Annotated in this window: 47 protein-coding genes and 2 pseudogenes (1 of these 49 running past the window's edge); 20 read left to right on the top strand and 29 right to left on the bottom strand. The window is 47.6% G+C overall.

From position 1 onward, the window contains the following. The 4 genes from DWZ67_RS18940 to DWZ67_RS18925 all read right to left on the bottom strand — a co-directional run. On the bottom strand, window positions 1-700 hold the 5' portion of the coding sequence (locus DWZ67_RS18940; RefSeq protein ID WP_005825291.1) for an undecaprenyl-diphosphate phosphatase. Its footprint begins 92 nt before the window's first position; 700 of the gene's 792 nt are visible here — the first part of the coding sequence; its start codon is at window positions 698-700; the stop codon falls past the left edge of the window. A 156-nt stretch (window positions 701-856) separates the two neighbouring features. Further along, window positions 857-1,096 (bottom strand): DUF3098 domain-containing protein, encoded by a 240-nt coding sequence (locus DWZ67_RS18935; protein ID WP_008662319.1) that lies wholly within the window; start codon window positions 1,094-1,096, stop codon window positions 857-859. Between the two features lie 83 nt (window positions 1,097-1,179). Beyond that, window positions 1,180-2,055 carry a cell division protein FtsX gene (locus DWZ67_RS18930; RefSeq protein ID WP_005825286.1) on the bottom strand — a complete coding sequence of 292 codons (876 nt, stop codon included), beginning with the start codon at window positions 2,053-2,055 and terminating at the stop codon, window positions 1,180-1,182. A 96-nt stretch (window positions 2,056-2,151) separates the two neighbouring features. After that, window positions 2,152-3,051 (bottom strand): class I SAM-dependent methyltransferase, encoded by a 900-nt coding sequence (locus DWZ67_RS18925; protein WP_120139497.1) that lies wholly within the window; start codon window positions 3,049-3,051, stop codon window positions 2,152-2,154. A 372-nt stretch (window positions 3,052-3,423) separates the two neighbouring features. On the opposite strand from DWZ67_RS18925, the gene DWZ67_RS18920 reads away from it, so the two are divergent. Continuing rightward, a complete protein-coding gene (locus tag DWZ67_RS18920) occupies window positions 3,424-3,927 on the top strand; it encodes a DUF3836 domain-containing protein (RefSeq protein WP_005825281.1) in 504 nt (167 codons plus the stop codon). 102 nt (window positions 3,928-4,029) lie between these two features. Here DWZ67_RS18920 and miaB read toward each other — a convergent pair whose 3' ends face one another. After that, the gene (gene miaB / locus DWZ67_RS18915; RefSeq protein WP_008662310.1) at window positions 4,030-5,403 is read right to left on the bottom strand and encodes a tRNA (N6-isopentenyl adenosine(37)-C2)-methylthiotransferase MiaB; all 1,374 of its coding nucleotides are present in this window, start codon (window positions 5,401-5,403) and stop codon (window positions 4,030-4,032) included. 394 nt (window positions 5,404-5,797) lie between these two features. Here miaB and DWZ67_RS18910 point away from each other — a divergent pair, with 394 nt between their 5' ends. Together DWZ67_RS18910 and DWZ67_RS18905 are read left to right on the top strand one after the other, a co-directional pair. Next, window positions 5,798-6,178 (top strand): hypothetical protein, encoded by a 381-nt coding sequence (locus DWZ67_RS18910; protein ID WP_120139496.1) that lies wholly within the window; start codon window positions 5,798-5,800, stop codon window positions 6,176-6,178. Between the two features lie 73 nt (window positions 6,179-6,251). Beyond that, the gene (locus DWZ67_RS18905; RefSeq protein ID WP_016272225.1) at window positions 6,252-7,748 is read left to right on the top strand and encodes an acetyl-CoA hydrolase/transferase family protein; all 1,497 of its coding nucleotides are present in this window, start codon (window positions 6,252-6,254) and stop codon (window positions 7,746-7,748) included. A gap of 431 nt (window positions 7,749-8,179) precedes the next feature. Here DWZ67_RS18905 and DWZ67_RS18900 read toward each other — a convergent pair whose 3' ends face one another. Genes DWZ67_RS18900 through DWZ67_RS18890 form a run of 3 tightly spaced genes read right to left on the bottom strand, consistent with a single transcriptional unit; the run spans window position 8,180 to window position 13,939 of the window. Then, window positions 8,180-9,586 carry a TolC family protein gene (locus tag DWZ67_RS18900; RefSeq protein WP_120139495.1) on the bottom strand — a complete coding sequence of 469 codons (1,407 nt, stop codon included), beginning with the start codon at window positions 9,584-9,586 and terminating at the stop codon, window positions 8,180-8,182. Between the two features lie 29 nt (window positions 9,587-9,615). Then, window positions 9,616-12,795, bottom strand: a complete 3,180-nt coding sequence (locus DWZ67_RS18895) for an efflux RND transporter permease subunit (RefSeq protein ID WP_005825274.1) — start codon at window positions 12,793-12,795, stop codon at window positions 9,616-9,618. Window positions 12,796-12,832: 37 nt separating this feature from the next. Next, complete coding sequence (locus DWZ67_RS18890) at window positions 12,833-13,939, bottom strand: efflux RND transporter periplasmic adaptor subunit (protein WP_034523281.1); 1,107 nt, start codon at window positions 13,937-13,939, stop codon at window positions 12,833-12,835. Window positions 13,940-14,161: 222 nt separating this feature from the next. On the opposite strand from DWZ67_RS18890, the gene DWZ67_RS18880 reads away from it, so the two are divergent. Next, window positions 14,162-15,073, top strand: coding sequence for a helix-turn-helix domain-containing protein (locus tag DWZ67_RS18880; RefSeq protein ID WP_022400615.1), 912 nt, complete (start codon window positions 14,162-14,164; stop codon window positions 15,071-15,073). Between the two features lie 97 nt (window positions 15,074-15,170). Here the strand turns inward: DWZ67_RS18880 and dacB are convergent, their stop codons facing one another. Beyond that, window positions 15,171-16,610, bottom strand: coding sequence for a D-alanyl-D-alanine carboxypeptidase/D-alanyl-D-alanine-endopeptidase (gene dacB / locus DWZ67_RS18875; RefSeq protein WP_008662297.1), 1,440 nt, complete (start codon window positions 16,608-16,610; stop codon window positions 15,171-15,173). 168 nt (window positions 16,611-16,778) lie between these two features. Between dacB and DWZ67_RS18870 the strand changes: the two genes are divergently transcribed. Continuing rightward, window positions 16,779-18,050, top strand: coding sequence for a M1 family aminopeptidase (locus DWZ67_RS18870; protein WP_120139494.1), 1,272 nt, complete (start codon window positions 16,779-16,781; stop codon window positions 18,048-18,050). An 8-nt stretch (window positions 18,051-18,058) separates the two neighbouring features. On the opposite strand, the gene DWZ67_RS18865 is transcribed toward DWZ67_RS18870, so the two are convergent. After that, a complete protein-coding gene (locus DWZ67_RS18865) occupies window positions 18,059-18,481 on the bottom strand; it encodes a DUF2007 domain-containing protein (protein WP_117588944.1) in 423 nt (140 codons plus the stop codon). Window positions 18,482-18,515: 34 nt separating this feature from the next. Next, complete coding sequence (lpdA, locus tag DWZ67_RS18860) at window positions 18,516-19,874, bottom strand: dihydrolipoyl dehydrogenase (protein ID WP_120139493.1); 1,359 nt, start codon at window positions 19,872-19,874, stop codon at window positions 18,516-18,518. A gap of 189 nt (window positions 19,875-20,063) precedes the next feature. On the opposite strand from lpdA, the gene DWZ67_RS18855 reads away from it, so the two are divergent. Then, the gene (locus tag DWZ67_RS18855; protein ID WP_035457628.1) at window positions 20,064-21,011 is read left to right on the top strand and encodes a hypothetical protein; all 948 of its coding nucleotides are present in this window, start codon (window positions 20,064-20,066) and stop codon (window positions 21,009-21,011) included. Here the strand turns inward: DWZ67_RS18855 and DWZ67_RS18850 are convergent. After that, window positions 21,008-21,340, bottom strand: coding sequence for a DUF4907 domain-containing protein (locus tag DWZ67_RS18850; RefSeq protein WP_005825250.1), 333 nt, complete (start codon window positions 21,338-21,340; stop codon window positions 21,008-21,010). The genes DWZ67_RS18855 and DWZ67_RS18850 overlap by 4 nt on opposite strands. Window positions 21,341-21,365: 25 nt before the next feature. Next, window positions 21,366-22,445: a Kelch repeat-containing protein gene (locus DWZ67_RS18845; protein WP_005825248.1), complete on the bottom strand. Its 1,080-nt coding sequence runs from the start codon at window positions 22,443-22,445 to the stop codon at window positions 21,366-21,368. Between the two features lie 242 nt (window positions 22,446-22,687). Between DWZ67_RS18845 and DWZ67_RS18840 the strand changes: the two genes are divergently transcribed. Together DWZ67_RS18840 and DWZ67_RS18835 are read left to right on the top strand one after the other, a co-directional pair. Then, window positions 22,688-24,004: a DUF4270 family protein gene (locus DWZ67_RS18840; protein ID WP_120139492.1), complete on the top strand. Its 1,317-nt coding sequence runs from the start codon at window positions 22,688-22,690 to the stop codon at window positions 24,002-24,004. After that, a complete protein-coding gene (locus tag DWZ67_RS18835) occupies window positions 24,001-25,212 on the top strand; it encodes a hypothetical protein (protein WP_117887849.1) in 1,212 nt (403 codons plus the stop codon). The genes DWZ67_RS18840 and DWZ67_RS18835 overlap by 4 nt, the downstream gene beginning before the upstream one ends. A gap of 153 nt (window positions 25,213-25,365) precedes the next feature. Here the strand turns inward: DWZ67_RS18835 and DWZ67_RS18830 are convergent, their stop codons facing one another. Further along, on the bottom strand, window positions 25,366-26,112 hold the full coding sequence (locus DWZ67_RS18830; RefSeq protein ID WP_044468289.1) for a LytR/AlgR family response regulator transcription factor: 747 nt from the start codon (window positions 26,110-26,112) through the stop codon (window positions 25,366-25,368). Window positions 26,113-26,314: 202 nt separating this feature from the next. Between DWZ67_RS18830 and DWZ67_RS18825 the strand changes: the two genes are divergently transcribed. Continuing rightward, window positions 26,315-26,920: a hypothetical protein gene (locus DWZ67_RS18825; RefSeq protein ID WP_005833978.1), complete on the top strand. Its 606-nt coding sequence runs from the start codon at window positions 26,315-26,317 to the stop codon at window positions 26,918-26,920. 33 nt (window positions 26,921-26,953) lie between these two features. On the opposite strand, the gene DWZ67_RS18820 is transcribed toward DWZ67_RS18825, so the two are convergent. Both DWZ67_RS18820 and DWZ67_RS18815 read right to left on the bottom strand, forming a co-directional pair. Continuing rightward, window positions 26,954-27,346, bottom strand: a complete 393-nt coding sequence (locus tag DWZ67_RS18820) for a PH domain-containing protein (RefSeq protein WP_005833977.1) — start codon at window positions 27,344-27,346, stop codon at window positions 26,954-26,956. A 33-nt stretch (window positions 27,347-27,379) separates the two neighbouring features. Then, complete coding sequence (locus DWZ67_RS18815) at window positions 27,380-27,754, bottom strand: helix-turn-helix transcriptional regulator (RefSeq protein ID WP_009037523.1); 375 nt, start codon at window positions 27,752-27,754, stop codon at window positions 27,380-27,382. Window positions 27,755-27,975: 221 nt separating this feature from the next. Here DWZ67_RS18815 and DWZ67_RS18810 point away from each other — a divergent pair, with 221 nt between their 5' ends. The 4 genes from DWZ67_RS18810 (at window position 27,976) to DWZ67_RS18795 (ending at window position 35,524) form a co-directional block, all read left to right on the top strand. After that, window positions 27,976-29,895 carry a tetratricopeptide repeat protein gene (locus DWZ67_RS18810; RefSeq protein ID WP_120139491.1) on the top strand — a complete coding sequence of 640 codons (1,920 nt, stop codon included), beginning with the start codon at window positions 27,976-27,978 and terminating at the stop codon, window positions 29,893-29,895. Between the two features lie 76 nt (window positions 29,896-29,971). Continuing rightward, window positions 29,972-31,543 (top strand): L-aspartate oxidase, encoded by a 1,572-nt coding sequence (gene nadB, locus DWZ67_RS18805; RefSeq protein ID WP_005825234.1) that lies wholly within the window; start codon window positions 29,972-29,974, stop codon window positions 31,541-31,543. Between the two features lie 18 nt (window positions 31,544-31,561). Continuing rightward, window positions 31,562-33,310 carry a transglutaminase domain-containing protein gene (locus DWZ67_RS18800; protein WP_117963578.1) on the top strand — a complete coding sequence of 583 codons (1,749 nt, stop codon included), beginning with the start codon at window positions 31,562-31,564 and terminating at the stop codon, window positions 33,308-33,310. Window positions 33,311-33,340: 30 nt separating this feature from the next. Further along, window positions 33,341-35,524, top strand: a complete 2,184-nt coding sequence (locus DWZ67_RS18795) for a DUF3857 domain-containing protein (RefSeq protein ID WP_120139490.1) — start codon at window positions 33,341-33,343, stop codon at window positions 35,522-35,524. Here the strand turns inward: DWZ67_RS18795 and DWZ67_RS20190 are convergent. Together DWZ67_RS20190 and rbr are read right to left on the bottom strand one after the other, a co-directional pair. After that, complete coding sequence (locus tag DWZ67_RS20190; protein ID WP_155270091.1) at window positions 35,521-35,661, bottom strand: hypothetical protein; 141 nt, start codon at window positions 35,659-35,661, stop codon at window positions 35,521-35,523. The genes DWZ67_RS18795 and DWZ67_RS20190 overlap by 4 nt on opposite strands. Before the next feature lie 156 nt (window positions 35,662-35,817). Beyond that, on the bottom strand, window positions 35,818-36,396 hold the full coding sequence (gene rbr / locus DWZ67_RS18790; protein WP_005825226.1) for a rubrerythrin: 579 nt from the start codon (window positions 36,394-36,396) through the stop codon (window positions 35,818-35,820). Between the two features lie 321 nt (window positions 36,397-36,717). Here rbr and DWZ67_RS18785 point away from each other — a divergent pair, with 321 nt between their 5' ends. Further along, window positions 36,718-38,400, top strand: coding sequence for a SulP family inorganic anion transporter (locus tag DWZ67_RS18785; protein ID WP_005825218.1), 1,683 nt, complete (start codon window positions 36,718-36,720; stop codon window positions 38,398-38,400). A 7-nt stretch (window positions 38,401-38,407) separates the two neighbouring features. Continuing rightward, the gene (locus DWZ67_RS18780) at window positions 38,408-39,247 is read left to right on the top strand and encodes a DNA/RNA non-specific endonuclease (RefSeq protein ID WP_008662282.1); all 840 of its coding nucleotides are present in this window, start codon (window positions 38,408-38,410) and stop codon (window positions 39,245-39,247) included. A gap of 5 nt (window positions 39,248-39,252) precedes the next feature. Here DWZ67_RS18780 and DWZ67_RS18775 read toward each other — a convergent pair whose 3' ends face one another. The 3 genes from DWZ67_RS18775 to DWZ67_RS18765 form a co-directional block, all read right to left on the bottom strand. Next, window positions 39,253-39,762 carry a flavin reductase family protein gene (locus DWZ67_RS18775; protein WP_057281509.1) on the bottom strand — a complete coding sequence of 170 codons (510 nt, stop codon included), beginning with the start codon at window positions 39,760-39,762 and terminating at the stop codon, window positions 39,253-39,255. A 10-nt stretch (window positions 39,763-39,772) separates the two neighbouring features. Next, entirely contained in the window at window positions 39,773-40,546 is a 774-nt protein-coding gene (locus DWZ67_RS18770) for a radical SAM protein (RefSeq protein WP_057281510.1), read from the bottom strand. Window positions 40,547-40,684: 138 nt separating this feature from the next. After that, window positions 40,685-42,730: a helix-hairpin-helix domain-containing protein gene (locus DWZ67_RS18765; protein WP_120139489.1), complete on the bottom strand. Its 2,046-nt coding sequence runs from the start codon at window positions 42,728-42,730 to the stop codon at window positions 40,685-40,687. Between the two features lie 97 nt (window positions 42,731-42,827). Here DWZ67_RS18765 and DWZ67_RS18760 point away from each other — a divergent pair, with 97 nt between their 5' ends. After that, complete coding sequence (locus DWZ67_RS18760; protein ID WP_005833968.1) at window positions 42,828-43,460, top strand: DUF4294 domain-containing protein; 633 nt, start codon at window positions 42,828-42,830, stop codon at window positions 43,458-43,460. On the opposite strand, the gene DWZ67_RS18755 is transcribed toward DWZ67_RS18760, so the two are convergent. The 3 genes from DWZ67_RS18755 to DWZ67_RS18745 all read right to left on the bottom strand — a co-directional run bounded on the left by DWZ67_RS18755 (window position 43,455) and on the right by DWZ67_RS18745 (window position 46,138). Next, entirely contained in the window at window positions 43,455-44,195 is a 741-nt protein-coding gene (locus DWZ67_RS18755) for a DUF5131 family protein (RefSeq protein WP_009037514.1), read from the bottom strand. The genes DWZ67_RS18760 and DWZ67_RS18755 overlap by 6 nt on opposite strands. A 129-nt stretch (window positions 44,196-44,324) precedes the next feature. Then, window positions 44,325-45,287 (bottom strand): YitT family protein, encoded by a 963-nt coding sequence (locus DWZ67_RS18750; RefSeq protein ID WP_005825206.1) that lies wholly within the window; start codon window positions 45,285-45,287, stop codon window positions 44,325-44,327. 323 nt (window positions 45,288-45,610) lie between these two features. Then, on the bottom strand, window positions 45,611-46,138 hold the full coding sequence (locus tag DWZ67_RS18745) for an RNA methyltransferase (RefSeq protein ID WP_005833966.1): 528 nt from the start codon (window positions 46,136-46,138) through the stop codon (window positions 45,611-45,613). Window positions 46,139-46,602: 464 nt separating this feature from the next. Here DWZ67_RS18745 and nadA point away from each other — a divergent pair, with 464 nt between their 5' ends. Further along, a complete protein-coding gene (gene nadA, locus DWZ67_RS18740) occupies window positions 46,603-47,541 on the top strand; it encodes a quinolinate synthase NadA (protein ID WP_005825202.1) in 939 nt (312 codons plus the stop codon). A 93-nt stretch (window positions 47,542-47,634) separates the two neighbouring features. Here the strand turns inward: nadA and DWZ67_RS18735 are convergent, their stop codons facing one another. From DWZ67_RS18735 to leuS, 3 genes are read right to left on the bottom strand one after another with little or no spacing between them, the layout of a single operon-like run. Continuing rightward, entirely contained in the window at window positions 47,635-48,213 is a 579-nt protein-coding gene (locus DWZ67_RS18735; protein WP_120139488.1) for a non-canonical purine NTP diphosphatase, read from the bottom strand. A gap of 37 nt (window positions 48,214-48,250) precedes the next feature. Further along, complete coding sequence (locus DWZ67_RS18730) at window positions 48,251-49,153, bottom strand: YitT family protein (RefSeq protein WP_005825197.1); 903 nt, start codon at window positions 49,151-49,153, stop codon at window positions 48,251-48,253. A gap of 5 nt (window positions 49,154-49,158) precedes the next feature. Further along, window positions 49,159-51,996, bottom strand: coding sequence for a leucine--tRNA ligase (gene leuS, locus DWZ67_RS18725; RefSeq protein WP_120139487.1), 2,838 nt, complete (start codon window positions 51,994-51,996; stop codon window positions 49,159-49,161). Between the two features lie 526 nt (window positions 51,997-52,522). On the opposite strand from leuS, the gene DWZ67_RS18720 reads away from it, so the two are divergent. Then, window positions 52,523-53,401 carry a DMT family transporter gene (locus tag DWZ67_RS18720; protein WP_120139486.1) on the top strand — a complete coding sequence of 293 codons (879 nt, stop codon included), beginning with the start codon at window positions 52,523-52,525 and terminating at the stop codon, window positions 53,399-53,401. A 91-nt stretch (window positions 53,402-53,492) separates the two neighbouring features. Here DWZ67_RS18720 and DWZ67_RS18715 read toward each other — a convergent pair. Further along, a pseudogene (locus DWZ67_RS18715) lies at window positions 53,493-54,599 on the bottom strand (IS4 family transposase); the annotation flags it as partial. Window positions 54,600-54,860: 261 nt separating this feature from the next. Further along, window positions 54,861-55,925 (bottom strand): hypothetical protein, encoded by a 1,065-nt coding sequence (locus DWZ67_RS18710; protein ID WP_005824685.1) that lies wholly within the window; start codon window positions 55,923-55,925, stop codon window positions 54,861-54,863. Between the two features lie 230 nt (window positions 55,926-56,155). Here DWZ67_RS18710 and DWZ67_RS18705 point away from each other — a divergent pair, with 230 nt between their 5' ends. After that, window positions 56,156-57,160, top strand: a complete 1,005-nt coding sequence (locus DWZ67_RS18705) for a LacI family DNA-binding transcriptional regulator (protein WP_005824684.1) — start codon at window positions 56,156-56,158, stop codon at window positions 57,158-57,160. A 77-nt stretch (window positions 57,161-57,237) separates the two neighbouring features. Continuing rightward, window positions 57,238-57,671 (top strand): annotated as a pseudogene (fucI, locus tag DWZ67_RS18700) (L-fucose isomerase); the annotation flags it as partial.

Below are 57,671 nucleotides of genomic sequence, written 5' to 3'. Positions count from 1 at the left end.
TGCAGGCCAGGCAGCCCGAAACAAAAGCAGCCAGGAAACCTACCACCAGCGAAAGCGTCGGAATATCCCCTGCAACCGCCTCACCTTTCATCATCTTCATTCCATCCAGCAGTGCCTCGCCCAGGATGGGAGGCATCACCATCAGGAAAGAGAACTGTGCCAGCTTCGCCTTGTTGTCGCCCAGCAACAGACCGGTTGCAATGGTGCTGCCCGAACGGGAAAGCCCCGGAAGCACCGCGCATGCTTGTGCCAGACCGATGATAAAGGCATCCTTCATGCTGATGTTCTCCTTCTGCTTCGGCTTATAATAATAGGAGAAAGACAGCAGCAGAGCTGTCAGCAGCAGGCAGCAGCCCACAACGACCAGTCCCGAACCGAAAATGGCCTCTACTTCGTCCTTGAAAAATACCCCCACAATGCCGATAGGTATCATGGATACCAGTATATTGATGACGTAACGTGTCTCCTCGTTCATCTGCCACTTGAACAGTCCCTTGAAAATCCAGTCAATCTCTTTCCAGAGTATCACCAGCGTACTGAACACCGTAGCCACATGTACCACTATCGTAAAAGCAAGATTCTCCTCTCCCTCAATACCGAACAATGCCGAACCGATGGCGAGGTGTCCGCTACTGCTCACCGGCAGATATTCGGTCAGTCCTTGAATAAGCCCAAGGATAAGCGCTTCAAACCATTCCAATTTGTTTAAGTTTTTAAGTTCTTGAGTTGCCGGAGGGGCTGTCCGGAAGCTCTGTTACTACTTTCTTTCTGATTATTTTTCAGACGCAGATAACGCAGATGACACGGATTTCTAATATTCCAATCTGCGTCATCTGTGTAATCCGCGTCTGAAAGTTTACTCCTCTGCACAACAGCTTTTAGGCTTGCGCAGCACGGCATATATCATGAACACAAACCCCAGCAGGCAAACTACCGGAGCCACCTTGATGCGTCTCACACTAAAAATGTCCGGCTCAAAGGTCGTCGGGGTAGACACGGGGCCGGTCATCAGAAGAAAACCAATGATAACCACCGCCATTCCGATGCCAAGCAGGATAAAATTGGTCTTATCAAAAGCGAATTTCTCTTTACTCATCTATACATTTACTATTTTACTATTTACAATTTACTATTTGGAGGCTGCGATAACAGTACTTTCTCTCTATGCACTTCAAGGCGTTAAATATAATACAGTGTGCTTGCCTTCATCCTCAGATATTTGTTGATGGAAAGCAAAGCGCACAGCCACGTAATAAGTACACCGAACACCAGCACGGCACCCGACACCAGCACCATCACCTCGGGCGTAATCACCTTGACCAACTCCGGTTCGTAGGACACCAGCCAATAGGCGGCTCCCCACAGAATGCTGTCGGCTATGAAAGCGGCCAGCACACCTATCCAGAAATTGCGCCGCAGAAACGGACGACGGATGAATGCCCAGCTTGCTCCCACCAGCTTCATGGTGTGGATAAGGAAACGCTTGGAATATATAGCCAGACGGATGGTGTTGTTTATCAGCGCAAAGGAGATAAACGTCAGTATCACAGCCAGCCCCAGCAGCATCAAGCTGATATTCCTTATATTATCGTTCACGGCATCTATCAAGTCTTTCTGATAGAGCACTTCCTGGATATTGGTATTCTTTTTAATCAGTTTCTCTATTTTGGCGATGCTGTCCGAATTGGCATAGTCGGAATGCAGCTTGATTTCGATGGAGGCAGTGAAAGGATTGTAGCCGAGGAACTCTTGCGGGTCCGTACCCATCGCCTCAGTCTGCTCGCGGAGTGCCTGCTTCTTGGAAATGTATTCCGTCTGCTTCACAAAAGCCTCCTTGTCCAGCCTCTTCTGAAGCTTCAGGATGTCGCTCTCCTTCATGTCGTCACTGACAAGCACGGAGAAACTGATGTTCTCCTTGACGTACACGGAAAGATTATGAGCCGCGAGCACAAAGAATACAACCAGCCCCAACAGCAGTAACACCAGCGTCGTACTGATGCTGGACGTAATGAACTGCATGTCAAAATAGGATACCGAGTTATTCTTTGCTTTCATTATATCAATTATAAGTTACGAGTTACAAGCTACAAGTTATGTAAATCAGTCGCTATTAATCATTAATCATTAATCATTAATCCCTAATCCCTTTTCTCACCCTTTCTTCCTGAACACGTAAATCATGGAACTGCTGCGTTCCTTCTTCACCAACGCGCTGAACCAGGCCAGTGTACCGGTCACCATTCCCCGCAGGAAAGTACACGAGTGCCTCATGTGCTTTTCTGTCAGCATGGAGACGTAGAAGGCATCGAACGGCATGGGATGCCGCTCTGCCATGATGAAACCATGCTTGGAACCGAATTGCTGGATGGTGCCCGGTGTGAAGTGCCACAAATGGCGGGGCACATCGTAGGCAGCCCAGTAAGCCCCGTATTTCTTTGCGTCGAAAGAGGAGCAGTTGGGCACAGCTACAATCAGTACCCCCTTTTCAGTCAGCAGGGAGTGCAAGGTTTCCCACGTTTCGTTGAGGGGTTCCAGATGTTCCATGACATGCCATAGGGTGATGACGTCGAAACTGCCCGGTGCAAAATCTTTCAATGCCGTATGGGGTTTCACATCCAGATTGAAGTGTTCTTTGGCAAAGGCACGCGCCTGCGCACTCTTTTCCACAGCTTCCACCTGCCAGCCGCGACGCTGCATGGCATCGGCAAAGTAACCAGTCCCCGTACCCAAATCCAGCAGGCTGCCCTCCTTGCGGTGTGCTTCACGGACCACAAGACGTGCCTTGCGTCCCAGCATATAGTTGCGCACCCAGTGGTACACGGAGTTCATCGCCCCCTTGCGGGTATCGGTATGTGAAATGTAATCAGGAGTTTCGTAGTAACGACCGATTTCAGCCTCCACGGGAAAGTCTTGCGTGAAAAGGAAACCGCAATCCCGGCAGCGGCATAAGTGGAACATTTCGCCCGAGGCATAATGGTCTACACATGTCAGGGCACGCTCCAAATGCGTTCCACCACATAACGGACAAGCTTTTATAGTGAGTTTATTCATCGAACGTTCTGCCAATAAGGAAGTGCAGCCCGAATGAAACAGACCACACCATACCTAAATTTGGTGCAAAATAACAAATAAAAAGTGATTTATAGGGTTTCCATTAAGGAGATTTAAGAAAACAAACGCTTGCTCCGGCCAGCTGGCGGAACGAATGACCAACTGTTCGATATTAAGCGGACAACTGTCCGATAATGAACAGTTTTCGAAAGCATCTATTCATTGATTATCAACAACTTAAATCTTTGGCATGGGAATTGACTATAATTAGGCGAAGGCGTTTGAGAAAAAGATTAGTTGGAATGCAACTTTTTAATCGGGAACAACGTCTAAAAGAAACAGAGTAAGTAACAACAATTAAAAATAAAGATTATGAAAACTACAAATTTATTCAAGGCAGTCGCATTCGTAGCAATGACTATCGTAAGCGTTATGAATACAGAAGTGAAAGCTCAGGAAAACAACTTCATCACCAATGAAGAAGTGAAAAACGAATTAGTAGTTGCCAAGACCATCTTTAAGCAAGACGGTGCACAACTTTACCGGCACATCCGTTATGAATACTCTTATGACGACCAGAAACGCCTGACCTGCAAGGAAGCCTCCAAGTGGGACGGTACAAAAGACGAATGGACACCTTACTTTAAGATGACATACCAATATGGCAATGATGAAATCACCATGTCCTACGCACGTTGGAACGAGTCTCACAAGGCTTATGACAAAGACATGAAGAAAAGTGTGTATGAATTGAACGATGAAAACATGCCGGTAGCTTACAAACTCTACAATCAGGACGCGCCAAAGTCCGAATTGACCCTGGTAAGCTACAACAAGACCGACTACGTAGCGAATATTCTGGCCATGGCAGAATAAAATTTAAAGTTTATAATATGAAAAGCACGAGCCTCACGGCTCGTGCTTTTATTCTATATACCGGTGTCATCATACTGATGTCATCGAGACTTTTCTATCCCGTCAGCCGGCTACCTCTTCTCCTTTCAGCGTAGCCGAACTGGATTCGGTAACCTTCACCATCACAAAATCGCCCACACGGTGCGTGCCACGGTCAAACACCACCACACGGTTTTGTTCCGTACGGCCGAACAACTGGTCACGACTACGTTTGGAAACACCTTCCACCAGCACCTCGTACGTCTTGCCCACGCAACGGGCATTCGCCTCGGCAGAGAGACGGTTTTGTAAGGCGATGATTTCATTCAGACGGCGAATCTTCACCTCCTCGGGCACATCGTCCGGCAGGTACTTGGAAGCATGCGTACCGGGGCGTTCGCTGTACTTGAACATAAAGGCGGAATCGTATCCGCACTCCTCCATCAGCGAGAGGGAAAGCTGGTGGTCCTCCTCCGTCTCACTATGGAAACCGGAGAATATATCCGTAGATAAGCCACAATCGGGGATGATGCGGCGGATGGCTGCCACGCGGTCCATATACCACTCGCGGTCGTACTTGCGGTTCATCAGCTTCAGGATGCGGCTGCTCCCACTCTGTACCGGCAGGTGGATGTGCTTACATACGTTGGGCATGTCGGCAATGACCTGGAGAGTTTCGTCGCTCATGTCTTTAGGGTGCGAGGTAGTGAAACGGATACGTACGCCCGGCGCTGCCTCTGCCACGGTGCGCAGCAGCATTGGAAAAGTAATCGTCTCTCCGTCCGGCTTCTCGAAGCGATAAGAATTGACGTTCTGTCCCAGCAGGGTGACTTCCTTATAACCCTTTGCCACGAGGTCGGCCACTTCATTGAGGATGCTTTCCACATCACGGCTACGCTCACGGCCACGGGTGTAGGGAACGATGCAGTAAGTACAGAAATTATTGCACCCACGCATGATGGAGACGAAGCCGGAGATGTGGTTTCCGCAAATGCGCGAGGGGATGACATCCCGATAGGTCTCTGTGGTGGAGAGCTCCACGTTCATTGCTTTCTCACCGGCCTCTACCGAGGCAATCAGTTCGGGCAGAGTAAGGTAGGCATCCGGCCCCACCACCAGGTCCACATGATGGTTGGTGATTAAGTCGTCCTTCACACGCTCTGCCATACAGCCCAGCACACCCACTATCAGGCCGCGTTTCTTCTTCTTGAGCGAGTGGAAGAACTCCAGACGGTTCAGAATCTTCTGCTCCGCATTGTCGCGGATGGAGCAGGTGTTCATAAACACTGCATCGGCTTCCTCCAGGGTGTCGGCCACCGAATATCCCGCCATCTGCATGACGGATGCAATCACTTCACTGTCGGCCACATTCATCTGGCAGCCGTAAGTCTCGATAAACAACTTCTTGTTGTCATCAGCAGTTGCAGATTTAAAGTCTGCTCCCGTTACTTTTTCCATAATCAGTTCGTTTAAAATCAGTTTATATCATAAGTTGGTATCTGTCATCCGGAGCGCAAAGATACTTCTTCCCTCCCAATAAACGGATGAAATGAAAGAAAAATGCCATTACAAGTTGTCAATCTGCGCCTTATCAGCTAATTTATGTTAAGAGAGCAAACATTTTCCGAGTGTTAATTTGGCATAGAGCAAATTAATTCACAAATTTGTAGAATGAAAGAAACATTAGATTTTTTCATAGTTAAGGTTTAGGTTAAAAAAATTAAGGGGAGCTGTGAAGCTGCCCTTTTTTATTACCAATTCCTTGGCTGTAATCAGATTAAATAATTAACTTTGCCCAAAAGCAAAGATAAGAGATAATTGCACTATCTTTGGGTGGAAAATCAAAAAGAATATGGAAGATGTCTTCAAGTTTCTGTTAGTTGCGGCTGTCATAGTAATCGGACTCGTCAAGCAGTTTAAGAAAGAAGCAAATAAAAATGCTGACAAGAGTCCCGACATACCTATGCCCGACGTTGACAACCCACTGCCCGAATACTGGGGCGGAGATACTTACGGAGGCTTTATTCCCGAAGGCCCCAAGCCGGCAGAAACGCCCAAGCCGGTATCCAAACCGTCTGCCAAATCCAAGCACACTTCCATAAAGGCTTCCCCTCCCTCCCCGGCATCCCGTCCGCAAGAATCCGATGAAGTAACGTCCGAATACGGCATCCACTCGGCAGAAGAAGCGAGGAAAGCCATCATCTGGTCAGAAATACTTCAACGGAAATATTAAAGACAGTCGATAATTGCAGAACCAATTACGAGCCCCTTCAGAATCTTTACACGAAAAAATAACTATTTATATTATGGCACTCAATTACATTTCGGCAGCAGAAGCTGCGAGCCTCATCAAACATGGCTACAACATCGGCTTGAGCGGATTTACCCCCGCAGGAACAGCCAAAGCCGTTACGGCTGAATTAGCAAAAATCGCGGAAGCAGAACATGCAAAAGGAAACCCGTTCCAGATAGGTATCTTCACCGGTGCTTCTACCGGAGATTCCTGCGACGGTATCCTTTCACGCGCCAAAGCTATCCGCTACCGTGCTCCTTACACCACCAACGCCGATTTCCGCAAAGCCGTGAACAACGGTGAAATAGCCTACAACGACATCCACCTTTCACAGATGGCTCAGGAAGTCCGTTACGGTTTCATGGGAAAAGTGAATGTTGCCATCATCGAGGCATGCGAGGTTACTCCCGACGGCAAAATCTACCTGACGGCAGCCGGCGGTATCGCTCCGACTGTCTGCCGCCTGGCCGACCAGATTATCGTGGAACTGAATGCCGCCCACAGCAAGAACGCCATGGGCCTGCACGACGTCTACGAACCCCTCGACCCTCCTTACCGCCGCGAAATCCCCATCTACAAACCGAGTGACCGTATCGGCCTGCCCTACATCCAGGTAGACCCGAAAAAGATTGTCGGCGTAGTGGAGACCAACTGGCCGGACGAGGCACGTTCGTTTGCCGCCGCCGACCCGCTGACCGACAAAATCGGACAGAACGTGGCCGACTTCCTTGCCGCCGACATGAAACGCGGAATCATTCCGCCTACCTTCCTGCCGCTACAATCCGGTGTGGGCAACATTGCCAATGCCGTATTGGGTGCTTTGGGACGTGACAAGACCATCCCCGCTTTTGAAATGTACACAGAAGTCATCCAGAACTCCGTTATCGGACTTATCCGCGAAGGCCGCGTGAAATTCGGCAGCGCCTGCTCACTGACCGTAACGAACGATTGTCTGGAAGGCATCTACCAGGATATGGACTTCTTCCGCGACAAGCTGGTGCTCCGTCCGTCGGAAATCTCCAACAGCCCGGAAGTGGTGCGCCGACTCGGTGTTATCTCCATCAACACCGCCATCGAAGCCGACATCTACGGCAACGTGAACTCCACGCACATCGGCGGAACCAAGATGATGAACGGCATCGGCGGAAGCGGTGACTTCACCCGCAATGCCTATATCTCCATCTTCACTTGTCCGTCCGTTGCCAAGGAAGGTAAAATCTCGGCTATCGTGCCGATGGTTTCGCACATGGACCACACGGAGCATGACGTCAACATCATCATCACCGAACAAGGTGTGGCCGACCTCCGCGGCAAGAGTCCGAAAGAACGTGCACAAGCCATCATCGAAAACTGTGTCCATCCGGACTACAAGAACATACTGTGGGATTACCTGAAGCTGACCGACGGCAAATCACAAACTCCCCACGCTCTGCGCGCCGCACTGGCTATGCACGCTGAGCTGGCCAAAAGTGGAGACATGAAGAATGTAGACTGGGCACAGTATAAATAAACCGCTCCCTCAAAGGCGGAGAGAAACCGCCCGAAAGATATGCCGCGTTGCATGTATATTTCCGGTTTGCTGGATCTATATATGCAACGCGTTGCATATATAGATGGAACACGCTGCATCTATAGTTCCAACAACAAGCTATTTCAGTACCTACTACATCCCTGCATCAATTCCTGGCAAAACCTCCTTCTTACCGGTAAACTCACTATCTTTTGCTTCAGTTTCCTTTTCAGTTTCTTCAATCGATCTCTCACCGAGCCAACACTTATCGTTCGCATTGAGTGAAAAACTGCAATAATTTGTCCAGAGAAATACTTGCCTCCATTTGATCCCTCCTATTCATTGAAAACGGGCTGTCCTGGAATCACTTCCCGGACAGCCCTTCCTTCACATTTAAAATGAAGATGCAGAGAGAGTAGTATGATGACACTCTATTCCTGACCTCCTCCTAACGCCTTGTAGAGGTTAATCAGGCTTTGTATTTCAGAAAATCGATTTGCCGTCTGTGCCAGTTGTGCGTTGAGCAATGTCTGCCGGGCGGTAAGCACCTCCAGATAGGTGGTGTTGCCATGCTCCATCAGCAGGGAAGTGCTGCGGGCAGCTGTCTGCAAGGAAGCTACCTGCTTGTCCAGCAGTTCGCTTTTGGATAGGCTTGTCTGCCAGGCAGTCAAGGCATCGTTCACCTCGCTGCCTGCATTCAGCAATGTCTGCTGGAAGGCAAGGGAAGCCTCCTCCTGCTGGGCACGGGCTATGCGGTACTGTGCAATGACCTGCCCGCGGGCAAAGAGCGGCTGCGTCAGCGAACCCACTGCCGAAGCCAGGAACTTGCCGGGATTCACAATCATTGAACCGGCAGAATTGGTCCAGCCCGCACTCCCGCCCAGCGTGATGGAGGGATAGAAGGCAGAGCGCGCCGCATTGGTGCCGTAGAACGCCGCTTCCAGTGTCCGCTCAGCCGAACGGACATCAGGACGGCAGGAAAGCATCTGAACAGGAATCCCTATAGAAAAGCCCACGGGGAACTGCTGCTCTGCCAGCACACCGCGCTCGTAATGACGGGGCGTCTCTGCCAGCAACAGCGCAAGGCTGTTCTCCACCTGGTTTATCTGTTCTTCCAAATCAAGCACGGAAGTCTGCACCTGATAGTACGTGGCCTCCATCTGCGACACGGCGGATTCGTTCGCCATGCCCGCATTCATCAGGGCACGGGTGGAAGCAACGGTTTCCCGCCACGTCTCTTCGGTCTGCCTGGAGATGGCAAGCTGCTGGTCCAGCATCAGCAGGGTATAGTAAGTATTGGCTATCCCGGCAATGAGCTGGGTACGCACGGCCTGGCGATAGTCCTGACTCTGCGCATAGAGCGCCTTCGACTGTTTCTTGGCATTGCGCATGCGACCGAAAACATCCAGCTCCCAACTGGCAGTAACGGGCAGCGAATAGGTCTGTGTGGCCTTGCGGCTGTCAAAGCTGCTCACCGTGCCCTGCGGCGCAAGGGCAAAGGAGGGCAGGAAGGCAAGCTTTGCGGACAGCAGGGTGGCTTCGGCCTCTTCCACGCGAAGCTGTGCCGACTGGTAGTCGGTATTGTTCTGCAACCCTTGTCCGATGAGTGCCTGCAGATGCGGGTCGGTGAAAAACTCGTGCCAGTCCATGCCGCCCAGGCCAAGGTCCAGGCTGTCTTCGGTGGCAGCCGGAGAACCGGCGAGGCTCTCCGTAAAAGCTGCCATTTCTTCCCCATAGAGGCCGTCGGGGACCTCGGTAGCGGGTTTGTATTTGGTGTACACGCCGCAACTGCTGAACAGCAAACCGGCGGCGGACAATAGGATGATATGTTTCTTCATTGTTCCAATCTGTTTTTATTTTATTTTCCTCAATCTTTCGCCCGTTCTGCCTCACTCTTCTGCTTTTCAAGCAATACCTGCATATCGGCTTCTTCCTCCATTGGCGGACGAACCTTCTCCTGTAAGTACTCGAAGATGATGTAGAACACCGGAACGACGAAAAGCAGCGCTAGCGTTCCGATGAGCATGCCGCCTACTACGCCCGTACCCAGCGAAGAGTTACCGTTGGCGCCCGCACCACTCGAGAACATCAGCGGAAGCATACCGAATATCATCGTCAGCACCGTCATCAGGATAGGACGCAAACGGACCTGGGCGGCCGAATAAGCTGATTCCACAATGCCCATTCCCTTGCGGCGCCGCTCGATGGCATACTCCGTAATCAGGATGGCCGTCTTGGCGAGCAAGCCAATCAGCATAATCACACCCGTCTGCAAATAGATGTTGTTCTCCAATCCCAGAACCTTGGCAAAGAGGAATGAACCCATCAGCCCGAACGGTACGGAGAAGATGACCGCAAACGGTATCAGGAAACTCTCATAAAGACATGCCAGGATGAGATAGATAAGGAAGATACAGATGGCATAAATAAAGACAGTCTGCGCACCACCAGTATTGGCTTCCTCACGTGCCATACCTCCGTACTCGTAACCGTAGCCCAGCGGCAATGTCTGTTCTGCCACTTCCGCAATCACTTTCTGCACTTCACCGGACGAATATCCTTCTGCCGGATTCACATTAGCGGCGATAGCGCTGTACAGATTGAAACGGTTTGCCGTCTCCGGACCGAGCACCTTGTTCAACGTCACGAACTGGCTGACCGGAGCCATCTCCGTACCGTTGCGCACAAACATATTACCCAGTGCCTGTTCGTCCAGACGATATTCGGGCGATGCCTGCATCATGACGCGGTACACCTTGCCAAACTGATTGTAGTTGGAAATATAGGCACCGCCGCAATAGCTGCCCAATGCGTCGAGCACCGCACCCGGCGAGATACCCGCACGCTTGCACTTGGCAGCATCCACATCTACCGATACCTGCGGGAAATTCATGGCATAAGAGGTATACGCCATAGCCACTTCGGGACGCTGGTTCAACGCACCCAGAAACTGTATCACTGCCTCGTAGAACGTAGCCATGTCACCACCCGTTCTGTCCTGCAGGTTCAGCTCCAGGGAGTTACCCATACCATAGCCCGGAATCATACCCGGCTGGAAGCTGAATATCTGTGCCTCCTTCACACCGTAGAACTGTGCATTGAGGCGGGCCACCACAGCGTCGGACGTGTGTTCGCTCCCCTTCCGCTCGCCCCAGTCCTTCAGACGGATGATGATGGTACCGTAGGAAGTGCCCTGACCGGACATCAGTCCGTATCCTGCCACCTTGGAATAGTGTTCTATCTCGGGAGTGTTTTTCAGGATGTCCTCCAGCTTGTTCATCACCTTCGTGGTTTCTTCCAGCGTGCTTCCCGGAGACGTGCTGACGTTCACCATGATGACACCCTGGTCCTCCTGCGGCACAAGCCCCGTCTTGGTGGTACTCATCAGGTAAACCAGCAATACGACGGTAGCCGCCAATGAAGTCCACACCATCCAGCGGTGGTGGATGAAGAACATCACACCTTTCTTATATTTGCCCAGCACGGCGTTGAACGAGGCATTGTATGCCGCACGCACCCGTCCGTTGATGCTCTTCGCACTCTTCGTACCGTCCGACGGACGCATCATGATGGCACACAAGGCGGGACAAAGCGTCAATGCCGAAATCATGGAGATGCCCACCGCCGTTGCCATCGTGACACCGAACTGCGTATAAAACACACCCGAAGTACCACCCATAAACGTCACGGGGATAAACACCGCCATGAACACGCAGGTACAAGAGATGATAGCCATCGTCACATCGCCCATCGCATCCTTCGTGGCAAGGTAGGGAGACTTATATCCGGCATCGAACTTGGACTGCACCGCCTCCACCACCACGATGGCATCGTCCACCACCGTACCGATGGCAAGCACCAGCGCAAACAGCGTCAGGATGTTGAGACTGAACCCCGCAGCCACCAGGCAGGCAAACGTACCGACCAGCGACACGATGATGGAGATGGACGGTATAAGCGTACTCTTGAAGTCCTGCAGGAAGAAATACACCACCAGAATTACCAGTATAATGGCAATGACCAGTGTCTCCACCACATTGTGTATGGAAGCGAAGAGGAAGTCGTTGGAACTCATCATCGTCACAAATTCCGTCCCTTCGGGCAGGCTCTTCCTCATCTCGTCTATCTGTGCGGTAATCTGCTTGTTGACGGCGGTTGCGTTGGAGCCTGCCGTCTGGAACATCATGAAAAGTACCGCCGGCTTGCTGTCCATCTCACTGCGGAAACTATAGGTCAGCGTACCCAGCTCCACATCTGCCACGTCCTTCAGACGGAGCACGGAACCGTCACTCTGCGAGCGTACCACCGTGTTCTGGAATTCCTCCACACTCTTCAGGCGTCCGCGATACTTCATCGTAAACTGGAACACGTTCTTTGAATTCTCGCCCAGCGAACCGGTAGGCGCTTCGATGTTCTGCTCGCCCAATACGGCGGTCACATCCGAAGGAACCAGTCCATACTGCGCCATCCGTTCCGGTTTCAGCCAGATACGCATGCTGTATGTATCGCCCAGCTCCATTACATCACCCACACCTTCGATACGCTTAATCTGCGGAATCACGTTGATATCGAGGTAATTGGCTAGGAAAGTCTGGTCGTAGCGTCCGTCGGTGCTTACCAAAGCACCGATTTGCAGGAAGCTGGTCTGGCGCTTCTGGGTAGTCACACCGATTTTCGTCACTTCGGCAGGCAGCAGTCCCTGCGCCTTGGATACGCGGTTCTGTACGTTCACCGCAGCCATGTCGGGGTCCGTGCCCTGCTTGAAGTAGACCTGTATGGTGGCAGAACCGGCATTGGTGGCGGTAGAGCTGATGTACATCATGTTCTCCACACCGTTGATGCTCTCCTCCAACGGCATGATGACACTGTTCAATACGGCTTCGGCGTCGGCACCGGTGTAGTTGGCGCTGACGTACACCGTGGGAGGTGCAATATCAGGATACTGTTCCACCGGCAGCGTAAAGAGCGAAATGAGCCCTATCACCAGAATCAGTACGGAGATGGAGATAGCCATCACCGGCCGTTTTATAAATATATTTCCTTTCATCTTAATGGGTCATTGATAGTTGATAAAATAGCAATCATCATTTCACTTGCGTTCCTTCGCGCAGCAGTCCGGCACCTGTGGAAACAATCTCGTCACCCACTTTCAGTCCGTCCAGCACCACGTATTCGCGTCCGTCATTTATTCCTGCCACGGTAATCAGGGTAGAGACGGCCTTGCCATCCACTACCTTGTATACCAATGTCTTGTCCTGCAACTGTACGGTGGCTTCTTGCGGAATCACAATGCAGTTCTTATACGTGGCAGGCACCACCACCGTGCCCGATGCCCCGCTATGGAGCAGGCGCGATTCGTTGGGGAAGACCACGCGTGCCACTACCGTACCCGTCTGGCGGTCGATGACACCACTGATGGACTCGATGGTACCTTTCTTGTCGTAGACGGAATTGTCGTTCAGACGCAGCTCTGCCGCCGGCATGTTCTTCAGCGCCTCGTCCATGCTGCCGTACTGGCGTGTCAGGGCGAGCAACTGGTTCTCGGTCATGGAAAAGTAAACGTACATGTCGCTGTTGTCACTGACCGTTGTCAGCGGTTGCGGCAAGCTGGGGCTGACCAATGCCCCTGCACGGTAGGGCAATGCCCCCACCACCCCGTCGCTGGGACTCTTCACTTCCGTATAGGAGAGGTTGTTGCGTGCGCTTATCTCCTGGGCCTCGGCCTGCGAGAGTTGCGCCTTGGCGGTAAGGTAGCTGTTTTCGGCAGTCTTCAGGCTGAATTCCGAAACCACTTTCTGCGCATACAGTTCCTTGTTGCTGTTATAAGTCAGTTCGGCAGTAGCCAGTGCGGCACGTGCCGCTTCCACATTGGCAACGGCCGTTTTGAGTGCAGCCTTGTAGGGAACCTGGTCGATGATGAAAAGCAGTTGTCCCCGGCGCACCTTCTGCCCCTCGGTCACACACAACTTCTCGATGGTACCCGACACTTGCGGATAAATATCTATGTCCTGCCGTCCGCGTATCGTTGCTGAGTACGAAGTGGAAAGCTCTTTGTCCGTCGCCTCCACTTTCATGGTAGCATAAGAAGGTTTCATTCCGGAAGCATCCGATGCCTGCTTGCAAGATGCCAAACACATTGTACAACCGACAATCCCTATCAGCCGTATCCATTTTCTGTTTAATGTAATCATACTTTTTCTCATTGTCTTTTTGTTAAAACTGGTGGCAAAAGTAGGAGAAAGGAACAACGCCATAATGACCAATTACACTCCAAAGATGTTCCTTTTTCGACATTCATCTTTTTTAAGGCTAATGAATTGTCTATAAATGATATATAGAACAAGAAAGCCGCATAATGGAACATCCCATATTTCCCATTATTCACCAACTTTGCAAAACGAAAAAGGAAGAATATGGAGAAAGGGAACATAAAAATCGTAGAAATCGCGGACTTTAAGAACAGCGAACATGTCCTTGACTATGTAGACAATGACTTTGTCATAATCAATAGTCTGGAGGGAAGCCCCTACAATGAAGATACAATAAGATTAGGATGCTTCCTTATCGCTATCTGTCTAGAAGGCTGTATCCAGTTGGACGTCAACTACAAAACCTACCAACTGGAAGCAGGCGACTTACTGCTCGGCCTTCCCAATACCATTATCAGCCACGCGATGGTAAGCCCGAAGCACAAGATAAGGCTTGCCGCATTCTCCACACAGTTCCTACAACGCGTGGTCAAGATGGAGAAGGATACATGGAATACCGTTATGCATATCCACAACAATCCCATAAAGTCTGTCGGGGAGGAAGGGGACAAGGAAATCTTCAAATTCTACCGGGAACTGCTTATGGCAAAGATAAACGACGAGCCTCATCACTATCACAGGGAAGTGATGCAATACTTGTTTTCTGCCATTTTCTGTGAGATGTTGGGACACCTCAACAAAGAAGTGAACCCTTCAGAAATGACAGTCGATACAAAAGAAAGCATCAAACAGTCCGACTATATCCTGCGTAAGTTTATAGAGATGTTGTCCAAAGACAACGGCATACACCGTTCTGTAGGATATTATGCCGATGCACTCTGCTATAGCCCCAAACACTTTTCGAAGGTCATCAAGCAGGCATGCGGACGTACACCGCTGGACTTGATAAACGAGAATGCCATTGAACACATCAAGTACCGGCTGAAGCATTCGGACAAGTCCATCAAGGAGATTGCAGAAGAATTTAATTTCCCCAACCAGTCTTTCTTCGGGAAGTATGTGAAGTCTTATCTGGGTATGTCTCCGGCACGCTACCGCAATACGAAAGAGGAATGATTTCCCCTACTCTTGGGGCTCACTCCGTAAAGGTCTGCATTAGGAAGCTAAACCTTAACTTTACGACGCTAAAGGTCAACTTTACGATGGCTAAACCTCAACGTATCACTTCATCACACACCGCATCCTGGAAAGCGCGTGCTTCCCTGCCCGACAGTGCATTCTGGTTCATGATGGCAAAGGCTATCTCGTGTCCGTTGCGGGCTTTAAGGTAGCCGGCCAGGCAGTTGATGGCGGTAAAGGAACCCGTCTTGGCATGTACATTTCTGTGGGAAAGGGTGCCTTTCTTCATGCGGAACTCCAGTGTACCGTCCACGCCGCCAATGGGCAAGGCCTTATAAAGTTTCTGGAAAACATCCGTACGCGAGTAGGCATATCGCAGGAAAGAAACCAAGAGTTCCGGTGAAATGTAGTTGTAATTGGAAAGGCCGCAACCATCTGCCAGATTATACCTATCGGGGTTATATCCCATCTCTTTTATCAGCATGCGGATGGCGGAAAGCCCGTCCTCGGCAGAGACACGCTTCTTTCCGCTGCTCTGCACACCCAACCGGCAGAGCATGGCTTCGGCATTGAGATTATCGCTCTCCTTCATTATCTGTTTCACCACATCCTGCACGGAAGTTTCATAGGAAGCCATCCGCACGGAAAGACTGTCTTGCCGGAACTCGCCGAAGAGGTAAGAGACTTCCGCTTCTGCCGCCGGAATGCACCGGATGCCTCGTGCCTGCAACCGTTCCATAAAGGTATGCATGAAGAAGTCCTGCGAAGAAAATATATTGACCGTACCTGCACGGCGGGCATCGACGTTGCCCGTCACGGTGATGTTGTTCCCGTTCACCAGCCAGTCGCGCGACACACGGAAACGTCCGGCAGAAGGGGTACGGCTTTGGGTCTTGTTCGTCAGTGTATAATAGGAAGAGGCGGGAGTGCATTCAAGGCGTGCGCTGTCGCCCCGTTCGCCGGGTGTGGCGGTAACCTTCACCACTCCTTTATTCAGCATCAGCGGTGAGAGGTAGGGCTGGAAGGAATAGGGAGTATCATCCCACAACCAGCCGCTGCCCCAGTACAAGGAGTCTTTCATGGAGACATCTCCATACACCTTGCCTTTGATGACAGAGAAGGGGAAACGGGCCACGGCAGCCACCAGGGAATCCAATGCCTCTTCATCAAACTCCGGGTCGTAACCGCCTATCACATACATATTCCCCTGCAAGGTATCGCGCTCAATGGTTCCCTGATACCACACTTCCGTACGGAACGGCTCGTCGGCTTCGGGACGGGAAAGGGCGGTAATGGTGGTCAGCAGCTTCATAGTGGAAGCGGGACGGGAAAGCTTGTCCGCCTGATAGCCGTACAAGGGCTTGCCGGCAGTCAGGTCATAGACCGAAATGGCCACATTAGAGCCTGCGGGAAGTTTGTGTTCTATCAACGCATCAATCCGCGCAGAGAGCGGCTTCACCGGAGTTACCGTCTCTTGGGACCACAATGGGAGCAGGCAGACGGATAAAATTAACAGCAACAATATCCTTTTCATAAATATATTTATCTTTAAAGGCAAAAGTACGACAATCTTACAAATGAACAATAACCAGGTAGTCTTTTCATAAATTATATCCAGCCATCCATCTTAATATTCCTTTAAAAATACTACTTTTACATAGGCAAAATCTCCCAGTTACTATCACTCTAAAATTGATGTACCATGAAACTACAACTTACAATTGCCAGCTTTACAATATGCCTCCTTTTCTCCCCCATGCTTCGGGCACAAGAATCTCCGCGCATTGTCAGTTATGACTTAACCGTACAGATTGATGTACCGAACCGACAGGTCGAAGTAGGCGGTTCGTTTGAAGTTGATTTCCAGGACAGTGACTCAATCTCGTTGGTACTATGGCGCCATGCCCGTATCGACGCACTACGCCACAGCAGCCGGGAGATAACCTACCGTTTCGATACGCTTGCCCCAGCACCTGCCCAATTCATTCCCGACGGACGGACCTTGACCCTCTACCGGCCGGCAGGAGCCGATGACCGCTGCCGCATAAATACCCGTTACACACTCTACATGCAGGAAGTGCAGGGCCCTGCAAAATCATTCAATGACCATTGGATTGAACTTGGTTACTATACGGGATGGTATCCTGTCTGCAACGGTAACCGGGCAGATTATTCGCACTTACGAATCGGCATCACTGACGGTTATACGGTGAGCGGCTCAGGTATTATTTCCCATACAGAAGAAGGGATGTGGGAAATGAAGCAACCTTGGGAGAATTTCGACAATGTTATCCTGGCTTCACCCATGCTGAAAAGCCGCCGCATCAATGATAACGGAACTACCATTGAACTTATCTATACAGACTTCCCGGATGCCGGTGCAGACTCGGCACTTCAATGTTGCCACAATGCCTTGAAATTCTTCCGACGCCTTTATAAAATTGCGGGAGATGAGGATATTTACATGAAATTCCTGCTTTCAGCTTCCGGCACCTCAGGAGGGTACAGCCGTAAAAATTTCATTATGCTCAGTTCACGAACATTCAATGAATATGTACTCAAGAACACCGCCCACGAAATCGGCCACTTCTGGTGGAACAAGGCTCCGGTGGAATCCTGGCACGACTGGCTGAACGAATCTTTTGCCGAATTCAGTGCTTTGCAATACATACGCCACGCCCGCGGCGAGAAAGCCTATGCCGCTTACATCGACGCCTATCGTAAGGAAACACGCCATATCCGTCCTATCTGGGGTATTGACCGCAACGACCGCGAAGCGCATCTTGCCCTCTATAGGAAAGGGTCAGTACTACTCGCCGACCTGCTTGTCCGGGTGGGTGAAGAACCTTTCTTCAACTTTCTGGCAGGTGTCATCCAAGCCCATATAACAGACACATCGGCTTTCCTGGATTTTGCGGAAAGCCGATTGGGACGTAAAAACCGGGACTGGATTAAAAAGCGGTTAAAAGAATAAACACCTGATTATTCTTCAACTGTTCCTTTCGCCACCGGCTTCTCAAAATGAGTGCCGCACTTCCTGCATACATACTCCCAATGCTCAGTGCCCGGAGGTGCGGCCGACAATGCCGCAATAACAGCAGCCACCACAGCACGCACCCGATGGCTCTTCTTCAGCACAAACTTAATCTCATCCGAACCGCAATGGGGGCAGTACCTCAACTGTTCCAGAATCATCTGGTTCCGTTCAAGCAGACGGAGGGCATTGTCATATTCGTCCTCATAGACAAATATATCCACTCCCGTGACATCACGGACATATCCGCGCATCACGGAAGACATGTTTTCATTATGCAAAACAGACGCAATGCCCTCATTCTTCAAGGCACCCTGAATAACATGTGCCTGAAAGGCATCGTCGCAGGTGATTAGCTTTACGGTTTTCATCTTTTATGTTTATATGAAACAATAGTCATGGGTTCTACAATGCCTCCTTGAATATCTCTCCCACCGTGGGGTGCGGAAAGACAATCTTCTTCCATTCATCGGCAGTAAGTTTCAGCTCGATGGCCATGCCTGCCAGCGTGATGATTTCCGAAGCGGGATTACCCAAGACATGTGCCCCCAATACGGTATCGTCACTGCCCAACAGTAACTTGCAGACGCCATTCACTCCTTCATTCTCTGCTACAAAGCGACCACTGTACGCCATCGGAAACTTCACAGCACGATAGGCAACGCCTCTCTTCTGCAGGGATTCTTCTGTCTCGCCCACACCGGCTATTTCGGGATTGGTATACACTACGCCGGGGATGGCACGATAGCTCATAGTGTCCTTCTTGCCAATGATGGAATGTATGGCTACTTCCGCCTCGCGGACGGCTGTATGCGCCAGCAAGGAATATCCCGTCAAGTCGCCGCAAGCATATACTCCGGGAACTGAAGTCTGCATCTGTCCGTTGACAAAGACATTTCCGCGCTCCGTTCTTTCCAAGCCCAGATTCTCCAATCCGAAGCCTTTCATTACCGGACGGCGCCCGACACTCATCAGAAGCCGTTCGGCAACGACGGAACCGGGACCGTCGGCTGTTTCATAATTCACCTGGATAAGGGAAGAAGCTTCGGCAGTATCCGGCATGACAGACACTACTTTTGCACTCAGCATGAACTTGATTCCCCGCTTGGCGTACTCTGCACGGAGCATACCCGCCAGCTCTCGGTCCATACCGCCTCCCAGTATCTCGTCCAGCATCTCGACGACGGTTACCTGCACTCCCAGGCTGTTGAAGAAAGAAGCGAACTCCATACCGATGACACCGCCGCCGATGATGGCAAGCGAAGCGGGCAGTTCCTTGTTGTCCAGCGCGTCACGATGGGTCCAGTAAGGCACCTTGTCTATGCCGGGAATGGCAGGGACAAAGGTTTCGGAACCGGTGCAGAGCAGCAGGTTCTCGCATTCGTAGGTTTCTCCGCCGCACTCCACATGATTCTTGTCCGTCACTGTGGCCTCTCCGCTGACAATCGTCACACCATGGGCAGTCAGCTTTCCTTTGATTCCCAATACCAGCTTGCGTACTACCTTCTGCTTGCGGGCAATAATCTTGGGCAAATCAAACGATACTTCGGGCACACTGACCGCATACTTTGCAGCATGGCGGGCTCCGTCATAGGTCTTGGCCGAATACAACAAGGTCTTGGTAGGGATACACCCTTCATTCAGGCACACTCCACCGAGACTCTGCTTCTCAAATAGTACGACACTCAATCCTACTTTTCCGGCAGCTTCGGCAGCAGTATATCCCGCAGGACCTCCACCGATAATGGCAACTTGGTATTTCATGGAATTAATGGTTAGTGGTTAATGATTAGCGATAATTTGTGCGCAAGTTAATAAAACCCGTATTATCCGACAAAAAAGAACACTTCTTTCTTTCGGAGAATACAGCGTAAAGAGGAAATAATTATCTTTGTCGTGCAGCATTTACAAAGAATGCCACGTCCAATGGACATAAATCAAATAATAACCAACATGAAAACGACTGACTTATTCCAACCCATCCTTCTGTTCGCTCTTTTTCTTTGCGGCTTGACGGCTTGCAATGATAGCGATGAAATCCGCCTCTCGCCCTTTCAGGAAACTACCGTGAAGGGCGAAGCCTCTACCCTGCAGATAGACCTAACACGCGGCGACTGGCGCATAACCTCCATCACCACCCCATGGGGAGACCTCATGATGGATGGCAACAAGCTCCCACAACTGGAAGGTACGGGAAGCCTGCATTATAAATGGTGGGACTTGGAACGGGACACCGACAGCCATCTCATCCTGCACTTTAAAGACAACTTTGACTTAGGTGAATCCCGTAGCCTCATCATCAACCTTGAGATGAAAACGGGACTCTACAAGGAACAAATCATCATACACCAAGAACCGTGCACTAACTTCTATCAGATAGAGTCCATCGAATACAGCGTGGAAGAAGGTGACGGAGTGAAAGAAGCCGGAACAGGACCTGATAAGAGTACCTATAAAAATGAAAATCTGGGAAACACAACCGACAAGCATGACTACTATCCATTCATCAATAAATGGACAGAATACGCATTCATACCCGATGGGCACTCTGATGAAACCTTCAAAAGCATAGACCCGGAGAAACGTAGCATCTATCTGCCCAACCACATAGAAGACGGAAAAATAATCATGGGACAACAACTGTTATTCTTCATCAACCAAGGCAAGTATTACAAAGAAGACGAACTGAGATATAAACATTTTGAAGTAGACATAGTAGGTATGAAATGGAACATATACACTTCAACCATCTACTACAAACGGCTTCAAGTGACATTCACCGCCACTCTTTCACGTCCCGGTAGCGATACAAAGAAGGTACTCAAGGGTAAATTCATGCAGAGATACCCTTATGACTGCTCGGAAATACATCACGAAGTAAAGGATTCTTTAGAAGATTAGAGTCCGGTGTCTGTCAGACAAGACTCCACCTCCTCCCTGCTCAATGCCGGAGCTTGCCCATCGGCAAGCTTGCGGCATACCAACCGACCGGCCGCCAGCGCTTCCACCTTTGTTGCAAATGGCAGGCGACCGCTCAAAGCAGGTATAAAAGGTTGATATATCAGGGTATCGGCTCCATGCAGCACCACGTAGCCGTAACCGCCTTCCACCTCCATCACCCGGCATTTCAACTCATTGCCACCGCCGGCAGTATGACCCGAACAGCAAGAAAGGCATACCGCCATCACAGCCGGTACACCTATCTTTATCATAATAAACATCAGCTTCATAAGTTCCGTTCAATTATGGGGCGAATCAGACTTCCTCTTCCTCATCGGGTAGAAGTTCGTACACATCATCAAAGTAGCTGGTACCGCTTGTTCCCGTCAGCACAAAACCACGTTCGCCGGTAGAGAAACCAACGGCAGCCCTGCGCGAAGAAGCGCCGGAAGGATAATTATGCACATCTGTAATGGGGGTAAAGTCGTCGTCGGAATCGCCGTACCATAAGTCTTTGTCAGGGTCGTACAGCCAGTAGTCGCTGCTCAGGGAAGTGCTGTTACGTATTCCCGTAGCCACAAACCCTCTGCCCCCGATGACGAAGGATACGGCTTCGGACCGTGTGATGGCGTAGTCATCGTCATAGTCATTGTCGGAGTCCGTATCGGCAATGTCACGCAACTGGGTCCAGTTGCTTCCGTCGAACTTCCAGAAATCCACCAGGTCAGTACTGTTGTTTCGCCCGCAACAGATGTAGGCCACCTCATCGATGACGAATGCCGTACCGAAGTAGCGCTTCTCGCCTCCATACCCGCTCACCGCTTCCCATTGCGAACCTTCGGCGCCATTGGGGTTGAAACGGTAGAAGTCCATCTTGTAGGCACTCTCGCTGCCGGTAGCGTCGCTGTTGCAGCCCGTACCGACATAGCCATATCCGCCTATACTGAAAGCCAGGGCACCGTCGCGTACTCCGCCTTTGAAGTCGTCTTTCCGTGTCCAGGTATCCGTGGCAGGGTCATACTCCCAGGTATCTGCTACACAGTAGGACGAGGAGCCGTCCTTTACGGAACCGGTCGTAATGTATCCCTTGCCATTCACGGCAAAGCCCACGGCAGCCTTGCGCCCGGCAACGGGCATGTCGGCACACTGCGTCCAGCTGTTCCGGCTCATGTCATACTCCCAAAGGTCGTTCAGGTAATCCTTGTTCGCTCCGTAGAAGCCGCCACACAAATATCCATAATTGCCGATGGTGAAGCCGGAGGCATAAGCGCGGTACACACCGTTATAGCTGGCTTTCTTCATCCACTGCCCCTGAGTGTATTCATCCTCGTCCGTACAACTGCCGGCAATGCACACGATGGCCAGCAACATTATTCCTACCAATAGTCTGTTCATTGTTTATTGTTTTTTTAATGATTAAGCTTTATACTTCCCACTTTCCAAAACAAGAAGCTGCGGGAGGTCCTTTTTGTCTGTTCGCAAAAGTAAACCACCGCAACCACACCGACAAAAATAACCGACGAACAGTCCGAAATTCCCGTTAAACGCCTTTACCGATAAAAACCGTCCGAACGCCGATTTTTGTAGGAAGATATAAAAGTTTTGCCTTTCCTTTGCCGCCAACTAAAAGAACAGAAATGAAGAAGTCATTGTACAGCTTATTCGCAGTCCTCGCTATCTTCTGCGCCTGCCAGGACGAGAACTCGCAGCTTGGAAAGAGCCTCGTGGAAAGCTCCTTCTATAATGTATACGCAGACACCTGCTCGGTAGACATCAGCACCATCCTGCTAGACTCCATAGAGACCCGGGGCGACAGCATCTGCCAGCTGGGACATTACCGGAGCAGCGCCTGGGGAGAAGTATCCGCCACCTACTATGCCGAATACTCCACGTCCGACTTCACCCCCAACACAGACTATACCTATACCCTCGACTCCCTCGTACTGCGAATGATACCTTCGGGCCATTTCTGGGGAGATACCCTGACGCAACAGCGCATCTCCATCTACCGGCTGAAAAACCCTATCGTGCTGGACAACGACGAGGACCTTTACAACAGCACCGTACTCCCGACGGAAGATGCCCCACTCTTCAGCTTTACCTTCACCCCCTGCCCGGGGCGGAAGAAGGAAGTAAGCGTCCGCCTGCCCGACTCATGGGGACAGCAACTGCTGAATGACCTCGTGGCCCAGGACGACTACTTCGATACCCAAGACAAGTTCAAGAAGAAATTCCCCGGACTGGTCTTTGTTCCCGAAAACGACGGGCAGTGTATCACCGGATTCATGGTGAACGACTCTGCCATGAGCATCAACCTCCACTATCAGGAAGTCTCCAACCAGCGGACCGGACAAGTGCTGACTTTCAACGTAAACACCGACTATGCCTATACCGGTATCCGGCACGACCCCACCGGCACCCACCTTGCTTCCCTGAAAAGCGGAATAGAGAACCTCGTCCACTCCAGCGACATGGGTTGCCTGGCCTATATGCAGGGATTGACGGGTTACTACAACCAACTGGAATTCCCCTACCTCAACAGCCTCGGAAGTGCCGGACAGATAGTCTCCATAGAGAGCGCCACACTCTACCTCTATCCTCTGGCCCGGAGCTACAACGAAGTGAGCCAGCTTCCCAATGACATCCGCCTTTATATCACGGACGAGAACAATGTGCTGGAGGACTACGTATACGGCAGTGACGGCGTAACCGTACAGACCGGCGACCTGACCATCGACGAGATGTACGGGAAAGAGACCTACTACTCCTTCGACCTCACCGAATTCATCCGCAACAACTACGGCACTTCGGGCATCAAGCGGCAGAAACTGCTGATGAGTCTGACAGACGAAGAAAGCACCACCACCTTCAACCAGGTCATCTTCACCAACGACCCCGAACAAGAAAACCAATGCAGATTAGACGTAAGATTCAAAATATACAACGAGCAATGAAACGCCATTACCGGATTCCCCTTCTGCTGTGCAGTCTGTGTACGGCAAGCCTCACCGCCGTGGCACAAAACACCACCAACCTGCCCACCTCCATGTACGGAGTGGGCGAACTGAGTGCCGGTGACGGCGGACGTTATGCCGGCATGGGCAACACGGGCATCGCCCTGAACCGTACCGGATTTCTGAACACGCTGAACCCCGCAGCCATCACCCGCATGGACACCGCCTGCTTCACGTTCGATGTGGGTGCATCTGCCTCATATGCCCGCTACTCCTTTCTGAGCGAACACAGCTCCAACTTCACCGGCAACCCCAACCGCATCAGCATGGGCTTCCGTGTCCTGCCGCGCTGGTATGCCCTTGTAGGTGCAGCACCATACAGCAGTGTGGGCTATGTCATCCAGACCGAAGAAGAGATAGAGGGAATGCCCGGCAACTACACCTACTCGCTCTTTGAGGGTACGGGCGGACTATACCGGTGCTACGTCACCAATGCCTTTGCACTGAGCAGGCAACTGTCGGTCGGCATCAACCTGGGGATGATAGCGGGCACAGTGACGCAAAGCGAAACGCAGGAAAGCGCCGTCGTAAAGTACGAATCTTCTAAACAGGCCTTTTATGCGGACTTCGGCATACATTACGAATGGGGTGCGACCGGACAACGGAAGTGGGCGGCAGGGCTGGTATTTGCTCCCTCCCTTCCCATCAGCCACGACAATACACTGACTTACAGCAACTCATCTACCAGCGAGAACCTCGATAAAGGATACCACAGCCGTACACAATATCTGCCCATGCACCTCGGCACCGGCCTCAGCATAACCACCGAACGCTGGGTGCTGACCGCCGACTACAACTACCTGGACTGGAGCCGCAACTCCTCCTCCTACACTTCCATGAAATACGAGAACCAGCACAAAGTGAACCTGGGAGGCAGCTACATTACCAAGCCACGTCTGGCACGTTCCACCGAGCTGATGGGTGGAATAGGTTTCGGCAACTCCTATATCAACCTGAAAGGCGGGAAGATGCAGTATCTGGAAGCCAGTGTAGGGGCGAGCTTCCCCATCCGGTACTCCTATCTTTCGCTGGGCGCCACCTGGCGGAAACAACTGAACACACGCAGCAATCTGATGCAGGAAAGCCGATTCAGCCTGAATCTGAACTTGACGTTCGGGGAAAGGATTTCGAGAGCAAAACTAAAGTAATACAAGGTTCCGGTTCACCACAGATTACACGGATTTTACACCGAATGATTATCATTTGTTGGATCTATATATGCAACGCGTTGCATATATAGATGCAGCACGCTGGAACTATAGATCCAACAAACAAAGTATATAGTATCTGAAAACAGGGTATTACAACACTGCCAGCCTGGACACATACCCTTTCACCCTTTCGCGGTAAGCATCGCCAATGGGGACATCCTTCTGCTCGATGAGCAATGTGCTGCGCCCGATGGCGCTGATGCAGTCCATGCGGACAATAAAAGAACGGTGTACGCGGATAAATTCATCGGCCGGAAGTTTTTCTTCCATATACTTCATGCTACACAAGCTCAAGATAGGCTTAGGGGCATCTTTACAGAAAATCTTCACATAATCGCCCATACCTTCTATATAGTTTATCCGTTCCAGGTCGAGCCGCATGATGCGGTTGTCACACCGCATGTAAATCACCTTCGGAACCTCTTCCGGACCTTGCCTTTGCTTGGGGGCGGACGTACCTGCATCCTGCAAAGAGAACCAGCGTGCCGCTTTGCTGACAGACTGGAAAAACGTGGAGAAATTGAGCCCGTCCATCAGATAGTCCAACGCATCCAGACGGAAACATTCGGCAGCATAGCGGTCGGTGTCTGTAATGAAAATGACACGAGTGGACGAGGACAAGAGCCTGCAAAAATCCATTCCGTTGATTTCACCTTCTTCCACCGGATAGATGCCGACAAAATAAACTTCCACTTTTGTCTCATAATAATCCTTCAGCGCTTCAAGAGGATTGCCGTACTTTCCGTGCAAAGAGAGAAAAGGAACTTTGCCGATATACTCTTCCAATCTTCCGGCAATCTCCGGGTCCGCATGCAAAATGGCACAATTCAAGTTCATATCCGTTTCTTTTTTACATAATGGACGCTGCCACATCCAAAAAACTGCAAACAGAAGAGCTAAAATTAAGCTTTATTTATGATTCAAAAACAATCTGCCTCTACGGAAAGACTATATTATCAGGAAAATAAAGTGCTTATTATGAACAGTTTCAAAAAATAAACTTATCTTTGCATGTACATCCCCACAAAAAGTAAAGGCTATGAAACAACAGAAACTATTCCACCTCGTATTGTCCGCCATGCTGATTGTTTGCACGACCGGCTGTTATGATAAAGACGAAATTAAAGATGCTGAAAAATATCTGTTCAAAGATATTCAATACTCTTTTGAAGAAGGGGATGGATTCAGTACGTATGATGTAGAGCTCCTGCCCTTCATCATGGAAAACAATTTAAACAATAGTATCACCACCACAAACTCCCCCTTCGAAGACACATGGCAGGAAACCACCTTCCAGAGCAACGACCCCGAAGCATTTGTATGGATGGGGGAAGAAGATGTGTTCGTCAATACCCCTTACATGTTTGGAGATGAACTATTGTTAAGTGGGGCAACCATAAAATATGGCAGCGAAACAACAAAAGCCAAAGGTCCAAACAGCAGTACTTCCACCATCAGCATACAACCTCACTGTCGGCTCATCATAAAAGGAACACTACACTACAGCAAGCTTGTAGCTACCTATACGCTGACATTCGCAGGTGAATATACAAAAACGGAAAAACAGATAAAGGGAAAGTTCATACAAACAACTCCGGAAAGCTACACAGGAGACATTACCATGGAACCGATAACGGCAGATTAAAACGGAATCGCATACGTGGGCACACCCTATTGCTCACCCTCTCCGTTCCTCCAGTAACCGGATAAACTCCTCCTCCTTGACGGGAAGAAGCACTGCACACTTGCCCTCGCCATATTTCACGAGCACATAGCGCATCACCGCAAACCGCCCTACCTGCATGGAAGAAGCACGCTCCACAGAAGTGATGTCTTTCATCAGAATTTCCTTACTCCGGGAGAAACGGCCGAAGGACAGCACCAACTTCCCGTCGGGCGTTACGGTATAGGTGGTATGAATCAGCTTCTCGATAATAACCACCAGCCAAAGCATGAAAATAGCAGCCAGGAACGGAGACTTGTACCAAAGCATATAGACGGCGAGAATACCTATCAGGATGAGAAACAGATACTGCCCCATAGCAATGCGCGCATGAAAGATTCGATTCATTTTATCTGATTTTTGCCGCTAAGGTACGTATTTTTATGATAACAACTTCTTCATTAGTATCTCCATTTTTCGAACTTCCGTCACATTCAGCTTGCGGCAGACCGAAGCACATAACAATTCTACCCGTTCCGGCGAAAAATAAATCAGTTCTGCAATCTCCTTTACAGACTGTCCAAGAGCTACCAGCATACATATCAGTTCTTCATCCTTATCCACCTCCGGAATAGACTGATAAAGTTTTTCTAAAAAAGAAGGATAATGAAAAATAAAGATTTCACGGAATACAGCCTCACGAGTTCCAGACAACAAAGCCTCCGAAGCATTGGGAGAATCTTCCGAAATCATTTCGCGCAAAGCTCTGGCAATCTCCTGCATATTAAAAGGTGTCACTGTTTTCTTTGTTTTCATTGTATCTTATTTCACCATTATACATATTTACAATCGTTTTGATACAAATTTGCAAAATATGCACAACCTAACCATAAGAATACGATATACAATCTGATATACAATTTCATATTATATTTATTATCAAATAATTAACAAGAAACAAAAAAACAAGTCCATTGTTGTAAATTTTAAATTAAGAAATTATATCTTTGCCTTACAAAACAAACAGTCCACAAAATATGAATGCCAAAAAACTTTCATTTTTACTTCTGATTCTCGTAGCTGTAGCCTGCACCAACCACTCCACCTCTTCGGAACAAGACGAAATGAGGCATTGGAACAATGTCCTTCAACAAATCAATGCCTTACTACTCGAAAACAAAGCGCGACAAACGTTGGATCTTGCCAAACAGACCTTGCCCGAAATCCTGGAATCGGCAGAAAAAAACGGAACTACAGATACCCTGATTTACTATGCCCGCAAGATATTTAATGCCTGCGGGAACAATTACATAAACACCAAACAATACAAAGACGGCATCGACTATATGGACAGCATTGGGAACCATCCCCTCATCCGCGAACATTGCCCGCACGAACTGCTGAGTTTCAAGGCCGGACTGAACCAACTGTATGGCAATAACCCGGAAGCTGTCCGACTGGCAGAAGACTACCTCCAGTTACCGGTCTGTACCAGTGCCAATGACTTTATCCGGCAGGCAGAAATCATAAGCGGTGTCTACATGTACTCCGGAAACAATCTACCCAAAGCTATCCAAATTTTGGAAAAAGCAATAGATGTCTACCGGAAAGGTGGAAACTTCCCGAACATGCTGCGGATAATGTCACGGTTGGGCATCTATTACCACCTCAGTGGCGAATACGAGAAAGCTATAGCCACTAACCAAGAAGCCATAGCCACTTACAACGACAGCATAGCACCTGGAAATGTAGTGATTGCCTACGGAGAACAAGCTAATCTCTACGCCGAACTGGGTATGTACGACCAGGCCCTGGAAATGAACAAAAAAGCCCAATACTACTCCATGCTGAAAGACAGCTTCGGACTGGGAGACTTGTACCGCTACCGTGCCCAGATCTTTCGTAACATGAATCAAAAGGACTCTGTATTCCACTACCTCAGGCTGGGAGAAAAGTTGTCAATGATACAAAACAGCTTTAAGGGCGTATTCGTAAACAAAGTAGAAACGGTAAACAGTTATCTGGACTATCCCGACTCTTTGGAAAAAGCACTGCAACTTGCCCTTAGCATCTGTCCCGATACCACACGGATGCCCCAATGGGCCAAATACCAACTCAACCTCCACCTAGGCCGGGCCTTACTGCAAACCGGGAAAGAGCAAAACGGCATACACCTGATAGACCGGGCTGCACAAGACCTCATCAACATGAAGTTCATGGAAGGCCGCGATGCCAACGAGATATTAATGGATTACTATCTGGCCAAAGGCATGAACGACGATTTTGCTCGTTGCTACATCCGTAACCGACAGTTTGCCGATTCTCTGGACAATAACGAAAAGAAACGTGCTGTGGCAGCAGCCAACATCCGGTTTGATGCCAACCAAAAAGAGAAAGAAAACAAACTGCTCTCGGCACAAGTGCAATGGCAGCAACAGCAGTTGTTCTACAACATCTGCATCTCCATTACATTACTGTTGCTACTTATCACCACTACAGCCTATTTCATCATCCGAAGGAAGGCCAACCACCAGCTTATAGAAAACAACAAACGGGAAATACAGACCCTCATTACCCGGCAGCAAGACCTGAACCGCCGCAACGAACAACTGACGGAAGAAATAGAACGGGCCATGGCTACCAATAACCTCAACTCCATTCGCCAGCTCACCGTGCAAAGCCTGCTCAGCAGGGAAGATGAGAACACATTCCGCCGGTCGTTTGCCACCATACATCCTTCTTATCTGCCCAAGCTCCGCGAAAGTTATCCTCAACTGACCCGCAACGAAGAATTGCTGGCCATGCTCATCTGCATGAACCAAAGTACCGACGAAATAGCCCTTATCATGGGAATCAACCGGAATAGTGTAAACGTAGTCCGTTCGCGCATGCGCAAGAACATGGAATTGCCCAAAGAAAAATCCCTGGATGAAGTATTGAAACAATACCTTACATAACAAATAAAAATAAGCCCGCTTATTTTGCTCTACGTTTGGTTTACACTATCTTTGCGGCGTTTAATACACAAAACCTATGGTAAGAAAGTTCGATTTTCTCGTTATCGGCTCCGGACTTGCCGGTATGAGTTTTGCGCTGAAAGTAGCGCATAAAGGAACAGTAGCCCTCATTTGTAAGGCAGGTTTGGAAGAGGCAAACACTTATTTTGCACAAGGAGGTATCGCCTCTGTCACCAATCTGGCCGTAGACAATTTTGAAAAGCATATCGAAGATACCATGATTGCGGGTGACTGGATAAGCGACCGTGAAGCCGTAGAGAAGGTGGTGCGCAATGCCCCCGAACAAATCAAGGAGCTTATCAAATGGGGAGTGAACTTCGACAAAAAGGAGGACGGAGAGTTTGACCTGCACAAAGAAGGCGGCCACTCCGAATTCCGCATCCTCCACCATAAGGACAATACGGGTGCAGAGATACAGACCAGCCTCATTGAAGCTGTGAAGCAACACCCCAACATCACCGTACTGACCGACCATTACGCTGTGGAAATCATTACCCAGCATCACCAGGGAATCATCGTTACCCGCCACACCCCCGGCATCAAGTGCTACGGTGCCTATGTGCTGAACGAAGCGACGGGCGAGGTGGATACCTTCCTTTCCAAAGTCACCATCATGGCAACGGGCGGTTGCGAAGCCGTTTACCGCCATACCACCAACCCGCTGGTGGCCACGGGAGACGGCATTGCCATGGTCTACCGTGCCAAGGGAGCAGTGAAAGACATGGAATTCATCCAGTTCCATCCCACAGCCCTTTTCCATCCGGGAGACCGCCCCTCGTTCCTCATCACCGAAGCCATGCGCGGTTATGGCGGCGTGCTGCGTACCAAAGACGGAAAAGAATTCATGCAGAAGTACGACCCGCGACTCTCACTGGCCCCGCGTGACATCGTGGCGCGTGCCATCGACAACGAAATGAAACAGCGCGGTGAGGACCATGTGTATCTGGACGTCACCCACAAAGACCCCGAAGAAACCAAGAAGCACTTCCCTAACATATACAAGAAATGCCTCAGCATCGGTATAGACATTACAAAGGAATACATACCGGTAGCCCCCGCCGCCCATTATCTCTGCGGTGGCATCAAGGTGGATTTGGACGGACAGAGCAGCATCCGCCGCCTGTACGCCATCGGCGAATGTTCGTGCACCGGACTGCATGGCGGCAACCGTCTGGCAAGCAACTCACTGATTGAAGCCGTGGTTTATGCCGACGCGGCAGCCAAACACGCGCTGAGCGTACTGGAACGTTATGACTTCAACGAAGACATTCCCGAATGGAACGACGAAGGTACCATTTCCACCGAAGAACGTGTCCTCATCACACAAAGCATGAAGGAAGTGAACCAGATTATGGAGGCATACGTAGGCATTGTCCGCAGCAATACCCGGTTGACACGTGCCTGGAACCGACTGGACATACTTTACGAGGAGACAGAAGCACTCTTCAAGCGGAGCAAGGCTACCCGAGAGCTGTGCGAACTGCGCAACATGATAAACGTAGGATACCTGATAACAAAGCAAGCCATGGAACGCAAGGAAAGCCGCGGACTGCACTACACGATAGACTATCCGCACGCCAAGAAATAAACATAAATCCTCTCCATCATGAGGAAACAATATTTCTCTTTCATTTTTTTGTATATTTTCTCAAGCTGTCTCTACAGTCAGACGATGGACGACAATATCATCATCAACTGCTGTGAAGACAGCTATGTTTTCAAAGAAGGACCAGGAGACAACCCCATCGTACAAAACACCCGAAAGACCGAATATGAAGCCTTGCGGATGGGAGCTACCGTACAACCTCATATGTTCTATGGCGAATTCATCTCCCTGGACGAAGCCAAAGCCAAGGGAGTACTTGCCCCCAAAGCCATCCACCGCCATGCCACACCGGAAAATGTATTCTTCGACGATACCCGCATCTGCTACTTCAACCTCTCCCTAAGCCGGCAGGGGAAAAAGGCGGCCGTACAGTTCAGCCGTACCTTCCATGACCTGCGCTACTTTACACGCATCTACTTTCCGGAGGAATACTTCATCCGCAAGAAACGTATCACCGTCACCATTCCTGCCGCACTGTCCCGTTTCCGGTTGGTGGAGAAGAACTTCGGTCCCGGCATCCGGTGTGAAAAGAGCGTGAATAAGGAAGGGGATTCCCTTTTTGTCTACACCTTAAAAGGAGTGCCTGCCACCCGAAAGGAAGAAGCTGCTCCCGCAGACAACTGCCTCTATCCCCATCTGCTGGTGACCGGTCCCTTTGCCGATGTACAGGCCATGTACCGCTGGCTGAACGGACTGGCCGAGGTGGACTGCACTCTCCCCCAAGCCGAAATGCTGACGGATGAAATTACTGCCGGATGCACCGATGAACTGGAGAAGATACGCCGCACCTATGCCTACGTACAGCAGAACATACGCTACATCGCCTTTGAAAACGGATTGGCAGGACATCGGCCCGACCGGCCTGCCGAAGTGCTGCGCAAGCGTTACGGCGACTGCAAGGGAATGGCACTCCTGCTGCGCACATTGCTGAAAGCCCAAGGATTCGATGCCCGAATGGCCTATATCGGTACGGACGACATCGCCAGTTCTCCCGACGAAGTGCCGACACTGGCTGCCATCAACCATGCCTTCTGCCTTCTTTTCCATCAAGGGAAAAGATATTGCCTGGATGCCACCTACCGATACCTACCGCCCGAAGACATCCCCCAAGGTATACAAGGCCGAAAAGCACTGGTAGAAAACGGAGACAGCTGCCTGATACTGACTCTTCCCCAGCAGGATGCCTCTACCTCTACGGACAGTCTCAATTATCACTATCGCTTGATGACGGACAGCAATCCCCCTACCCTGAAAGGCACCGCCATCCGCGTAAGTACGGGCGAATACAAGGAATACCTGCTCAGTCTCTACCATGACACCCCCAAGGAGAAGCAGACAGACCTGCTAAACAATCAGATAAACAATACCGCTGCCGTACAATCGGCCGATGGAGAGTACTGCCTCGAAGCAGACCCGCACGAAGATTTCTTCCACCAGCCCATTGACACCACCCGCCGCAAGCAGGATTACCTACTGCCGTGGAGATGCCGTATTATACGCGAGGTAACGATTGATATTCCACAAGGATATGCCGTGTCTTATTTGCCTGCAGACTTTCACATTGAAACGAATCAGGGCATCCTCAGTTGCTCCTACCGCGCCGGAGCAGGATATATCCACTTCCGAAAAGTGATGGAGATACGCAGAAAACGTATTCCACTTGCTCTTATCCCTGCTTGGAATGATGCCCTGCGACAATGGAAAAAAGCCTGCAACGAACAGATAGTAATCCGGCAAAGCACCCTTTAAACAAATAATTGAACATAAAACGCCATCACCATGAAAACAACACGTTCTTTCCTACTGCTGCTGATGTTACTTGCCACTTCGGGACTAAATGCCCAAAAGGAAGAAGACAAATATGCTGCGCTCGTAAGCGAAGTGCGCAATGAAGTATGGTCGCTGAACCTGCCCGACTTTAAAAATATGACTGTACCCGAGAAATACAGAAACGAACCCGCCGTTATCCTTGCCGCACACAGCCGTCTGGAGGTAACCCGGAAAACCAAGTTGGACTGGTGGGGAATGGGATTGACCAAACAACAGATAACCTGCCGCAGCATCTACCGCCAAATGGTATACATCAACAGCCAAAGTGCACTGGAAGAGATGTCACAGTTCAGCTTCCTTTCCCAGGAAAAAGAACGCTACACCCGCAATGAACAACAGCGTATACTGGGTATGCGCATCATCAAACCGGACGGAACAATTCAGGAAACAGCCCCGCAGGAGTACATGGAAACCGATGAAGGCGGCCACCCACGTAGCCACAACATCCAAGAGAAATGGAACAAGCTGGCCGTACCCGGACTGGAAATCGGAGACATCATCGACTTGTTCTTCGTACGATACACCATACTGAACAACCAGAACCCCGAACCTTTCGGTTTTTACTTTATGGACAGCTATCCTCTGCTTGCCTATTCCGTCCATTGCGAGATAGACCCCAAGCTGAGCACTTTCTACCGTTGCCTGAACGGAGCAAGGGACTTCGACCATAGCACCGATACCGAAGGAAACCATATCCTCGACTTGCATACCGGAGACTCCGGACGTGTCATTCCCGACTTCTGGTACAACAGTGCCCGGCAAACGCCCATGATTCTGATGTACATCTACAACAGCAAGACACCCTATGCCTGGATGCCGCCCAGCGCCCGCAAGCCGGGACTATATGCCAACCCCAATCCAAAACTGATGACAGATGACACACGTGCCTCCATGAAGGCTCCCGGCACCAACTGGTCCGGTCTGCGCAGCGGACGGAAAGGCGAAATATCCAAAGCCCTCAAAGCCCGTCAAGCCGAAGGATGGAGCGATAAGAAACTGATGGACTATCTCTACCAATACTGCTATTACCGGTATATGGAAAACGGTGCAGACTATACTCCCGCCAGTTTCATCCTGCTGATGCACGAACTTCTGGAAAAAGCAGGTATTCCCCACCGGACAGGAATCACGACCAAAGATACCCGGGAGCCTCTGGACCAGCTCATCAACTACAGCAATACCACTTGGTTTATCTATCTGGAATCCAACGGAAAATGCTATACTCCACCGGCCTGCTATGCTGTTCCCGGTGAAGTGCCTGCCAGCCTGCAAGGCGAAGAAGCCATACTGGAAGACAACACATGCCTTACCCTTCCCTCCACCACCCCCCAAGACAACCGGGATATGGCTACCATAAACGCTTCTATAAGCGGCACCACTCTCCACATCAGCCGCCGGGAAGAGATGAGCGGTGCACTGAAAGAACACTTCCAACCCTACCTCATTATGGACGAGGACCTTTACAACTCCGTTCGTCGCCAACTGGGTATTACAGCCACCATCTACGACGAAACCAAAGAAAAATTCCATGCCGACCTGCGCGAAAGTTACCGCCGTGAACGGGAGCAGGAGAAAGAGCGTTACCGTAATGAAATCATCGGTTATCATGGCTCGGAAGAAGGACTGGAAACACTCCTCGGCTACCAGCTTTTCAGCATCGGAAACCGGGCAGACAGTGCGGCACTTGCCTATCAAGTGGACTATGTACTGGACGGATACGTAAAGAAAGCGGGTACAAACTTTGTTCTCTCCGTAGGTCGGTTGATAGGGTCACAGCCAGAGCTGAAAGGCGAACAACGCCTGCGCAAGGAGGACATTTATTGGGAGATGCCCCGTTGTTACCAATGGGACATCACAGTCAATCTGCCGGAAGGTTATCGAATTTCTCCCGAAGGCCTGGAAAGACTGAACGTAAAAGTAGAAAACGACTGCGGCGCTTTCATTGTCCAAGCCACCACTGAAGACGGAACATTAAGAATAAAAGCCGAAAAACGCATCAACCACAAGACGGAACCGGTAGCCAACTGGGAGAAACTGCTTGAAATAACCGATGCTGCCAACAGTTATGAAGCACTTTCAATAGTGTTCCAAGCAACCATTAATCCCCCTACATCTCCAACAACCGGCTATTAATCCTTCTCTGCCCGCTGCAGCATCGCCATACACAGCTTGCTGTCGTACTGTACAGCCACTGCAAAACGACTGCATACTTTTTGCAGCGTCACTGCATACCGGTTTGCAGCAGCACTGCAATTGATTTGCAGCAGCACTGCAACAGTTTTGCAGTCGCACTGCAATTTGTTTGCAGTGACGCTGCAGCAAATGTGCAGCAATTACAAGCTATATGACTGTCACAGCAAACAAAAAGCCCCGCAGAGCTTGCTTTCGCTCTGCGGGACTTTGTTCTCTCTATGAGGAAATTATCATCAATAGTTTGACTTCTTTACTTCGAAATAAGCCTGCGGATGCAAGCAAGCCGGGCATACCTGAGGAGCTTCCTTACCGGTGTAGATGAAACCACAGTTGCGGCACTGCCATACTACTTCGCCTTCCTTGGCAAATACGCTGGCAGTCTCTATATTCTGGATAAAAGCGCGATAACGTTCTTCGTGTCCCTTTTCGGCAATGGCGATGTTACGGTACATAAGAGCGATTTCGGGGAAACCTTCTTCGTCTGCAATATCAGCAAACTTAGGATAATCCAATGACCATTCTTCGTGTTCGCCGGCAGCAGCTTCCTGAAGATTTTCCAGGGTAGTGCCGATAACACCTGCAGGATAAGAAGCGGTGATTTCCACCATACCGCCTTCCAGCCACTTGAACATACGTTTAGCGTGTTCCTTTTCCTGGTCAGCCGTTTCTGTGAAAATAGCGGCGATTTGTTCGTAACCTTCTTTCTTGGCTACACTTGCAAAATAAGTGTAACGCATTCTTGCTTGTGATTCACCAGCGAATGAAGTCAGCAGATTCTTCTCAGTCTGAGTTCCTTTAACACTTTTAGCCATAGTCTCTTTTTTTATTAGTTAATATAATTACGTATAAATGTCGTTCGTACTGTTTATAAACAACACAAAATTACGAATTTAATTTGGAATAATCACACCTCTTCCCCATCGGATTTATTTATCGTCTTATAGAAAGAATCTATCTTCACCGATAACCCGAAGAGGTATTTCAGACATAATTAATAGCACATATCTGATAAGGAAAACAAAATACATCACAGTTGTGTTCACTAATATCCATTATTTTATCTACTTTTGCAGGCAATTTGCAATATATACATTACATTCTGTATAAAAAAACGTATAAAAAAGTAGATTATAATGAAAGCGTTCGGATTCAGACCAAAGCTATACACGGCTTTAAAAAATTACTCTAAAGAACTGTTCATGGCAGACCTGATGGCAGGTATCATTGTAGGTATCGTTGCCCTCCCGCTTGCCATTGCATTCGGTATCGCCTCCGGCGTATCACCGGAGAAAGGTATCATTACGGCTATCATAGCCGGTTTCATCATCTCCCTGATGGGTGGGAGCAAGGTACAGATTGGAGGACCGACCGGTGCGTTCATCGTCATTATCTATGGCATCATCCAGCAATACGGTGAATCGGGGCTTATTGTCGCCACACTGATGGCAGGCGTACTGCTCATCCTGCTGGGAGTGTTCAAGCTGGGAGCTGTCATTAAGTTTATCCCCTATCCCATCATCGTAGGTTTTACAAGCGGTATTGCCGTCACCATCTTCACTACGCAGATTGCCGACATTTTCGGGCTGACGTTCGGAGGAGAGAAAGTTCCGGGAGACTTTGTAGGAAAATGGATGATTTATTTCCGACATTTCGATACCGTAAACTGGTGGAACACGATTGTAAGTATTGTCAGCATCTTCATCATTGCCATTACACCGCGGTTCTCGAAGAAGATTCCGGGGTCACTTATTGCCATCATCGTGGTGACAGTGGCAGTCTGGCTGATGAAAGTATATGGAGGCATTGATTGTATCGATACCATCGGCGACCGTTTCAGCATCCGTGCCGAACTGCCGGATGCCGTGATGCCTGCCCTGGATTGGGAAGCGATAAAGAACTTGTTCCCCGTAGCCATTACAATCGCTGTACTGGGTGCCATCGAATCTTTGCTGTCTGCCACCGTGGCCGATGGTGTGATAGGCGACAAACACGATTCCAACACGGAACTGATAGCACAAGGTGTTGCCAACATGGCTACCCCGCTGTTTGGCGGTATCCCTGCCACCGGAGCCATCGCGCGTACCATGGCAAACATCAACAACGGAGGAAAAACTCCCGTAGCAGGCATGGTGCATGCAGTGGTATTGCTGCTTATCCTACTGTTCCTCATGCCGCTGGCACAGTATATCCCAATGGCTTGCCTGGCGGGTGTACTGGTCATAGTATCCTATAACATGAGTGGTTGGCGTACGTTCAAGGCATTATTGAAGAATCCTAAATCGGATGTCACGGTACTGCTGATTACTTTCTTCCTGACCGTCATCTTCGACCTGACTATTGCCATTGAAGTAGGTCTGGTGATTGCCTGCGTGCTGTTTATGCGCCGCGTCATGGAGACTACCGAAATATCCGTCATCAAAGATGAAATAGACCCGAATGCAGAATCGGACATTGCAAGCAATGACGAGCACCTGATAATCCCCGAGGATGTGGAAGTATATGAAATAAACGGTCCTTACTTCTTCGGCATCGCCACCAAATTCGAAGAAATCATGGCGCGGCTGGGCGACCGCCCCAAAGTGCGCATCATCCGCATGCGTAAAGTTCCGTTCATCGATTCTACCGGTATCCACAACTTGACAAGCCTTTGTGAGATGTCCCAAAAGGAAAAAATAACCATTGTGCTCTCCGGTGTCAATGAAAAGGTACATAAGGTACTGGAAAAATCGGGCTTCTATGAGCTGTTGGGCGAAGAAAATATCTGTCCGAACATAAATGTGGCACTGGAAAGGGCCAAAATGATTATCCAACACTAATCCCGGCATGGCACGAAAAAAAAAGAAACAATCGCAAGGCGTCTATTATCTTATATTGTTTATATGTGCGGTCTGCCTTGCCTATGAACCCGTTGCAAAGATACTTTCGGATGCCAGGCAAAAGAGTTCTACGCCTGCCAAGATAGAACTCACGGCAGGCACACGCCTTGAAATACCGGCAAAGCTGAAGAACGTCTCCGAACAGATTCTCCAGCGGAAAGGCTACACAGTATCCTACAACAAAGATTTAAAGATACCCAACTGGGTAGCCTGGGAACTCACTCCCGAAAAACTGGTGGAGCGTGAAAGCCGTACAGACAAGTTCCTGCCCGACCCCGACCTGCCTGAGCACGAGGCAGTAACCACCGATGACTACAAAGGAGCCGGCATGGACCGCGGACATATGTGTCCGGCCGGTGACAACCGCTGGCACTGGAAAGCCATGCAAGAGAGCTTCTACATGACAAACATTTGCCCGCAGAACCACAATCTAAACCGTGGCGACTGGAAAGAACTGGAAGAGTCATGCCGCCGTTGGGCACAAGAAGAAGGCAAGATATACATTGTATGCGGTCCTATTCTCTATGACCAACGTCACCGCACCATTGGTAAGAAGCACAAAATTACAGTGCCCGAAGCATTCTTCAAGGTCGTTCTGTGTGCAGACAGCAATCCCCCCAAAGCCATCGGCTTCATTTATAAGAATGCATCAGGCAATCATCCGTTGGACAGCTACGTCAATACAGTGGACGAAGTGGAACGTATTACAGGTATCGACTTCTTCCCCGCCCTTCCGGATGAAATAGAAGAGAAGGTGGAAGCCGAATATGACTTGAAACTGTGGTAAAGGAGCTATTCCTTTACCCAGGCATCTACAATCTCGGCTACATAAACCCGGTGCAATCCACCGTGGTCACCGCCATACCAACGCTCGTAGACGGAATGGTCGAGAAAGAGTTCTTCTTTCATATCGGTAATGAAAAGCTTGCGGCACTCCAATCCCAGGCGGTCCTGCTCAAAGAGAATGTTTCCCCGCTCGGTAACGATAGAATTCAGACCAGTTTCCTTTACCTTATCCACTTCCCTACCCGATTTACTGCCACAAAGGTTGTAAATACTCCGGTTTTCCTTCCCTAAAAAAGAAAGGGTGAAATATTCGTTCTCCTCCATAAACTCATACGTATAGCGCTCGGAACGTATAAAGACAAACACCACCGGCTTGTTCCAAAGCCAGCCAATACCTCCCCAACTGGCAGTCATGGTGTTGAAATGTTCTTTACTGCCTGCCGTAACCAGCATCCACTCTTTGCCTATCACTTCGAAGAAGTTCTCGCTTAAATCTTTAATTGCTATTGATTTCATAAGTATATTATTAATAAGAAACACTTACCGGTATACCCGTTTCCCGTATCCGTTCCGCAATGCGATCCAGTTCCTCGCGGGTGGCCTTCTGCAAATCATGGTCGGGCGTTTCGCGGTCGATGGTATAAATCATCACTTGGCGGGGAGCAATCTCCTTGACAGCTTCCAGCCAGGGAAGAACAAATTTATCGGATGTATTATCCATATCTTGTCCTTTATAACTTCCTTTGAGAAACATGGTCTGGATAATGCAGTTCCCTTTGAACGCTTTCATCCCTTCTATAATCTCCCGGATGGAGTAATGTCCGGTAGGACGGTCAAGTACACGGATATACTCTTCATCCACCGTATCCAGTTTAAGGATGTTGTTGTCAATCTTGTTCAAAGCCTCGAATACGGCAGGACGATGAATAAAGGTAGAATTGCTCAGTACGCTCACCTTTGCATTCGGAAAATACTTGTCGCGCAAGGCAAGTGTATCTTCTATGATTTCGGGGAAACGGGGATGTGCCGTCGGTTCTCCATTACCGGCAAAAGTCAGTACATCCGGTGTAGGTCCGTTTTGCTGCATGTCCCGCAGACGGGCTTCAAGGGCCGAACGGACTTCTTCGCGCGTAGGCAACGGCTGTTTGGGACGATGGTCGGCATTGAAACCACATTCACAGTAAATACAGTCGAAGGTGCATACTTTGCCGTCTGCCGGCAATAAATTTATTCCCAAAGATACTCCCAGACGGCGGGAATGAACGGGACCGAATATGGGGGATGGATAAATGACAGTCATACTATTTACTATTTGACGATTTACTATTTACTATTTAATACTCCGAGTATCTACTAATCTTAGCACTCCAGAGTTCATCCTTGGATTATCATACGGACAAAGATAAAGAAAGAAATAAAAAAGCTATCAATCATTCCTCTAAAACTTGATACGCAGTTGCATCTGCAAGTCCGCTTTCCTATTTCCCGGTATCTCATCATTGCCCGAACCAATCGTCTCCCTATCCTGATAAACCGTCTGTCCGAATTTGGCAAGAAACATGAAGTTCTTACTCAAATCATATCGCAGATGAGCGGAGTAACGGAACCCTTTGCCATAGAAGGAAGGGGTATAGAAAGTATATAACAATCCACGCTCGGAGGCGTAAACACGCGAATCGTAATCGTCCGTATGAAACCAGGTTCCCTGCACGGAAACTGACAGAGGGAAGGGGAAAGTGTACGAGCAAAATTGAGTACACTGATAACCTTGCCGTCTATCAAAGCGATACCCTTTCCCATCCTGCTGACGGAAGTGGTTATAATCTATTGTAGTACGAAAGATATATCTTCCCGGCATATAGGTCAGCCGATAACGGAGTTTATGGTGATAAATAGGTTCGATAACTGCACCGCTTGTACCCGTCACGTCTCTTTCTTTCTGTTTGTACCGATAATTAAAATACATCGAAAGGCTCTTTCGAGGAGTATAAGTAACCTGAAACATGACATCCACTCCCTTTGAGGGCTTACTTATACGGTATTTCCACCAAGGAAAAGAAAACACATCCAGTGAAGTGAAAAACTTCCACCGGGCGAAAGGTGTGGCCTCTGCTGCCAGATACCATCCGTTCTCATTCTGCGGCATACTGCTTTCGCCAAAGGAACGCCCAAACAAAGTCCAATAATCATATGAATAATACCGGTGAACAAGTAGCAGATGATAATCGGAAGAAAGATTATACTTCAGCCGGTTCAGCAACGCATAGCCTTTACTGCCGGTTGCCGCTTCCCCCACCCAGACAAAACGGCCCAGACGATACCTATAATCCATGCCCACATTATAGAAATCACTTCCATGAAGATTGTACTTTGCATACTTGTTCAACCGAGGCTTGTAAGGACGGTCGAAAAAATAGTAAATCCCCGTCACTCCCACCTTCAGAGAGCTCTTTTCATAGGTCACGTTTCCTCCTGTAACCTGCAAGGCAAAGGCATTCATTTTATCTGCCTCCTTCTGCGTGCGATGCAACCCTGTCTTGTAAATGGAAGTTATCTCGCCATCCTCCACCACACCGTCCATGGAGCGATGCGAATAGAAAGCCGAAATATCCAAGTAAGGCAATACTCCCACCGTTGCCGCCGCTCCCCGGAAATAATTGTACTCATCAGTAGAACTATGCTTACGGATGCCTCCGGTACGATATTCTGTTGTAGACATAGAGAATGTTTTTCCTAAACGAAAATCCGTACTAAGTACCAGTCCCTGCCCGAAGCTCAGACGGTAATTGCCCAATGCCAAAGCCTTCAGCCGCCCCAGATTCTTTATCAGAAAATAGAAAGAATAGTAATCATAGCCTTTTCTGTTGTGCAGGGCAAAGAAGGGTTCTCCGGCATCCTTCTCTCCCGTCACGCCTATTTGGAGATAATCTCCATAATGAAAATTATAGCGCAAAGAATGGTAAAGGGAAGGTCCCAGGTAATTCTTCTCATATCCTTTACGGATATAGAACGGTACATCCAAACGTGCCAATGTTTCGTGTTTCCCGTATTTCAGTATAGATTTTAAAGCAGGATACCCCCTACCCGCTTTCACTGCCTGCACACAGACAAAGGGCAACAGTAGGTCGATGGTACGTTTATCCATCTCCTCCACCAGCTGCAATTCATAAATGGTCTGCATCTGTCCGTGTATATAGACATAAGCCAGAAGATTCTCTATCTGTATATCCGTAAGAAAAGGAAACTGCTCTAATTGCCGTTTAGTGGCGGCATTGAGGTTGACAGGCTCTTGCAGACGTCGGGACAACTCCTCCAATTCATCTTCCCAACCGTATTCTTCCTCATTCCCGATGGAGAGTTGTTCCAAATTTTCTTCCAAAAGAAGTAAAGGCTGTTCTTTCTGAAGGCCGGATATATTTTGAGCTTCAAGCATAGGAGTCATTGACAGCATACTTACAAAAACTCCTATCTTGAGTAATTCCATTAATAGTAGGTCACTTTCATGTTTTGGGAAGCGAAGTTACCTTAAATAAGTTAATTGAGCAAGGAAAAATCAATATGATGCAACAACATTACACAGAATGGTGTACTTTTGCAACATGAACGCAAGGCTTAACATAGTAATACTCATCATGTTTCTTTCTCTCGGAAGCCTGAAATGCTTTGCACAGCAGCAACCACAGTCTGCTGCGCAAAAGAGTGTCTATCTTACTCCCATGTGCGTTTACGAAGGAGATACCATCCCTTATGTCAAGCTCCCCACTGTCTACATCTTCAAGCCGCTTAAATTCAAGAACAAGCGCGACATGAACAAGTACTACAAACTCATTCGTGACGTAAAGAAGGTACTTCCCATCTCCAAGGAGATTAACCGTGCCATCATTGAAACCTACGAATACATGATGACCCTGCCCACCGAGAAAGCCCGCCAGAAACACATGAAAGCAGTAGAGAAAAGCTTGAAGGAGCAATACACTCCCCGCATGAAGAAACTTACCTTTGCCCAAGGCAAACTGTTAATAAAACTGGTAGACCGACAGACCAACTCCACCGGATATGAACTGGTAAAAGCTTTTATGGGCCCTTTCAAAGCCGGTTTCTACCAGACTTTTGCCGCACTCTTCGGCGCCAGTCTAAAGAAGCAATACGACCCTATGGGAGACGATGCATTGACCGAACGGGTGATATTGATGGTAGAAAGCGGACAATTATAAACTGATGTTTATTCCCGCCTTGCGTGCCTGCGAATGTTGAAATTGGCGTTTCACATTATATGTCTTTCCGTCTTTGACGAACTTAGAACCGGTCTGCTTGAACCAGAAGTCCACTTTATTTTCCACACAAATTCTGCGAAGGTCCATCACCCATTCAAAATCACAAGGGCGGGCTTCGTAACCGGATTCTCCCCCTGCAACTATCTGTTCAATCCATTCGCCAACAGCATAAGTACTTAAATCTATCCTTTCCAGCAGCGGTTCACAGATTATTATCTTATGCTTTATGGGAGCCCTCTTATAAATGGGCAAGCGATAATCGGCGCAAGCCTGGTTTTCAACCGTACAGCAGATGGTTACATTATCATATCCGTCTCCCCAATCATCGGGCAGACAGTCAGAAAAACGGTCTATACGCTTGGTAATCATCATAAAATGCAGGTCACTGCGACAACGAATCATCTCCCATGCTTCGGCCCGCCATTTGTCAGCATCTTCCACAAAGAAATCGGAAGTAAAGCAGGTGTAGACAAATGTTCCAGGTGGTATCTTGAATTCTCCGTTACGCTTTTTACGCAAAGGCAGGTCAAAGTTTTTTGTCCGCACCACCACCGAACTGTCCACCTCTCGCCGGGCATCACCACGATAAACATAACAATGCTTACAACCTGCACTCAATTTATGGCAACCATGCCATAAGTTCCACATCATCGACTTCGCAACAATACCGTTCATTCAAACAAAAAACTTATCGTTAACACCATGTTGAAAACTATGTTAGCAACACAAATAATTAGTTATTAAACAATTGATATTAAGCTATATATTCAGTTAATAATAGAATGAACAATTGTTTATTACTACCTATTCGGGTTGTACCTCTCCTGCCATCGGAAGCTCTTTCCAACCTTCACCAAATGCATCATAAGCATCGGTAACCACTACAAAAGCCTTTGGGTCTACTTCCCTTATCTTCTGCTTGATACCTACCACTTCCTTGTAACTCACCACAAGAAACAGCATTTCCTTGTCTACATTGGTATAAAGACCACTACTCTTGATGCAAGTGGCTGTACGGTCCAAATCTTTAAGAATATAGTCGTGCAAAGCGGTAAGGCGCATATCACTGATGACAAACAGTATCTTGTCATTCTTCTCCCCATTTATCACATAGGCCAATACCCTCGAAGTGACAAAAATAGCTATCAGTGAATAGAAAGACAAATGCCACGAAGGTTGTGTAGCATCATCCGGATTTCCGATACCGAAACCGATAACCAATAGGCCGAATCCCACCACAATACCATCTACCAGCAGTATCGCCTTTGAAAAACGTATATGGCAATATTTCTGCAATATCATCGCCACAATATCCGTACCTCCTGTAGTAGCCCGGCTACGCACTACAATACCACAGCCTATACCGATAACCACCGCACCAATCACAGAAGTCAGCATCAAATGGTCGGACATATTCAGACTGCCACCCAGCAACTGTGTAGGGTCCAACTGATGGAGCGCTTCTTCAGAAGGATAGGAGAGGAGAGACAGCACATTCATGGCAAGCGGAGTGAATAGTGCCGCCACGATAGTACGTGCTCCCAATTTTGCTCCCAGTACCAGCACGGAAATGATAAGCAAAGGAATATCAAACATATAACCGAAAGTACCTACCTGAATAGAAGGGAACAGATTATGAAGCACAATACTAGCTCCATACACCCCGCCAGGAACAAGATTATAAGGATTGATAAAGTAAACAAAACCTGCTGCCAGAATAGTACAACCTACAAAAATGCCTATCCATGAAGATATTATCTTTTTCATATCGATATGATTTATATATATTCAGCAAATATACAAAAAATAAGAAAAGACACCAACTGTACAGCAAGTTTTCCACATACAACCGATATGTGTTGAATACATGGTTAACAAAAAGGATAAAGTAGGAGATAAAGCATTAATTTACAATGAATAAAGTGGTTGATTTTTATAATCAACCACTGTTCATAAAATCTCTCATCATACCTATATAGAACTAGTTTATTGGATCTATAGATGCAACACGCTGGATCTATAGATGCACCGTGTTCGATCTATAGCTCCAACAAACCCGATATATTGACAGCTTATTAACAGCCCTGTTATTATCTCAGTTTCTTGAATAAATCCCAAATAACAATACCCGCCGTAACCGATACATTCAACGAATGCTTTGTGCCGTATTGAGGAATTTCAATGCAACCGTGCGAATGGTCAATCACTTCTTGTTGAACACCCTTCACTTCATTTCCCATTACCACAGCATACTTTTTAGTCTTGTCCAGCACCAGTTCGTCCAGCATCACACTACCTTCCGCCTGCTCTACAGAATAAACGATGTATCCCTCGGATTTTAGGTTATCAACAGCTTCAACAGAGTTATCAACATATTTCCAATCTACGGTAAATTCCGCTCCCAAAGCTGTTTTATGCATCTCCGGATGGGGTGGGGTAGCTGTAATGCCACAAAGATAAATGCACTCGATGCGGAAAGCATCCGAAGTACGGAAAACGGAACCTATATTATGGAGACTGCGGATATTATCCAATACCACTACCAAAGGCAGTTTTTCGGCTTCCTTAAATTCCTCTACACTAATACGATTCAGTTCAGTTATCTTCAGTTTACGCATGACAATATACTTTTAAATCTCCCTGCAAAGATACTTTTTTCCGTTTATATCCCGGTTAATAACCGTTGAAAAGGTGTCAATACAATAGGGAAACAATTTTAAAAATAATCCTTGCATTATTCAAAGGTCTGCATATTACAGCAGTGAAACGAACAAACCAAAAAAGTTAAGGAGAATTTTCCAGGCTTCATTCAACATATTTTTCAGCCTGGTTTCATCGGTTTATAACTCTAAAGTTATTAACTTTGCATATTATTAACAACATGTTAATGCTGTTTAGCAGAAGTCTTATTATCAACGGATAAACTTAAAAACCCCGGTTTATAAGCATAAGAGTAAAATTCAGCTTGATACTAATAACTTCATAGGCAAGAAAAATCGTATTTATTTGTCCACACTGTTAACAGCCTATCATTACTATCAAAGGATTTTTAAAGAAGAAAGAGAAATTAAAAAATATAATTATGGATAATCTTATAGAAGCTATCAAGCAGCTGAAGAAGGAGAAGAACGCAATCATTCTGGGGCACTACTACCAGAAAGGTGAAATACAAGATATAGCCGATTACGTGGGCGACAGTCTGGCTTTGGCGCAATGGGCGGCCCGAACGGAGGCGGACATCATCGTGATGTGCGGTGTGCACTTCATGGGAGAAACGGCGAAGGTGCTTTGTCCCGACAAGAAGGTACTGGTGCCCGATATGGCGGCAGGCTGTTCGTTGGCAGACAGTTGTCCGGCAGACAAATTCAGTCAGTTTGTCAAAGAGCATCCCGGATATACGGTGATATCCTATGTGAACACAACGGCTGCCGTAAAGGCGGTGACCGATGTGGTGGTAACTTCTACCAATGCAAAGCAGATTGTGGAAAGCTTCCCCAAAGATGAGAAAATAATCTTTGGCCCGGACCGGAACTTGGGTAATTATATCAACTCCATTACCGGAAGAAATATGTTATTATGGGATGGCGCATGCCATGTACACGAGGAATTCTCGGTTGAAAAGATTGTTGAAATAAAACGGCAGCATCCCGATGCGGTGGTACTGGCACATCCCGAATGCAAGAGTACAGTCTTGAAACTGGCTGATGTGGTAGGCTCTACGGCAGCTTTGCTGAAGTACGCAGTGGCACATCCCGAAAAGAGCTACATTGTAGCTACCGAAAGCGGTATCCTGCACGAGATGCAGAAACAATGCCCGCAGACAACATTTATTCCGGCTCCTCCCAACGACAGCACTTGTGCCTGCAATGAATGCAGTTACATGCGGCTGAATACACTGGAAAAGCTTTATGATTGTTTGAAAAACGAATCACCGGAAATAAAGGTGGATGCTGAGATTGCAGAAAAAGCAGTGAAACCGATTAAGAGGATGTTGGAAATATCGGCTCAACTGGGGTTATAATGTGCTGATATGCCAATGTGCCAATGACCTTTCGGCGTGACAGCGCAGCCAATTAGCACATTGGCACATTAGCATATCAGCACATTAAAAACATTATCTCATTAAGAACTTACACAACTTGTTAGTGGCCAATGCCCGGTGACTGATTTTATTCTTCAGTTCATTCCCCATTTCTGCAAAAGTCTGCGTATATCCTTCGGGAATGAATATGGGATCGTAACCGAAGCCTGAAGCGCCTTTTCTGTTTTTCGTGATTTCTCCTTTCACGATGCCTTCAAACAGATGTTCCTTTCCGTCGATGATAAGTGCAAATACGGTACGGAATTGTGCCTTACGGTTCTCGATGCCCTCCATATCTTTCAGCAACTTCTTCATGTTTGCTTCCGAATTGTGTGCATCGCCGGCATAACGGGCGGAATATACACCCGGTGCCCCACCAAGGGCCTCCACTTCCAAACCGGTATCATCGGCAAAACAATCCAGATGATAGTTATCGAAGATATATTTTGCTTTCAGCAAAGCATTTCCTTCAAGTGTGTCTGCAGTTTCCGGAATGTCAGTATCGCATTTGATATCCTTCATGCTGAGAAGTTCGACCTTCTCTCCCAAAATGGCAGTCACTTCTTCCAGTTTGTGTGAATTGTTGGTGGCAAATACAAATTTCTTTCTCATATTATGTTCTCCTTATACTTGTGGCTTATACAAGTCCCTATTTCACTTTCAACCGGTCGAAACCTTCTCCGTATACACCGATGACGGAACTTTGGGAAATGAAAGCGTTCGGGTCTATATCTTTCACCATCCGGAATATTTCTACCGATTGGCGTTTGTAGGCAAGGACGACCAGTACCTTCACGTTGTGTTTACTGTACCAGCCGATACCGTCGAGTACCGTTACACCGCGATGGGTTTCTTTGGTGATGCGGTCGGCAATCTTTTCATATTCTTTGGAGAAAATAAAGAATTGAACGGATTGCCGGGCACTGTTGACTATGTAATCCAGTACAAATCCGATAACAAACAAAGTTACAAAACCAAATATCACACGTCGCCAGTCATGGAATACCACATAACAGGAACTGATGATGATGAAGTCGCAAGCCATAATCATGCGTCCCAGCGTGACATCCTTGTATTTATGGATGATGGCTGCAATGATGTCCGTACCTCCCGTGCTGCCGTTGCAGTTGAACACGATACCCAGTCCGGCACCGCACATTGCCGCACCTATCAGGCAAGCCATGAAGTCTTGTCCTTCGCCCAGCAGTTGGGGAGGGACGCCGTCTGAACCGTTCACCAGCAACTGAAAAAACCATAAGAAGAAAGTGAGTCCGAAGATGGCAAACGTAGTCTTGATACTGAACTTCGGTCCGAGTATCTTGATGGCAAAAGTCATCAGTACGGCATTGATGATGAAGTATGACCACTGGATGGGAAATCCGGTGGCATAATAGATGATGGCACCGATACCGGTAGTACCTCCGGTCGTAATCTGATAGGGAATGAGGAATGCCGCCCATCCCAGTGCATAGCTGATGAGTCCCAGAGTGATGAAGATATAATCCTTCAGCTCTCTCGTCACTTCCGCTTTGGTTGGTTTTGTAATTTGCATATCTGTTATTTGACAACGATGTTCACAATCTTCTTCGGCACTACGATTACTTTGACGATGGACTTGCCTTCCATCCATTTTTCAGAACGTTCGTCGGCCAATACAGCAGTCTGGATGGCATCCGATGCCGCATCTGCCGGGAACTCCATGTTGAACCGTGCTTTTCCGTTGAAGGAAACCGTATAGTTGACCGTATCTTCCACCAGGTATTCTTCGTTGCATACCGGCCACTTGGCATCGCATACGGAGCCTGCATTGCCCAGTGTCTCCCACAACTCTTCGCATACATGCGGAGCAAAGGGAGCCAGAACGATGATAAACTGGTTCAGGATTTCCTTCTTGCTGCATTTCATTCCGAACAGCTCGTTTACACAAATCATAAAGGCACTGATACTTGTGTTGTAAGAGAATTGCTCGATGTCTCCCGTCACTTTCTTAATCAGTTTATGGAGGGATTTCAGTTCTTCCTTGGTGGCAGGTTCATCCGTTACCAGATAATTGTCGTTGCGGTCGTAGAACAGTGACCAGAACTTCTTGATGAAGCGGTGCACACCGTCTATTCCGTTTGTATCCCACGGCTTTGATTGTTCTACCGGGCCGAGGAACATTTCGTACATGCGGAGAGTGTCGGCACCGTATTTGTCGACAATCATATCGGGATTGACAACGTTGAACATGGATTTACTCATCTTTTCCACAGCCCATCCGCAGATGTACTTGCCGTCTTCCAGAATAAACTCGGCAGTTTCGTATTCTGGACGCCATGCCTTGAAGGCTTCAAGGTCCAGAACATCATTGGATACGATATTCACATCCACGTGGAGTGGGGTAGTGTCGTACTGGTCTTTCAGATTCAGGGACACGAATGTATTGGTATCTTTGATGCGATAGACGAAGTTGCTCCGTCCTTGAATCATGCCCTGGTTCACCAGCTTTTGGAACGGTTCTTCGGCTACGGAAATGCCGAGGTCGTACAGGAACTTATTCCAGAAACGGGAGTATATCAAGTGACCGGTGGCATGTTCGGTACCGCCTACGTAAAGGTCTACATTGTGCCAGTACTCATCCGTTTTCTTGTCTACAAGTGCCTGGTTGTTGTGTGGGTCCATGTAGCGCAGATAATAGGCGCTTGAACCGGCAAATCCGGGCATAGTATTGAGTTCCAGCGGGAAGATGGTGATGTTGTCTATCTTTTCGTTTTCTACGACGCATTTGTTTACGGTATCCCAAGCCCATTTTGCGGCATGTCCCAATGGAGGTTCACCGGTTTCGGTAGGCAGGAATTTGGCTACTTCGGGCAGTTCCAAGGGCAGGGCGCTCTCGTCAATCATGTAAGGCATGTTGTCCTTGTAGTAAACCGGGAACGGCTCGCCCCAATAGCGCTGGCGTGAGAAGATGGCATCGCGCAGACGGAAGTTCACCTTTACACGTCCCAAGTTATGCTCTTTCACATATTTCTTGGTAGCGGCAATCGCTTCCTTGATGGTCAGCCCGTTCAGTGAGAGGTCGCAATAGGGAGTAACGCCTTCGCGTGGAGAGTTGCATACAATGCCTTCCTTGGCATCGAAGCTCTCTTCGCTTACATCGCAGCCTTCTACCAACGGACGAATTTCGAGACCGAAGTGCTTGGCAAAAGCATAGTCACGGCTGTCGTGCGCAGGCACAGCCATGATGGCACCCGTACCGTATCCGGCAAGTACATAGTCGCTTATCCAGATGGGAACTGCCTCACCGGTAAAGGGATTGATGGCATAGCTTCCGGAGAATACACCGGTAACGCTACGGTCGGCAATACGTTCGCGTTCGGTACGTTTCTTGGTGCGTTCCAGATAAGCGTTTACTTCATCTTTCTGTGTGTCGGTGGTAAGTTGCTGTACCAGTTCGCTTTCGGGAGCCAATACCATGAAGGTGACGCCGAACATGGTATCTGCACGGGTGGTGAAGATAGTGAATTCCAAATCGCTGTCTTTTACCTTGAATTCTATTTCAGCGCCTTCGCTGCGTCCTATCCAGTTCTTTTGGGTTTCTTTCAGGGATTCGGTCCAGTCGATGGTATCGAGTCCGTCCAGCAAGCGTTGTGCATAGGCAGATACACGGAGACACCATTGACGCATCTTCTTTTGAATGACGGGGAAGCCGCCTCGTTCGCTTACGCCGTCCACCACTTCATCGTTGGCAAGTACGGTTCCCAGCTGAGGGCACCAGTTTACCATCGTCTCGCCCAGATAGGCTATACGGTAGTTCATCAGGATTTCCTGTTGTTCCTTTTCGCTCTTGGCATTCCACTCTGCGGCGGTGAAACTCAGTTCTTCGCTGCAAGCCACGTTTATTCCTTCGGTACCGGTTTGGCTGAATGCTTCAATCAGTTCCTGGATGGGACGTGCCTGCTTTTCATCGTTGCAGTAGTAGCTGTTGAACATCTTTTGGAATGCCCATTGGGTCCAATGGTAATATTCCGGTTCGCAGGTACGGATTTCGCGGTTCCAGTCGAAAGAGAAACCTATCTTATCCAACTGTTCACGGTATCGGTTGATATTGTTGACGGTCGTAATTGCAGGGTGCTGTCCCGTTTGTATGGCATATTGTTCTGCTGGAAGTCCGTAAGCGTCATATCCCATGGGATTCAGTACATTGAAACCTTGCAGTCGTTTGTAGCGGGCGTAAATATCCGAAGCAATATATCCCAGCGGATGACCTACATGCAATCCCGCACCGGAGGGGTAGGGGAACATGTTCAGTACATAGAATTTTTTCTTCGTTTCGTCTTCCGTCACTTGGTAGGTTTTGTTTTCCACCCACCTTTTCTGCCATTTCTTTTCAATTTCCCTGAAATTGTATTCCATAGTGGTACTTATTAATATTTTGTTGAAAACATTGTTTATTCAATGGTTAAAACCGGTTAGTATTCGGTTAATATCGGTGCAAAGTTACGGGTTTATTTTCAGATTTGTAGCGAAGTAACATAAAAAACAATGGCAAAGACTTGATAATTCACTTTTTATTACTTACATTTGTGATGTGCTTTTAAAACTAATTTTTTGTTTGTAATACAAATAATAGCTAAATTAATTCAATAGGATATTTACTAAAAGATTTTTAGGATATAGCGAAGGATGAAGTCTGGGAAGATTTCATCCTTTGTGTTTTTTGTCTGTGTATTCGGCAGATTGTTGTTTATTATTCTGCCGATAAATGAGAGTTCGTTCAATAGGCTTCTAATAAGGGGTTTAAAGATTTACTAAAACGGGAGGAAAGATTTAGTAAATCTTCCTTCGAGTTTTAGTAAATCCTCCCTGAACATTATTTATGGTTGGTTTCATTGTATTGAAAAAAGAAAGTACGTATATTTGTGCGACTTGTCGGAAGTGTATGAACGCAATGAAAAATTATACTTATCATCTTGTTGCCGTCCTTACGGTAGGTATTTGGGGGCTGACCTTTATTTCAACGAAAGTATTGATTGGGCACGGTCTTTCTCCGCAGGAAATATTCTTGCTTCGTTTCCTGATAGCTTATATGGGCATTTGGCTTATTTCTCCCCGAAAACTGTTTGCCGACAATTGGAAAGATGAATTTTGGATGTTTTTAGGAGGCATGACAGGCGGTTCATTCTACTTTTTTACAGAAAATACAGCTTTGGAGATTACATTGGCGACGAATGTGTCGTTTATTGTCTGTACGGCTCCGTTACTCACCACCATTCTTTCTTTGTGGGTTTATAAAAAGGAGAAGGCCACCCGTGGATTGATGGCTGGTTCTTTGCTGGCATTGGTTGGTGTGGCATTGGTGGTTTATAATGGTAGTTTTGTATTGAAGATTTCTCCTTTAGGTGATTTCCTTACTTTGCTTGCAGCTTTTTCCTGGGCATTCTATAGTTTAATAATGAGGAAAATGTCCAACCGTTATGGTATAACTTTCATTACCCGTAAGATATTTTTTTATGGAGTATTGACTATTCTTCCTGCATTTCTGGTTCATCCCTGGCAGTTCGACATTGCTCGTCTTCTCGAGCCGGCTATTCTGTTCAATTTACTTTTCCTGGGTGTATTGGCTTCCTTGATTTGCTTTGTAGTCTGGAATGTAATATTGAAACAATTAGGAACAATAAGAGCTTCCAACTATATTTATCTGAATCCTCTCTTCACGCTGATAGGTTCTGCTTTTCTGTTGGGAGAACGGCTGACGATGGTTGCTCTGATGGGGGCGGTGCTGATATTGGGGGGAGTTTATTGGGCGGGAAAAAGGTGATGAATAGAATAGTCCTTTGAAATTCTTGTAAATCGCAGATTTTTTATAAATGGCAATTGAACATTAGTGTCCCATTAAAATTGGGACGTTATTAAAAATCAAATAAACTTGGTCCATTTGGTCCAAATCGTTCTTTGTCATTTTGCAATTTAGTTTTGTCAAAGAGGTCTCGAAGAGGCGTTTTATCTGTCAACTAGATGCTCAATATTTGAAGAATTTCGTACGTGCTCCTATCCAGTTGCATGTCGTGTTGAACAATTGCGACCAGGCAGTAGGTGCATATAGCAGCGTAGATTTGTATCCGAACGGCATTCTCGGTAGTACCTCAAAACTTTTTGATTTTGAGGTGCTGCTTCAGCCATTTGAAAAACAGTTCCACTTGTCATCGTTTTTTGTAAAGTTCAGCAACTTGAAGGGCAGAAATGTGTGTTGCATTCGTTAAAAAAACAAACTCACGTTTTTGTTCTTCATCCCAATATCTAACCAAGCGAAGAGGTTCGGGATAGTATTGTTTGGGATAAAAGCCCGTCAATCCAATAGTCATATCTGAAAATACGTTTTTAGGTAACCTGTGCTTCCACTTGATAGGCATGTATTGAAGATTTTTCTTGACTCTGACAACGAAGTAAGCACCTATCTGATGAATCCGATACAACATCTTGAAGTTGTTGTAAGCACGGTCAAAGATATAATAGGAGCCAGATTCATAGGGAATTTCATTCATCGCCTTTGAATCATGCACGGAAGCTTCGATAATGTGAAAGGATGCAGGTATCTGCGTTTCCACATCATATAATGTATGCACTTTGATACCACCCTTCTTCTTACGGAATTTAGCCCACCAGAATACGGAGAGGCATAAATCAATGGTTGTTGAATCAAAGGCGTAAACGTTTCCACCGAGTTTGAAGATGTCGGTAACACGCTTTTGTCTTGCTTCGTTTACCAAGTAGTAAGCATACGCCTCAAAGATGTGATAGTCCCTGTCCCCGTTGGCTCTAGCCAAGGATGATCTTGAAACATTTCTGCCCATCCCCAGATGATAACATTTAGAATGATGAGCATCAAGAGCGACAATCAAATCTCTCAGACTCTCACGATTCGAGAGTTGGCCAAACATCAAAGATAGCAACTGGTTCCAGCAAGTGAAATGCTTTGAGAACTTCGCCGGAAGGAAGACCCCAACAATAGTTAAGAAGTATCTCTTAAGTTGACTTTAAAAGATTGTTTTGAGATTTTATACTATGAAAAGTTGTATATATATAAAAAATGAGAACAGTAGAAATAGAGTATCTATTTTCTGCTGCTCTCATTAGAGTAATAAGCTATTTAGTAAGTTTTGTAATTTATCCTTTTCTTATTTTTATCCACCTTTTATCCTTTTCTGTTCTATAAATTAAGAACAAAAGAGGGGATAAATAAGGAGGAAAAGAAGTTCTACCCAAAAAGTAGTCCGTTCTTATTTCATAATGTGGTTTATTAATTCTTCCGGTGAAAGAGGTGTGATACCAAAAATATAGCTTTGACCAGACTGAAATGGTTCAGTCAGTTCAAAGTTCTCATAAGCGATACCACCAGGTATCGGAGATTTACTTGCCCAATAAGTATAACGACCATTCACAACTCCTTCTAACTCATTACTTGGATTGGAACAATACCAATATTGCGTTGCTTTTTTACCAGTATATTTCCAATGTGTATGTGTATCTTCAGCATATACAGCTTTTGTAGGGTCTTTCTCATCAGGTGACGCTATAAACCATACACCTCCATTTTTATCTTTTATCATTTCTGCCACTGGAGTATGGTTATGTTCTGTGAAATTAGAATCTTTATAGCTCGGCCATAATTGGCCGGCTTCTTTCGTTTTACCATCTGCGAGATGTAATGTCCTAAGTCTTGCTTTGTTTCCCATAGTAGCTGTGAGTATAAAACGATTTAGCTCATCTGACTCTTCCGTGGTATACGTAGTTAATTCAAACTCATAAGGCTTTCCTTCTGTGAATTTAGTCCGGACATAGATATCCGCACCATTATCAAAAGTTTCACAAAAGAAATACACAGTAAGTGTTTCAACTCCATTTTCCTTTGCTATTACTCCGTGAGCTGGATAATATTGATTTGGGAATGAGGGAGCTTCAGGAGTATTCCCACTCCAAAAACGTTTTCCACGAACATTATCAAGTTGACTCCATTCCAATTCTGAGAGCCCCCTATTATTTTTTGCTTTATCAATTGGTTCAAAAGCAATGAAATTGGTAACAACAAATTCATCATGTTCTAAATAAGGTGTATAGATACGAATTAGCCCACGTGGACCTCCTAATGGAGCAATTCCTATTCGGATACCATTTGCAAATCCCCAAATGGGTTGTGCTTTTGTATTTTGAGCAGGTTGTAACCATATTCCATTTTTTTCCGGAGTTGCTAAAGTTTCCGGAGCTATTTGTAGGTTAGTCTGTCCATAAAGGTAGTGTATTCTGCATGCAAAGAATAAAAGTGTAAATAGAATCTTGGTTTTCATGATTTTAAAAGTTTAAAATTAATTTTTATGTGTCGTTTATGGTAGTTCATATCGTTTTTAGCATGATTTGGTACTGCAAATATAAAAATGTTATAACGAATTAGCAAAATAATTTGCAGATTTAATTTTTATGTTTATATTTGCATCGTGAGAATACGATAAGTGCTACTGATTCAAGAGGTAACCTAAAAGTATAATACTATTATATAGCAAAAACGTTACACAAATATATGTCGTCACTAAAAAAAATATCGCTGAAGGATATTGCTGAAGCTGCAGGCGTTTCAACAGCATTGGTTTCGTTCGTTTTGAATGGGAAAAAGAAAGAGTATCGCGTGGGAGAAGAAACTGCCCAACGCATATTGAAAATTGCCAATGAAATGAACTACCAGCCTAATCTTGCGGCCAAAAGTCTTCGTAGTGGCAAAACAAAAACAATAGGATTAGTGGTTTCTGATATTTCCAACCCATTTTTTTCTCAATTAGCGCGTGTATTGGAAGATGAGGCAACCAAACGGGGATATACCGTACTTTTTGGAAGTTCAGATGAGGATAAGGATAAGATGACCCGTGTTGTTAGTAACCTTATTAATAAAGGGGTAGATGGACTCATCATTGTTCCTTGTGACAATTCTGAGAAATCCATCGCTTCACTTGTGAACAATAATATCCCTATTGTTTTGTTCGACCGCTATTTTCCGGAAATCAATGTCAGCTATGTGGCGTTGAATAACTTCAATGCTTCCTATATATCAACCAAACATCTTTTGAATGCAGGCTATAACGCTCCTTGTATGGTGGCTTATGATGTCAACCTTATCCATATGAAAGAGCGTATCCGTGGTTATAAAAAGGCTATGGATGAAGCCGGTAAGAGAAACTTGGCTAACGTGGTCTTTTTGAGGCAGGATGCTCCCAGAAAGTCCGCAGACCGTTTGTTGCCTAAAATGATTGATGGCGGTGTAGACGCTTTTCTTTTTGCCACCAACATGATTTCATTGGCTTGTTTATATACAATAAAGGACATGGGAGAGGGAATTATTGGTAAAATAGGTTTAGTGGGTTTTGACGGTAATCCGGTATTTGACTTTTTTGATGCCCCTATATCCTATATTCAGCAGCCTATAGATGTTTTAGTACAGAAAGCACTTGAAATACTGATAGATATCATTATTAACGGTAATACAGTGCAGTCTGTGCTTGCCGAGGGAGAATTTATTGAAATGGCTCCTTAGGAGAGCTGTTTTTTTTACATGATAGCTTAATCGATTTAGTTAATTTTTATATTAATCTCAATAAAATCAGTTGAACCATGAGAAATTCAAGATTAATCGGTGGAAAGCCGAAAATTGGTATCAGACCTATTATTGACGGTCGCCGTGGAGGTATCCGTGAGTCATTGGAGGATATGACTATGGGCATGGCCCATAAAGTGGCCGAGCTTTATTCTTCTGTCTTACGTCATAGTGACGGCACTTCCGTAGAGTGCGTCATTGCAGATACAACTATTGGTGGAGTGGCTGAAGCTGCCATGGCGGCTGAAAAATTCCGTAATAGTGGAGTCGGTGTTGTACTTTCTGTAACTCCTTGCTGGTGTTATGGATTCGAAACTATTGATATGGACGGAGAAATGCCAAAAGCCATCTGGGGCTTTAATGGTACAGAACGTCCGGGTGCGGTTTACCTGGCTTCAGCATTGGCAAGCCATACACAGAAGGGATTGCCTACTTTTGGCATTTACGGACG

The sequence above is a fragment of the Bacteroides sp. AF34-31BH genome (genome assembly GCF_003602795.1).
Classification (GTDB): Bacteria; Bacteroidota; Bacteroidia; order Bacteroidales; family Bacteroidaceae; genus Bacteroides; species Bacteroides uniformis.
This window is presented reverse-complemented; position numbering and strand designations above follow the sequence as displayed.

Bases quoted from the DNA above. Each gene is read 5' to 3' on its own strand.
- DWZ67_RS18745 (WP_005833966.1), bottom strand. From the start codon at position 46,138: ATGCGTAAACTGAAGATAACTGAACTGAATCGTATTAGTGTAGAGGAA.
- DWZ67_RS18890 (WP_034523281.1), bottom strand. From the start codon at position 13,939: ATGATTACATTAAACAGAAAATGGATACGGCTGATAGGGATTGTCGGT.
- DWZ67_RS18905 (WP_016272225.1), top strand. From the start codon at position 6,252: ATGGCACTCAATTACATTTCGGCAGCAGAAGCTGCGAGCCTCATCAAA.
- DWZ67_RS18900 (WP_120139495.1), bottom strand. From the start codon at position 9,586: ATGAAGAAACATATCATCCTATTGTCCGCCGCCGGTTTGCTGTTCAGC.
- DWZ67_RS18835 (WP_117887849.1), top strand. From the start codon at position 24,001: ATGAAACGCCATTACCGGATTCCCCTTCTGCTGTGCAGTCTGTGTACG.
- lpdA (WP_120139493.1), bottom strand. From the start codon at position 19,874: ATGAAATACCAAGTTGCCATTATCGGTGGAGGTCCTGCGGGATATACT.
- miaB (WP_008662310.1), bottom strand. From the start codon at position 5,403: ATGGAAAAAGTAACGGGAGCAGACTTTAAATCTGCAACTGCTGATGAC.
- DWZ67_RS18825 (WP_005833978.1), top strand. From the start codon at position 26,315: ATGAAACAACAGAAACTATTCCACCTCGTATTGTCCGCCATGCTGATT.
- DWZ67_RS18770 (WP_057281510.1), bottom strand. From the start codon at position 40,546: ATGACTGTCATTTATCCATCCCCCATATTCGGTCCCGTTCATTCCCGC.
- DWZ67_RS18935 (WP_008662319.1), bottom strand. From the start codon at position 1,096: ATGAGTAAAGAGAAATTCGCTTTTGATAAGACCAATTTTATCCTGCTT.
- DWZ67_RS18730 (WP_005825197.1), bottom strand. From the start codon at position 49,153: ATGCAAATTACAAAACCAACCAAAGCGGAAGTGACGAGAGAGCTGAAG.
- DWZ67_RS18820 (WP_005833977.1), bottom strand. From the start codon at position 27,346: ATGAATCGAATCTTTCATGCGCGCATTGCTATGGGGCAGTATCTGTTT.
- DWZ67_RS18930 (WP_005825286.1), bottom strand. From the start codon at position 2,055: ATGAAAGCAAAGAATAACTCGGTATCCTATTTTGACATGCAGTTCATT.
- DWZ67_RS18795 (WP_120139490.1), top strand. From the start codon at position 33,341: ATGAAAACAACACGTTCTTTCCTACTGCTGCTGATGTTACTTGCCACT.
- nadA (WP_005825202.1), top strand. From the start codon at position 46,603: ATGGATAATCTTATAGAAGCTATCAAGCAGCTGAAGAAGGAGAAGAAC.
- DWZ67_RS18755 (WP_009037514.1), bottom strand. From the start codon at position 44,195: ATGAACGGTATTGTTGCGAAGTCGATGATGTGGAACTTATGGCATGGT.
- DWZ67_RS18750 (WP_005825206.1), bottom strand. From the start codon at position 45,287: ATGAAAAAGATAATATCTTCATGGATAGGCATTTTTGTAGGTTGTACT.
- DWZ67_RS18780 (WP_008662282.1), top strand. From the start codon at position 38,408: ATGGCACGAAAAAAAAAGAAACAATCGCAAGGCGTCTATTATCTTATA.
- leuS (WP_120139487.1), bottom strand. From the start codon at position 51,996: ATGGAATACAATTTCAGGGAAATTGAAAAGAAATGGCAGAAAAGGTGG.
- DWZ67_RS18855 (WP_035457628.1), top strand. From the start codon at position 20,064: ATGAAAACGACTGACTTATTCCAACCCATCCTTCTGTTCGCTCTTTTT.
- DWZ67_RS18735 (WP_120139488.1), bottom strand. From the start codon at position 48,213: ATGAGAAAGAAATTTGTATTTGCCACCAACAATTCACACAAACTGGAA.
- DWZ67_RS18765 (WP_120139489.1), bottom strand. From the start codon at position 42,730: ATGGAATTACTCAAGATAGGAGTTTTTGTAAGTATGCTGTCAATGACT.
- DWZ67_RS18925 (WP_120139497.1), bottom strand. From the start codon at position 3,051: ATGAATAAACTCACTATAAAAGCTTGTCCGTTATGTGGTGGAACGCAT.
- DWZ67_RS18810 (WP_120139491.1), top strand. From the start codon at position 27,976: ATGAATGCCAAAAAACTTTCATTTTTACTTCTGATTCTCGTAGCTGTA.
- DWZ67_RS18775 (WP_057281509.1), bottom strand. From the start codon at position 39,762: ATGAAATCAATAGCAATTAAAGATTTAAGCGAGAACTTCTTCGAAGTG.
- DWZ67_RS18895 (WP_005825274.1), bottom strand. From the start codon at position 12,795: ATGAAAGGAAATATATTTATAAAACGGCCGGTGATGGCTATCTCCATC.
- DWZ67_RS18800 (WP_117963578.1), top strand. From the start codon at position 31,562: ATGAGGAAACAATATTTCTCTTTCATTTTTTTGTATATTTTCTCAAGC.
- DWZ67_RS18785 (WP_005825218.1), top strand. From the start codon at position 36,718: ATGAAAGCGTTCGGATTCAGACCAAAGCTATACACGGCTTTAAAAAAT.
- DWZ67_RS18870 (WP_120139494.1), top strand. From the start codon at position 16,779: ATGAAACTACAACTTACAATTGCCAGCTTTACAATATGCCTCCTTTTC.
- DWZ67_RS18815 (WP_009037523.1), bottom strand. From the start codon at position 27,754: ATGAAAACAAAGAAAACAGTGACACCTTTTAATATGCAGGAGATTGCC.
- DWZ67_RS18840 (WP_120139492.1), top strand. From the start codon at position 22,688: ATGAAGAAGTCATTGTACAGCTTATTCGCAGTCCTCGCTATCTTCTGC.
- nadB (WP_005825234.1), top strand. From the start codon at position 29,972: ATGGTAAGAAAGTTCGATTTTCTCGTTATCGGCTCCGGACTTGCCGGT.
- DWZ67_RS18845 (WP_005825248.1), bottom strand. From the start codon at position 22,445: ATGAACAGACTATTGGTAGGAATAATGTTGCTGGCCATCGTGTGCATT.
- DWZ67_RS18865 (WP_117588944.1), bottom strand. From the start codon at position 18,481: ATGAAAACCGTAAAGCTAATCACCTGCGACGATGCCTTTCAGGCACAT.
- dacB (WP_008662297.1), bottom strand. From the start codon at position 16,610: ATGAAAAGGATATTGTTGCTGTTAATTTTATCCGTCTGCCTGCTCCCA.
- DWZ67_RS18710 (WP_005824685.1), bottom strand. From the start codon at position 55,925: ATGAAAACCAAGATTCTATTTACACTTTTATTCTTTGCATGCAGAATA.
- DWZ67_RS18760 (WP_005833968.1), top strand. From the start codon at position 42,828: ATGGTGTACTTTTGCAACATGAACGCAAGGCTTAACATAGTAATACTC.
- DWZ67_RS18910 (WP_120139496.1), top strand. From the start codon at position 5,798: ATGGAAGATGTCTTCAAGTTTCTGTTAGTTGCGGCTGTCATAGTAATC.
- DWZ67_RS18830 (WP_044468289.1), bottom strand. From the start codon at position 26,112: ATGAACTTGAATTGTGCCATTTTGCATGCGGACCCGGAGATTGCCGGA.
- DWZ67_RS18880 (WP_022400615.1), top strand. From the start codon at position 14,162: ATGGAGAAAGGGAACATAAAAATCGTAGAAATCGCGGACTTTAAGAAC.
- DWZ67_RS18920 (WP_005825281.1), top strand. From the start codon at position 3,424: ATGAAAACTACAAATTTATTCAAGGCAGTCGCATTCGTAGCAATGACT.
- DWZ67_RS18720 (WP_120139486.1), top strand. From the start codon at position 52,523: ATGAACGCAATGAAAAATTATACTTATCATCTTGTTGCCGTCCTTACG.
- DWZ67_RS18850 (WP_005825250.1), bottom strand. From the start codon at position 21,340: ATGAAGCTGATGTTTATTATGATAAAGATAGGTGTACCGGCTGTGATG.
- DWZ67_RS18705 (WP_005824684.1), top strand. From the start codon at position 56,156: ATGTCGTCACTAAAAAAAATATCGCTGAAGGATATTGCTGAAGCTGCA.
- rbr (WP_005825226.1), bottom strand. From the start codon at position 36,396: ATGGCTAAAAGTGTTAAAGGAACTCAGACTGAGAAGAATCTGCTGACT.